Genomic DNA, 57,671 nt, shown 5'->3' on the forward strand with positions numbered 1-57,671 from the left:
TGGGTACGTGTACAAACAGTTTATCGCTATGAAGGCTATTGCCAGAAGGATAACCTAATAGTTGATGAAATAAAAACGGATACTTGGCTACAAGAAGCAAACCATTTTATTAACCAAAGCTTCGCCGATGTTTTGCAGTTGCCTCAAATTCAAAGTGTGAAAATGATGACGCTCGTTAAAGGCTCACTCATCTGTTCTTCTGCTGTTGAAGAGCTAGATCCAGAATGGGCAACTGTGCAATTAGTGTCAGGTGAGATCGGCTATGTACGTAGGCAATGGTTACAAGAAAAAATACCAGAAAACAGCTTATCCGAGCACCAATTACGAGAAAATGTTGTCCGAACAGCGCTTAGCTATTTAGCAACACCCTATCGTTGGGGAGGGAAATCGCCGCTAGGTATTGATTGCTCAGGCCTTTGTTCAATGGCATATATGCTAAATGGGGTATATATTTATCGCGATGCCAAAATTGTTGAAGGTTTTCCTATCAAAGAAATATCACTAGAGCTCATACAAAAGGGAGACTTACTATACTTCCCAGGACATATTGCTTTATATATAGGGGATAACCTTTATGTACATTCTTCGCTTGGCGGGAATGAGGTTACTATTAATAGTCTAGACGACCAGCATCAGCAATATCGAAAAGATTTGGCAACAACAATAACCGCGGTAGGGACTCTATTTTAAAAGTTTTAATTAGATTTACAAAAAAATGATTTTATGTTTACCCACTATATTTGAATGAACGGAGGGTGAAGAATATGAGCAATTGTTTATTTATTAGTAAAGCTAATCTCATAATAAATAAACAAGAAGCTAATTTTCACCTGTCATATATCTATTCTACCACTCTTTGATTTTTACACATTGAGTGAATACGTATGTTGAGCGAGATGCTTCTGTTTACTAACAGAGGCGTCTTTTTTGGTTTTAAAAAAACCTGGTGTGATGTATATGAACAACTAAGTCAAATGGTTAAACACTCAAAAAATGAAAGGAGGATCTACATGATTTAAATTCACAATCCTACAATCAAAACGATAAAAGATTGCCAGACTTTAATTGATAATTTTAATCTTAAATGCATAATTGGCAAGATGAAATCGTAATTACCATCAATTACGTTTCACCAATGCGGAAGTTGAAGGGAAAAATAAACTCATTAAAGCCCTACAACGTCGTCACTTTTTCACGCGTAACCCGCAACACTATAAGGAAACGATTTTACTCGAGTGCAATGCAGAATGGATTGAATAAGGCTTTTAGTCAAGCACATGTTTTGCTGAAGAGCCTATTTTTGAAATAAATAAACTTTCATTAAGACACTCAGTAAAAATGGTTGTCTTTTCGTTATACGGCTAGTTAGTAGGAGAAGGGATTTTCGTCCATTTTATAGAAATTTAGTAAAGATCATTTTCAATCTATGATGAAAGAAACGAGGGGTGTGCTTATGGAAATGAATGAAAAAACATATCTAAGTATAGAAGAAATTATTTCAATACCAATTTTATCAGGTACAAATATAAGTGATGATGGCAAAAACGTTGCATTTGTCAAAAAGACTGCTAACTGGAAAAACAATAAATATAGGAATCATGTATGGATATATGAAAAAGATAAGGGGCAGTGCTACCCATTAACAACAGGAGATTTAGATAGCACATACCCGTTATGGTCTCCAGATTCTCGAGCTATCGCATACCTTAGCCCAGTTAATAAGAAAAATCAGCTCTTTGTGAAGTCAATAGATGGTTATAAAGGGGTTCAAATTACTGATGAGAAAGAAGGGGTCAGTCAATTCAAATGGGAGCCTGCTGGCAAGGGTTTTTATTATGTTGCACAGTCAAAAGAATCTGAGACGATAAAGAAACGTAAGGAACTATATGGAGATTTCCATCATATAGGCAAGGAATACCAGAATAATAGTTTATATTACATTGAAAGAGTGGTTCAAAATGATAATGATGAACACGATAGTGTTGTTTATCAGCTAACTGATGGTAAGGATTTTCATGTCCATGAATTTGATATTTCAGATGATGGGAAAAGGGTTGTATTAATGGCTACACCAAGCCCAAATATGGGAGATACTATTAATGGAGATCTATACATATTAGATATTAAAGCTGGAGAGCTGAAAAAGTTGAATATAGATAAGTTGTTGGGAGGGAGCGTTTGCTTTTCTCCTGAAGGCAGCAAAATATGTTACTCAGCAAGTATCAGGGGGAAGGATTACTATCAGACCCATATACAAGACAATACACTAGAGATCTATGATATTAATACTGGAGGGCGAATTCAACCTTTAAAAGATTTTGATAGCACGGTGATTCCATTACGGTGGACAGCTAAAGGAATTTTAATTAGATGGCAGCATAAAACGAATTATCTTATTGGGTTGCTATGTGAGGATGGCACTGTGGAAATGTTAAGCGAAACAATAAATAGTTTTATAATGGATGCTTCTATAACAAGGAACGGAAATCATTTAGCCTATAATAAAGCAATTACAAATGAAACCTTTGAAATCTATTTAGACGATAAAAAAATAACAAATGAAAATAACTTTTTCAAAGGAAAGATTAAAAGTAACAGGGAAATAATCTCATGGAAAAGTAGTGATGGACTTGAAATAGAGGGAGTTTTATCAACCCCAGTAGACTTTGACGCCAATAAAAAATATCCTTTATTAGTAGTAATTCATGGTGGTCCGGCTTGGGCGTCCTTTCCAATATTTTCAGACTGTTTTAATGAGAAATATCCTATTGAACAGTTTATCGAAAAAGGTTTTATCGTTTTAGAACCAAACTACAGGGGAAGTTCGGGATATGGTAATGAATTTTTAAAAGCAAACTATAGAAAACTGGGAATTGCTAACTACGAGGATGTTATATCTGGAGTGGATAAACTAGTTGACAAAGGGATGGCAGATAAAGATAGAGTAGGGGTTATGGGATGGAGCAACGGTGGCTATATATCAGCTTTTTGCTCTACATTTAGTAGTAGATTTAAAGCAGTTTCAGTTGGAGGGGGAATTACTAATTGGAGTAGCCATTATGTAAATACAGATATCCCTTACTTTATTAGGATGTATTTAGGAAATACTCCATGGAATGATCCAGAGATCTATAGCAAAACATCACCAATGACATATATTAAATCAGCCTGTACGCCTACTTTAATCCAACATGGCGAAAAGGATGCAAGAGTTCCAACTCCAAATGCATATGAGCTATATCAAGGATTAAGGGATATGGAAGTTGATACAGAATTAATAATATTTAAAGGAATGGCATATAGTTCTGACCAGCCAGGAATTAATGTGGCTATTATGAAGCAGAATTTGATGTGGTTTTCACATTATATTCTTGGAGAAAGTATGAAAGATTTTAAGGTTTTATGATTAATAAATGGATATCCGAACAGGATACAAATGGAAGCTTTTTTCTTATTAAGCCTATCCTTGTATATGAGGAGTTTTTATTAGAAGCATTAGTTTCGTGAAAGAAAGGTTCTATTAATAATACTAAAACCTCCATGCTACTAGGATAAATCCTATTAAGCTTGGAGGTTTTTCGTTAATATTGATAAATATTTAATTGTTGACCTGCTTCAAGTGTATCAGATCGAAGCTGATTCCATTGTTTAATGGACGTAACTTTAACATTATGAGCCTCTGCAATATGCATAAGAGAGTCACCATCAGTCACGGTAATTGTTTTTTTGTCTTTGACAGGGCTGTCATATTGTTGCAAGTCATACTTTGCAATTAGAGCATTTAGCTTTTCATTGTATCGTGAATCAGTTGCATAGGAGCCTGTTAAAAACTTCGTAGCATCTGTGTAGGACTTCGTATTGCTTATAAAAACGCCTGCATAGAAATCCTCGTTCCAGGAAACCCCATTAAGCATTAATTTAACATAATCTTCTATGGATGCCTCGTAGGAAGGATACTTGCGGAAATCAGCCATTACCGTTGTCATATTACCAGAACCATCATCCTCGGATGTTTCCAACTTTACTGAGTTATTTTGGTAACTACCTTTCATACCAAATAAATTGTTATTTGGAGCAGATCCGAGGCCACTTTGTCCGTGCTCACTTTCTAAAACGGCTTGCGCAATGATAACTGAAGCATACAAGTCATTTTCAGCACCAAGTTTCCGAGCAATTTCTGCAATGGAGCCAATAAACTCTTCAACACTAGGAGTAGTTTCGACAACTACAGGCTCTGTGGTTTCATTAGTATTGAACACCTGTGTCACCATAAAAAACGAAATACAGATAACAATAATTGCAATTATAAGACCTTTAAAGAAATTTATTAAGTATTTCATCGTTTCATTGATGTTGGTAGATTACAACATCTCTCTCTCCTTTCTATTCAATGTTAATATATTTCTAATTATTGCAGAGTCATCAATAGAAATAAAGTCATGTTTTTATTATAGTATACATAATTCATAGAACGAAAAATAACTCATTTAGTTCCTTATTTACCAGCAAGTTTTTGAAATGACAAGAATCATACATTAGTTACTTAGAAAAGTAAAAAATGGTATTATAAACTTTTAAAAAGCTATTATTTTCTTATAAAATAGTATTTTCATGTTACTTATACGATTTTCTTTTCAGTACGCGAATCAAAACTGTTTTTATTTTGGGGAATATCTGGTATTGAAAAGTCAGCAAGCAGCAGTTGCCAGAACATTAGAGAATCCTTCACATTTATAACCCAACCCTAACATTGGATGTAGAAAAAAGTTTGAAATGACTTTAATTCGTGAATTATATAGAATAAAATGATGTCTCTTTGAAAAGATGCTATTTAAAGGCCTTTAATGCTGAACGTATATGAAATGAAAAAGATAAAATTGCTCTTAGTTAAAATATCGAACAGGCGTGTTGATTAGGAAAAAAGTAGGTTTATTATTGAGCGGTAAATGGATTATTTTAATACTATTTTGCATATATATTTCCATTTTAACTGATTGTAGCGTAGGGCTATTCGACTCCCGCGGGAAAGCGAGACAGACGAGACCCTGCACGGAGCGAATGTTTTCTATGCGAAAGCGTAGTGACAGCAATACTGTTTTATCTGTGCGAAAGCGTAGTGCTAACGAAGCGTCAGCGACAAAGCGAGTAGCCCGTAGCGGAAATCAGCTCTTCGAATGTATAAAAAGGGTTGATCAACACACCTGAATATCGAATTAATATTTTAAGATTACTTACAGAGTATGTGATTATTGAGAAGCATTACAAAAGGAGCTTATACAATGATAACATTTGAAAATGTCACAAAAAAATATGTAAATGACCAAGTCGCAGTGAAAGCTATTAATTTGGAAATCAATAAGGGAGAATTTTTTGTTCTTATCGGACCTAGTGGCTGTGGAAAAACAACATTATTAAAGATGATTAATCGATTAATTCATTTAACGGAAGGAACCATTCGAATTAACGGCAAAAGAATTAGTGATTATAACATACATGAATTACGTTGGAATATCGGCTATGTACTACAACAAATTGCACTTTTCCCCCATATGACGATTGAAGAAAATATAGCAGTAGTTCCTGAATTAAAGAAATGGAGTAAACCGCAAGTCCAGCAACGAGTCCATGAGTTATTGGATATGGTTGGACTTGAACCAGATAAATATAGTCAACGCAAGCCAAAAGAGCTTTCTGGTGGCCAACAACAAAGAGTTGGTGTTATTCGTGCGTTAGCAGCTGATCCCGAAATCATTTTAATGGATGAGCCTTTTAGTGCATTAGATCCGATTAGTCGCACAAAATTACAAGATGATCTTCTGGAGCTTCAGCGAACAATACAAAAAACGATTGTCTTCGTTTCGCATGATATGCAAGAGGCCTTAAAATTAGGCGATCGAATTTGTGTAATGAAGGATGGAGAGATTGTACAGATTGGTACTCCTCATGAAATCATACAAAATCCTGTGAATGATTTTGTTCGTGAATTTATTGGTGTAAAAGAGTATGGAATGAATATTTTCCATCTCCAAGCTGTAATCGAACCAATTGCTGATAAAGATGATCAAAGAAATATAGAGAACACCATCTCTTCTAAAGAATCTTTACATACGATTCTTCAAAAATTAGCTCAATATGAGTGTTTAGGTGTGGAAGATAACGGAAAAATAATTGGCGTAATCACAAGAGCATCGATGCTTCAGTATTTAGCACAGCATGATTCCTTAGAAAGAGGTAATGAAAATGACTAATTTCTTTGAAGTGTTTAGCGAACGAAAAGGCCAACTATGGGCATCGTTATTAGAGCATATTCAAATTTCCTTTATTGCGCTATTTTTTGCAGTGGTAATAGCTATACCTCTAGGAATCTATTTAACAAATAAAAAGAAAATAGCGGAAAGTATTATTGGGATTAGTGCTGTTTTACAAACAATTCCTTCATTAGCGCTATTAGGTTTATTAATTCCTCTGTTTGGCATCGGAAAAGTACCTGCAATTATTGCCCTAGTTGTTTATGCTCTTCTTCCGATTTTACGTAATACATTTACGGGAATAAACGAAGTGGATCCATCATTAAAAGAGGCGGCAATGGCCATGGGGATGAATTCACGAAAGCGATTAATAAAGGTAGAATTGCCACTTGCAATGCCTGTTATCATGGCAGGGATTAGAACAGCTATGGTATTAATCGTTGGAACGGCAACTTTGGCAGCATTAATCGGAGCGGGGGGATTAGGAGATATCATTTTGCTTGGTATTGACCGAAATAATCCATCACTTATTATTTTAGGAGCTGTTCCTGCGGCGATTTTAGCATTAGTATTCGACTTTTTGCTAAAAAAGCTAGAATCACTTTCGTTTAGAAAAACGATTACAGCATTGAGCGCTATTAGCGTTGTGGCATTAATAATGATGATCCTGCCACTACTAAACTTCAAAGAGCAAGAAGAAATTGTCATTGCAAGCAAGCTTGGCTCTGAGCCTGAAATTCTTATCAATATGTATAAATTGCTTATTGAGGATGAAACAGACTTAAAGGTGCAATTAAAACCTGGACTAGGTAAAACTTCCTTTGTATTTAATGCGCTAAAATCTGGCAGTATCGATATTTATCCAGAATTTACGGGGACAGCTATTTCAGAGTTTTTAAAAGAGGAAGCTATCAATAATAATCAGGAGGATGTTTATAATCAGGCAAAAGAAGGAATGATGAACAAATTTGACATGGTAATGTTAAGTCCGATGAAATATAACAATACGTATGCACTGGCTGTGTCAAAGGAAATGGCCGAAACCTATCATTTGCAATCAATTTCTGACCTTAAGCCTATTCAAGAAACGATAAAAGCCGGCTTCACATTGGAATTTAATGATCGAGAAGATGGTTATTTGGGCATTCAAAAACGTTATGGCATGACATTTTCTAATATAACAACAATGGAGCCAAAGCTTAGATATCAAGCTATCCAAACAGGAAATATCGATTTATTAGATGCTTACTCAACAGATAGTGAGATACGTCAATACAATTTGCAAGTTTTGACGGATGATCAGCAATTATTTCCACCTTATCAAGGGGCACCTTTACTAAGAAAAGAGACGCTAGACAAATATCCTGAGATCGAAACAGCCTTAAATAAACTGGCAAATCAAATTACAGATGATGAGATGCGTGAAATGAATTATCAAGTCAATGTAGAAGGTAAAAATGTAGCGGATGTGGCACGTGAATATTTAATAAAGGCAGGACTGCTGTAAAACTAAAATCATAGAAACAAGTAGCTAGAAAAGAAATGGTGATCTTTTATCTAGCTACTTTTTTTCTTAGAGAACTTCTTTTGAGCGAATGTAACGGATTTAAACGCTTTTTGTATCGGAATTCCATTCAATAGTCGAAAGCAAGGAAACAAACGGGAAGATTAAAAACAAAGAATTCAATCCATAATTGCCTAATATCCATATATTAATACAACTAACCAGAGCTAAACCAATTAGGTTAAAGAGAATGAAATAAGTTATTTTATTTTGTAGTTGTTTAATCAAATAGAGATCAATAGGTACTACGAAAATAATTATGAATAAATAGATTGCTAAAAAAGGCAGCACAAAAAACATGAGATTTTCGAACATTGTAAACCTGATTAATGCGGAATCGGAGTTTTCCTCGATGAATTGAATACTTAAAGTAGTCAACAAAGCCACTATTAACGGTAATAAAAGTATTTTGAATATGTTATTACGACTTTTTTTCATGTTTACCTCATTGTATTAACTTACTTGTTGATAACAATTATAGAGAAAATATTTAAAAATTGCTAAGTTTTGGTTTGTTGCTTAAAGTTGTAGACGACATTTGTTAAAACGTATGCTTTATATGCAAGTTAACTGGAAACTCGGTAGCTCCTTGCGTATTAGTGTCACAGAAGGAAACACTAGAGCGAGCCAGTAGACTTTATCGAAAAAGTATGAAAATAGTAGGATACGTTACTATACGTATTATCTCAGTGCAGAAAGTTAGTCTAACATTGTCTTATCTGTAACAATGTATCTGTGGGAAAGTGAAGCCACAACGTTAATAACGCCGAGGTGTAATTGATAGAATACATCATTTTACATGCGACTATGTTCTTGGGTATATTATACTTATTTTCTGAAAGTTAAGAGATATATACTTTTTTTAGTACATTCATAATTATTATTCGAAGAAAACAACTTAAAAAAGACTGAATATGCAAATTAATGGAATTTGAAATATTAGATTGAATTATTAAAAAAACAATATTTGGATTGTCATTGCTTCAATAGTATAATTTCTTCCAATGCAAGTTGTTTTGGTGATAAATGTGGATTAAAATGGGTATCAGCTCAAATAATAGATTCATCACCATAACGTGGGGGTGATTTATGTTCCAACTGGACAAATATCATTTTTGGTGATGAAACAAAAAATAGCTTTATTAGTATAATTTTTTTATTGAGCTAAAAATTTATGAAGATACATCTTGGAGGAAGAAATGAAAAAGAGTTTATTTTTAATGTCTTCGCTAGTTTTATCCACTTCAATTATTCTTAGTGGCTGTGGAAACAGTGAGGATGAAGCAAAAAAAGACGATAATTCAAAGAACACACAGGAAGAAAAAGGACAAGAACAAGATAAAGTCAAAAAAGACGAGCCTAAAAAAGATAAGAAATCAACTGAAGGATCAGCTGACTTTGCTTCTTTAATTTCCTATATGGAAAAGGAAACTCAAGGGAAAACTAAAGTTCTTTTTGAAAACAATGAACCCCAAGTACATAAAATGGAGAATGTTTCAATTTCACTTGATGCATATTCAGTAGTAGAATTAAAGGATTTCCATACTGATTTTAATATTCCTTTTAACGAGGAAACAAATGGTGGTGTCATTTTAGCTAAATACACAGTGAAAAATGACATGGATAAAGATGTTTATTATACGCCTACTTTAGATATTACATTTACGGGTGCAGATAAATATTATACGAACTATAAGGAATTAATTCCTAAAGAAGATCAATTGCCAACAAAACTAGGCTATGAAACAGATTATTTGCTAAAAAAGGGTGAAGAGGTAACAGGATATATCGCTTATCCATTCGGTGCAACAGATTTAGCAAAAATCAATGAACTGGGCACAGTATCAGTTATGGTTCCAGTACCGCTTTCTGAAAAAGAAAAATATGATGCTACTATTGGTTCAGAAGGAAGATTTAATCTTGCTTTAAATACGGATGGTTCGAAAAAAGTATCAAGTAACGCATCATTCTATCAAGATAAAGTAACGATGGACAATATGGGTGAAAAGAAGATGCTGAAAGAAAAAAGCGGCATCAATGACAGTAAAAAAATTGGTGATGTAAATGCTATTTTAGATGGATATCAGTTTACAGCATTTACACCAAATGAGGTGGAAGCTCCTCGTTTCTCCAATTTCACAAACGGTGTTACTTTATTAACAGTGAAATTTAAGCTAGACAATAAAGCTGCTAGTGAAATTGGCTTATCTTCTATGTCTTCAAAATTAACTGTTAATGATGGAGCGCAATATTTATTGAGCGAAGGCATGTTATTAAATTACAGTTATAATGACGTTGTTAAAGCTGGAGAAACTGGCGAGCTATTGCAAGTATTCGTATTAGACCAAGAGCAATATGAAAAAATTTGGAAAGATAAATCCTTTGAAATTGAATTAGGTCCAATTCGAGATCAAGGGGCAAAGGATACTTCTAAAGGCCATAAAGTAACGTTTACATTACCAAAATAAATTGTAAAAGCCCTCTCATATTGTTTTGAGAGGGCTAATTTTATATTTACCAGCCTTGAAGCCCTAAACCTTTTTTATGGGACGATTCTAGTAGCACAAGTTTTTCTTCCCATTCATTACATATTGTCTCCCAATAATGTAAAGGTTCTAGAGTAGAATCAATCTTTCGTAACTTAGTCCTTAATTGATGAGGGATTGCCAAGATTTTATCACTAAATTTCATTTCCTCTTTATCTCGAAAATCATTGTAGTATTTAGTAATTTTATTAACATACCGTTTATAGATTGCTAGCGAATGACAAAAAGTCTCTATTGATGAATTTACAAATATACGTTCAATGTTTTCTAAATTGTTGTAGTCTAGTAAAAAGATTTCATCGCTAGCTCGATTGAGCACAAAGTATTCATAATTGGTATGTTCTTTAATTAAATAGAAATCCTCAAACATCAAATAATTTGGTAGCTTATTTATAATATCTGCATAGTACCAATCACTTTCAAGTTTCTTTAAAGGTTCCTTCTCACCAGATTGCTCTAAATTTGATATTTCTCTTTGTAATTTCATTTCTTTTAGTGAGGAATAACTTCTCAAAAATCCTTTAGCAATTGATAAAAATTTATATTTTTTGCGGAACTTTTCAAAGTCATCTCCAATATTCTCAACTAAAAAATCAATTGAAGTTTGAGAGATTCCTTTCTGATCCATTTGCAAGATAGCTCTATATGTATGTAAAGAATCCAATTTATATATACTCCCTTTCTAAGTTATAAACTTTCTTCTATTGTAATATTATACCGAATTTAGTTTGCTTTATAAATCGAATTAAAACAATGAAATTTTAATGATAAACATTAAATAATTATTGAAAAGGATAAAATAGAACGTATAATTAACATTAAGAGAGGGGATGCTTGAATGGAACAAACACTTCAAAGTAAAGAATTTCGATTTTTAACAAAAGGGTTACGTACAGTTTTTACAATCATTATGGTTTTGATGATATTTGGACTTACTATGATAGGTGTATTTTTAGTTGGAGCAATTTTTGTGCCCGAGAATCAAGTAAACAATTTTCTAACACAGGGTTATTTAACAGCTTCTGCTCATTTAGGTGGTATGGAAATTGAATTAGCAGATAAGGTAGCGAAAGATATCCAATATACAAAAATGAATTTCGTGAAATTATTATTTACTGCTACAATATACATAGGAATATTATTATTTATCGTTGTCCAAGTAAGGAATCTATTAAGTAATTTAAGTAAGGGGATTATTTTTTCAGGAACGAATAGTAGAAAAATGGAGTGGATTGCTTACGCTGTAGTTGTATTAAGCTTAACAGTAGATTCATTTCAAACGTACATTGCCTATATTGTTATTGAACAATTTAATTTAGATGAGTTGTTAGTAGGTACAGGATTGATAAAAGGATTAACCTTTCATTTTACTGGAATTAATTGGACGTTACTATTATGTGGATTAGCCATTTGGACGATAGCACGTGTAGTTCGATACGGTGCGTTTTTGCAAGATGAATATGATGCAACAGCTTAGGAAGTGAAGAAATGACAATAATTATTCGGTTAGATCGAATGCTTGCTGATCGAAAAATGCAGCTAAGTGAGCTAGCAGAAAAGGTTGATGTGTCGATTGTCAATCTATCCAACTTAAAAACAGGAAAGGTTAGAGCCGTACGTTTTTCTACATTAAATGCGATATGTAAGGCATTGGGCTGTCAACCTGGAGATATTTTAGAATATATAGAGGATGAAGAAGAATAATAGGGACCCGAAGAGTGAATGCTGTTCGGGTCTCGAAACTTTTACTTTTATAATTGACGATATGAGTGAAGAGCTATAAAATAAAAAAGACCGACCAGACGGTTTTTTATTTTATAAGGAGGCTATGAAATGTCATCAAAAGCTGATTTAAAGCGATTACATATTATCCAAACCGCGATTCAATATTTGAAGGACAATGATGTAAGTACGTTGACTTTAGATAAGATTGCAAGTAGGGGGAATATTAGTAAGGGCGGATTACTCTATCATTTTAAAACGAAGGATGCGCTTCAAACAGCGATAGCCGAAACGATTTTGAATGACGTTATGCATTTATATGAGCATCTAGCAAGCCAAGAGCAAGGGACAGGGAGATTGACGAGAGCATTTATTTTAGCTTCTCAAAAAGATCTTGCGAAAGGGGCATCCTTAAATATTGCGATTCAAATTTTGCAACAGGACCATGCATCGATTGCATCAGCCTACGAATGCTTACTAGAAGAGTTGTTTGAAGATGGGTTAGAGGTCTCTATTGTCCATTTGATTCGGTTAACGATTGATGGATTGTATTATTCAAAACGGTTAAATATTGCACCGATTTCTACTGAAGCAATAGAGGGTGTCTTTGAACAATTAATGCAAATGACAAGGAAGGAATACCATATATGAGTGCTTTTGGTTTATTATTAATTGCAATTATCTCAGAAGTTTTTGCAAGCTCAATGTTGAAACTAACAAATGGATTTAAACGAATATTACCGACAATCGGTGTAGTGGTTGGATATGGAACAGCTTTTTATTTCCTATCTTTAACATTACAATCTTTAGCAATTGGTACGGCATATGCGATTTGGGCAGGATTAGGAACCGCGCTCACAGCAATAGTCGGTGTAGTCTTTTATAAGGAATTATTCAATTTTAAAAAGCTTATGGGTATTCTATTAATTATTGTCGGTGTGGTTATTCTTAACCTTGCTGGTAGTGGACATTAAGGAGGAATTTGCAAATGAACGGTTATTTATTTTTAATGTTATCCATTGTCAGCGAAGTATTTGCCACAACGATGCTTAAATATTCTGAAGGATTTACAATTCTAGGTCCATCGATTGCAGTCGCAATTGGATATGGCATTTCGTTCTATTCATTATCGCTATGTTTAAAAACGCTACCGTTAAGCCTAGCCTATGCCGTTTGGTCTGGAATAGGTACAGCATTAACAGTCATTGTGGGAATCGTGTTATGGGGAGATGTGTTTAATCTTTACTCAGCCATCGGAATCACACTTATTATTGGTGGGGTTATTCTTCTAAATCATGGGAATGAAAATAATGCCACAACATAGCGTCAAATAAAGAAAACGTCCAAATTAAATGGACGTTTTCTTTATTTTGTAGAACCCTTTTTTAATAAAAATTTAATGAAAGATTGGATGAGTTACTCATATTTGCTTTCTTAAAAAACGGATTTATTCCATCAGAAATGCCTTCAATTGTTATCATCCTAAATTCCTCTTTATTTAGGTTTATTTAATTTCCCCATTTTTGATGTTTCTCTCACGAAAAAAGTCGTCATATTCCTAAGCTCTACATATTATAACGAGAAGGTATTAAATATTTTTGTAATGGATTCATTGATGACAGATGGCTCATTAAGACCGGGGAGGGGCTGGGGGAATTGAATAATGACAACAAAAGAAACCATTTTTTATGCGATGCACTCTACGACATAAAAGCACTCCAGGATATGATGAAAGATTTTCATTCTAAATACTTTGGACAGCTGCTTGTGAAAATAGTGGGAAGTGATACGATACCCTTCTTTTTAGTAACACACAACGGTACTCATTTAAAATTATTGGATACAGTAAAGCAGTTTGAAACAGAGTTTTTTCGTATAGAGGCTATTGATAGGGAGCGTTGCCGTGGAACTATTTCGCTTTTACGTGCCTTTGATTATGAAGACCGGGATACGAATTTGATTGCAGATGTTGTGAGGTTAGAAAAAACATCTACGGAAAAATCTATTGAATTAAGTGGTATATATGCGATTCAGTTATTAAAGCCTGAAATGTTAAAAGGGAAATTAATCATTGAGCCAAAATGGTGAATGAAATTTTAAGTACCTAAAAGAGGCGTGTTCACTATTGATCGATAAAGGGATTTTTTTGTTGATAGTTTGCTAGTGTATGCCCATTTTTAACCGATACTTGCCCGCAGCAGAGATCAGTGTCTTTTAAAATAGATAAAGATGGTTAATTAACATACATGTTACTAAAATAACATAAAAATTAGAGCATATGTCTATATGCACGTTACATTAGCTGAATTTATTAGAGAGAGAATTAGATGAAAGGAAGAGATACATGGCATGACAATTATTGGAATGTTACATCATCGTTTAGATCCTAGAACAGTTATTAAGTCATATGCATATGCGGCTGTCGCAAAAGCAGAGGGAGCTCAATTTTTTTATTTTACACCAAAAAGCGTTAACTTTGATAAACGCTCCATTAGAGGAAAGGTATATGAGAATGGTGATTGGCATGATAAAATGATGCCCTTCCCAGATGTCATATACAATGCGGGAAGTCCCGAAAAATTATCGGTATCAAAGGACATTATTGATAAATTGAAAAAGGAAATCCCTTTTACAACTTACTCTATAGGTAATAAATGGAATGTGATGAAGCGTCTTGAGGAAGCTAAGGAGTTTGAAAAATATTTAATCCCATCTGAGATTGTGGAAAATGTTGATATACTCCATAATTTTATGGCTTATTATAAAAAAGTCGTATTTAAACCGATAGATGGCCGGAAAGGAAAAGGGATTTATTTTATTTCGAAAGTAGGGAGAACTAACTTTGAGGTAAGGAAGGATAGGGAAACTACTGTTTGTTCAAAGTTACAGCTAGATGAATTAATTAGAGGGCAACTTACTACAGGCACCTTTATCGTGCAGCCTTTTATCCAATCCATAACAAAATCGGGTCAAATATATGATTTTCGTCTTCACGTTCAAAAAGACGGTGAAGGTAAATGGGTTATAACGACAATTTATCCACGAATTGCACCAAATGGCTCGATTATACCGAATATTAACAATGGTGGCTTTACTAATTATTTAGATCCTTTTCTAGAGCAGGAATTTAAAGACGAAGCCTATGATATTCGGCGTATGTTAGAGCATTTTTCCTTGTCACTGGCTCGACATTTAGATGAAATTCAGATAGTGCAATTTGGCGAAGTTATTGATGAAATTGGCATTGATATAGGCTTAGATGAGCAAAGAAAAATTTGGATGTATGAAGTGAACTGGCGACCAGGTTGTCCTCCTGCTTTTTATTTAGAATTAGATGTGGTCATTAATACTATAAGGTATGCAATGTACCTCGCTAAGAACCAGAAACAAATTAAAAGGGAGATTAGGCAACATAAGAAAAATAAGGATATAGCCGAAGTTAAAATGGAGATTACACAACAAGAGGAGTATCAAGAAATAGTTGAGGTTAAAAGGGAAATTACGCAACGGAAGAAAAATAAAGATATAGCTGGAGAAAAGGCTTTACCGATTATTGCGATTACCGGAAGTGCTGGAAAAACGACATCAAAAGCATTCCTTGCCTCTATTTTATCGAAAAAATGGAATATCTTTGAGTCAAAAGATTATTGGAATACAACAGAGCATACGAAAAAACATAAAGAAGAAATTAATGATTCGCATGAGGCTGTTGTGCTTGAGTACGGGATGGCTTACCCAGGCATCATAACAAATCACTGTAGCATTATCCAACCAAATATTAGTATTATTACAAATATCGGTTTAGCTCATGTGGGCAACTTTGACGGAGATATTAAAGGTGTGGCCAAGGCAAAGTCGGAATTAATCCATGGAATGGACCAAAACGGTTTATTAATCCTGAATAAGGATGATGAGAATTCGAAATATTTAGAGAAACGGCAGTTTAAAGGGGAAATCTTAACAGTTGGTATTCATGGTACAGCTGACTATAATGCTTATGATATCCAGTATAAAGACATCGGTATGACCTTTAAAATAAAGCTACAAGGACAGGAAATTGCCATGTATATCCCAATTTTAGGAGAACATCATGTTTATAATGCGCTAAATGCCATTGCGGTAGCAGATTATTTAGGGTTTAGTCCAGAAGATATTAAAGCAGGATTGAATTTCAAAAAACCACCTAGAAGATTAACTATTTATAACTGTCGTGATGACATTACGATCATTGATGATACTGTTCACTCACATCCGCAGGGCGTACGTGCCGCTATTGACGTTCTTTCAAATATAGCGAAGAAACGTAAAATTGCTATTATTGGACAAATGCGAGAATTAGGGGATTTGAGAGAAGAGGAATATCGTAAATTAGGCGAATTCATTTATGAGCAAGACATAGATTTATTCATTACTTATGGCTTTAGAACGGAGGAAATGGGAGCGGCAGCGAAGGCAAAAGGGATGGATCCTTCTAAAATTTATCATTTCCTAGATAAGGAAAAATTGCATGCCCTCTTGGAGAAAGTCATAAAACCTAACGACACCATTTTAGTAAAGGGTGCTAGTAAAACGAATATGTTTGATACGGTTAAATTTTTAGATCAAAAATATCAAGAATAAATAAAAAAGCCCGAGTAATTGCCCTTTGAAGGAAGCAATTACTCGGGATATTTTTTAGTTAAATAAATCATTGTATGAGAGCATTTTCAGAAAGTACTTTAATTCTAAGATGCTTTGAGAATGAATTTTATTTCTTTTGCGGCTTCTATGGCTTTATTTTTTGCTTCAGCTAATGTTGCGCCTTCCGCAATTACATATGCATAACGATGTCCCATCGATAAAGGAGGGGTCAATAATGTCCCTCTTTTTGGCTTCACATATACATCCACAACTCCTGGTGAATTCGTTGCTCTATTTCTTCCAAGAACTTTTTCTAAAATACCCTTACTTTCTACAATGATGTATTTTGTATAAACAAACTTTCTATGCTTTGGTTTGATATCGGGCTGTTCACCTAAGAATAGTTTAAGCGTTTCTTCCACTAAACTAAATCCAAAAGCAGCGTGAAGCATAGTATTCATTGCCCCCCCTGAAATTCGAGGATTAATCTCGATAAGCTTCCAGCCGTTCTTTGTTAAACGAAGCTCTAAATGCAAAGCACCATTTTCGATGTTAAACTCTTTTACAATAGATTTGAGAACTTCCTCAAGACCACTTTGAATTTCTTTTGGAGCTTTAACGAGAACACCGTATCCAGTAATGATAAAACGTTTACCTTGAGTAATTTCTTGTTCGATAATACCGATGATATTAGCTTGACGTTTATAGACAAGTGCTTCTACTAAATATTGCGGACCTTCGATATATTCTTCAATCATAAGTGTTTCACGAGGATTTTTACTTCGTAGATAGCTCAGGTGTTTGTTCAGTTCACTTGAGTCGTTTGCTAACAAAACATCTTTAGAGCCTGTTGATTTTGGAGATTTCACAATAAGTGGGAATTCAAAGTTATTAGAGACGGCCTCACTTGGCTTGAGAAGAAAAAACTTAGGCGAATAAGGCTGATTCTTTAAAAAATTTCTAGTTTTCTCTTTATCCTCCATCATTTCAATAGCTGTTGAAGATGTATAGTTATCACAAAATTCATCACATAAAATTGAGGCAATATGGACAAAAGGGTCGACAAAACTAACAATAGATTTTATTTCTAATCCGAATTTAATTAAATTATGAATCTCAACTTTCATGTTTTCTATATTCGAAGTATCAATAAGAACCATTTGATGAATATCTGGGTAGGCTTTTCTCTGCTGTAATTGCTTTTTGTTGTTAGTAAAAAGTACAGTAAAATAACCTAATTTTTCTGCTGCTTTTGTTGCTTCGCGACTTGACCCAGATTTGTTAGTGCCGATAAATATAATCGTTTTCAGGTATATCACTCCTTCTATTGTTACTTAGATGTGTAATCAACTATATATATATGCGAAGAAATAGGTTTCCTCTAGTTAAGTATCTCGTGTACATCCAAGCAACTTTTAATAAGTTACATATACTAGAGTGGAAGGGAGGGAAAAATAATATGAAGCCTCTTACGGTGCAGGATTTAACAGTCATTACTGCAGGCCGATTAGTGCAAGGGTCGAAGGAAGTGTTAATTCAACATGGAGCTTATCGACTGAAGCAAGTGAAAAGACCAAATACCTTACTTTTTATGAGTAAGCGTATTGTCAACTGGAAAGACTTAGAGCCATTTTATCCTATAGTCCTTGTAACCGATAGACTATACAGTCAATATGTAATACCTGAGCAAATAACCATCATTAAAGTAAATAATATAGATGAGGCATATTGGAAATTCGTAAATTATTATCGCAATCAATTTGATATCCCTATCGTAGCCATTACTGGTACTTCTGGTAAATCGACGACAAAGGAAATGATCAAACATATACTTTCTAATGAAAAAAATGTAGTATCCACGCCACTTAGTAGTAATTCTAGAACCGCTTCTTTGCAATATTTACTGAATATTGATGATGATACCGACGCAGCTGTTTTTGAAACTGCTGTTGGTTCACCGGGGGACGTCCGAAATGCAGGGGAATACTTCAAGCCTACTATTGGGATTATTACAAATATAGGAGCACATCATTTAAATTATTGCAAAACTTTAGAGGGGTATATCCAAGCAAAGGGTGAAATGTTGGACATTATTAGTCCTACAGGCTCATTAATCCTTAATGCTGAGGATATCAACATAAATAAAATAGATTTATCGAAGTTTAAAGGACGCATCATTAAGGTAGGTAAGCATGAATCTTGTGATTTTCGAGCAAGTAATATCCGCTACCACAATAATGGTATGCTGTTCAACGTCCATCACAAGAAGAAACTCTATGAAATCTTTGTACCAGGTTTTGGCGAGCATCAAGTATATAATGCCCTTGCTGCTATTGCAGCTATTTATGAAATGGATTTGCCGATTTCGTTGGCAGCAAAAAGACTGCCATCATTCAAAAAATTGAATAAGCAACTTCAAGTATTTAAGGGCATTAATAATTCCGTATTAATAGATGATACATGGAATATTACGACAACTTCTTTGGAGGCAGGATTAAAGGTTTTGAATGCTCTCGGAGAAGGCAAGAAAAAGATTGCCATTCTTGGAACGATTACAGATTTAGGGTCTTGGGGATATATTATTCACGAGCAAGCAGGAGAATTAATCAGTCAAATTGGGGTCGATGTACTCATTACGATAGGGGAACATGCAAGCATTATGGCGGTTCATGCCATTGAGGCAGGACTTACTTCACCTGTTTATATCTTTAAAAATAGTACGCGCGTCTATAAATTGTTAGATGAAATTGTAGATGAAAACACTATTCTTTTCATTAAAGGAGATATGTACAGTAGGGAAGTTTCGAAGTTGGCAGATGATTTAAAAATAAAAAAATCATCTACTTCTGATTAGATTCTTCTTATCACCTAAATAAATGTTATTTTTCATCATTTATTAGATTGAGCATGCAAATAGCCAATTGCTAAGAAATGTAGAAGCATGGTCATATATTAGCTCATTTATACAGAAATATACTTTATAGAAAGGGGGCGTAGTTAACTTGCAACATATAAGTGTTAGCGATATAAGAAAAATATTGCATGGAGAATTAATAAGCGGCTCTGAACTCTGGTCTGTAAAACATGCAATTTATTATAACCGACATGAACTGACACAAAATCATACACTTATGTTTGTTAGTAAAAATGATACAATCAACTGGCAAGAGATAGATCGAAAGGGCCCATCTCTAGTCATTTCGGATAAATCATCAGAAGAATTGAAAAAATCGCTGAAGAATACGACCGTTATTCGCGTTAAGAGTATTGTGCAGACCTATTGGAAATTCATTGAATATTACAGAAATCTATTTCAAATACCAGTGGTTGCTTTAACAGGAACGTGTGGTAAAACGACAACGAAAGAAATGATTAAACACATAGCTAGTAAGGAATGGAATGTTCAAGCATCTGTGAGCAGTAAAAATGAGCCACGGCAATCTTTACCGTACTTGACTGGGATCGATCAGAAAACAAAAGCAGCTATCTTCGAATTGGGTTTGGGAAATGTAGGGAATATAAAACACCAATGTATGATCTATCAGCCTACGATTGGTATTATTACGAATATAGGTGTCCATCATTTAGATGGATGTAATAATCTTGACGGCTATATAAAAGCAAAGGCAGAAATTTTAGAAGGAATCAGAAAAGGTGGCACGTTAATCATTAATGGTGATGATGAGAACATTAAAAAAATCCCCTTGCATAAATTTACAGGGAAGATTATTACCTTTGGCGTACACGAAAAGTCAGATTATCAAGCGACTAACATTCAATTTACAAAAGATGGCATGAAATTTGTACTAAACGTGTCCAATGAAAAGTACAATTTATTCGTTCCAGGATACGGAGAACACCAAGTATATAATGCATTAGCGGCTATAGCTGCCGTAAAGGAAATGGGACTGTCAATTGCCTGCGCTATTTCGCATTTAAAAACGTTCAAAACGATGGCAAGACACCTAGAGTTTTCAACTGGTATTGGGAATTGTACTATTGTAGATGATACATGGACAAATAACCCGACTTCTGTTGAAGCAGCTTTAAAGGTATTAGATTCGATAGGTAAAGGGAAAAAAGTAATTCTTATTTTAGGTGACATTAAGCGATTAGGTAGATTCGAAGAAAAATATCATCGAGAGATTGGCACAATGGTCTCGGCCAGAAATGTTGATACGCTTATTACGGTTGGCAAAAGAGCAGAAAATATTGCGAATCAAGCGTTGAAGGAAGGAACGAAGGCAGAGGTTCATAAGTTTACTAACGTGACAGGAGTTTTAGATGTACTTAAGCCTAAGCTTGATAGTGATACAATTGTCCTTATTAAAGGTCCCATGTCTAGTAAATCCATGATTGAATTTGCGAATCAGTTAAAAAATAAATAATAAGCTAGAAAAAAGAGACTGGGACATAACTGGTTAAAACCTTAAAAAGCGCGAGAAATCAATTTTAGAAACGTTGATTTCTTGCGCTTTTCTGATGTGAAATTTTTTCATTTGGCTTTAAAAATTTACCTAAGTCTCAGCCTTTTCATAGGGTTGAAAAACAATAGGCTCACGGGAAACTTTGTGAATGTTGTGGCACTTTAAATGATGGAGATTTCCGTTCCAAGCTATTCACTTTCTTAAGGGCGCGATTCTTGGCATTTTATTACTGATTCATGATGCTCTCGGCATTTTATCAGCGATTGGCATTTTGGAGCATCTAGCCTCTTCCTGAGCTTTTGTTGCGGCTACCACTCCATTTTCGCGCAGAAAACAATTGTTGCTGAAGTTTCGTTTTTATCACTATATATAAGAGTGACATGCCACATGCTATGTGAAGCGGTTAATTGGAGTGGAGGTTGGACGCCCGCAGGAAAGCGCTCAGTCGGAACGGAAATCAACCCGACGTTTTACCGAAGAGACACACTTTATTTAATAGGACACCTTAATTTAATTGCCATAATAATTTTTCAACAACATGAAAAAGAAGTATCCTCAAAATAGAGGAATACTTCTTTTCTCATTTATACTATTAAACATTTCGGTCCATGTAGATACAAATTTAAGGCATTAGAAATGATTTTATTGGTAGAAAGCAGAGTTGAACTTGCTTAAAACACACGTTTGGCTGTAATATAATGCTGTTTATAATAGTCAACCATTAGTACTCTCGTAGTAACACCATCAGAATTCGGAATGATGAGACGAGAATCTCCTGCATAGATAGCTACGGATGATGGAGTTTTAGAGCCTTTCACACTATTAAAGAACACCAAATCGCCCTTTTTTAAATTGGTACTTGAAACCGTTGTGCCAACGTTCATTAGTTCTTTTAAATTGGTTGTACCAAGTTTAATTCCACTCTTACGATAGATAAAGTCTACGAATCCTGGTGCTGTAAAGCGTAGATTTGATTCGTTATTCGTTGAGCTAATTGTTACTTTATTTTTATAATTAAAGGCGTTTTCAACAATTTTATCACCTTTCGTTGCAGGATTAGCTGAAAGTAAAGTAGGTAATACTCTGCGGGCAGTTACATAACTATCTTTGTAATAAGGTTTACTGTTTAAATCAGAAATAACAATGTTTTGCTTAGAATCAGCCATGTGAATCATTTTATTGTCGCCAATATACATACCCACATGATCAGGATCTGTCCCTGTCTTTTTACTCTTAAAGAATAGTAAATCACCTTTTTGTAATTGATTTCTCGCTACGTATGTCCCTTGCTGCATCATATAATCTTCATTATAAGTCCCAAGATCAACACCGTTCTTCTCGAAAATGTACATTAAAAATGAAGCGCAAGAAAACTTATATGGATATGTAGGCTTGTATTGAGTATTACTGTATGTCGCCTTACCAATTAAGCTTTTTCCAGTTTGAATTAATTGATCCGCTTTCGCAGCAACAGCCTGTGCGTTATTTTGAGCATTTGTTGTTGCAGCCTCTACTTCTATTGGATGGACAGCTGGTTGTACCATTCCCAATGTGCTAAAACCTATCGTCAATGCTAATGTTGTAGTTAAAAATCGTTTATTCATGTTGTCAATTACCTCCTGAAGCTATTGTTAGGATTAAATCCTGTTTTGGCTTGCCTTGGAATTAATCGTAGCATGAAAAAGTAGGGCTTCTTCGAGGTAAATGTTACCACGCTTAATTGGAATAGGCTTTAAACACTTGATATAAAAGGCTTCATCGCGGGAATTTACAGTTTCATTACAAATGTTTCAGTAGGATGTATTATGTGTAGATTGAGGATCAACTGCCTCGAAAATGCTAGAGAAATCACTAACATTTTCGAGGCAGTACAATGAGGGCTCTTTTAAATTTCTTGAATCATCTCAACTCTATTACCAAATGGATCTCTAAATTCAAAGCGTTCAAAATGAGGAATAGGAACTGAGTCTAATATTTCTATATGATGTTCAGCTAATACTTTTTTCCAATAATCTATATTTTCAACTTGATAGGCAATATGAGCTTTTGTCGTTAGTCTATCAAAGTCATCCTCTGTTCCTACATGTACCTCTTTATTGCCGACCTGTAACCAAAATCCACCTCGACCTTTTAGAGAATCTGGTTTTTCAATCTCTTTTAACCCTAACGTCGTACAATAAAAATGTTTGCCCTGATCTTCCTGACCTTTTGGAATAGTTATTTGAACATGGTGTAAGCCAATAATCATTTTTTACTCCCCCTTAAATTAATGATTCTATACTTATTTCTAGAATGAAAATGTTAAATCCTTCAAATTCTAGTGATTTGTCCGAAATGAAGTTTTAATGAAACCAGTTAGAAGGATGAGGGAATAGGCCCATAGCAGCCATGAAGCAAAATAGCGATCTAAGTTAGCTGGTAAATTCGTAAAAATAGTATCAAAAAATAATAATACGACTGCATCGATGAGCATTCCTGGTAATGCGATGCAAATTGCTGCTTGTAGTTGTTTTGAGCCCGATTTCTTTTTTAGAGAATAGATTGGGACAGTTACTAGCCAAATGAGCGGAATAGCCAAAATGTAAGCACCTATCATGAGGAAAGGTTTCTCAAGGATAAAAAAGTACTGTCCCATTAATCGAAATACAGCACTTGCTATAAGCCAAATCCCAAACCCCCAACATAAAAAGAATCGCATAGTGGTTCCTCCTCAAATTATTTTCCTAGACGATACAATGTCTGTAGAATTTTTTCTAATTGTTGATAGAGTGCATCTATGTCGAAGTCATCTCGCATCATCACTTGTATAGCTAGACCATCAATAAGGGCGTTAAAAAAAATACTCCAAGTATCCATCGACACGCCATCAATTGGCGATGTATCCCATAATTTTTTTAAACCGTCACTTAAATGTTCATTTTCGGTTGTTAAAATTTGTCCAATCTGCTGTCTAATTGACGGATTCGTGAAGCCAAAGACGATTAAGGTAAAAAATAATTTATGGTAAAAAGTATCATTATCATAACGACTCTTTGCAGAAATAAGCGCAGATTGAATCATCTGTTGATCGATTGCCAAAATCTCATTCCAAGAATTTTCACAGATGTCTTGAATAATTTCTAGAATGATATGTTCCTTTGTTTTGAAATGATAATAAATGGTTCCCTGTGTCACACCAGCTTGCTCGGCAACAGCCTTTAATGTAAATTTTTCAATTCCTTTGTCAACTAAACTTTGCTTGGCAGCAGTTAACAAATCCGACTTTTCGATACCAGTAGGTTTTGCCATTCATGTACACTTCCTTCGTTATTAGTTAGTTGGATAACTAACTCTAAAATAACAAAAAATTCCTTTATTGACAAGTGCATTTTCAAACGTACGGATAGACTGGAAGAAGCGATGGATCGATTGAAGGGCTTTTATTATATGAAAAATTGAATTGTTGAAATAAGTGGAGCAATGTTGATTAGAAAAGATAACCTTTCAGGTGTGTTGATTAACCATTTTTATCCACCTTGATTAAATTAGAAGGATCTGATTTCCGCTACGTGCTACTCGCTTTGTTGCTGTCGCTTCGCTTTCGCACAGATAAAACAATTTGTCGCTGACGCTTCGCTTTCGCACAGATAAAACAATTTGTTGCTGTCGCTTCGCTTTCGCACAGAGCAAGGCTTCATGCTAGAGAGCGTCGAGTAGCCCTACACTACAAGCTCTTCATCATTTCTTTGATAGAAAGAGCTTGTATTTCGATAAAAGCCCAAATAGTTTCGATAAAATGAGATTTTGTTTCGATATAAGCTCAAATAGTTTCGATAAAGAGCGATTTTGTTTCGATAAATCTTCAAAGTATCCCTATAAAACGAACGAAAGTAGCTTTAGCGATTCTGTTTTGGGGCTCGACACTAAATATAATTTCCCTAAATAATCTCTATCAATCTCTAATATAATTGAAGTATTATCTATTCTACTTTATTGGAGGTGATAGAATGTGAAAGAAAGGGAGGATAAAGATATGTTAGAAGTTCTAAAAGAAGAAAAATTCGATACAAAAGAAAAGATTACTAAAAGATATGATCTTGATAGTGAACGAATTAAGGAACTTGTAGCAAGTAAAAAAACTGTAATAGTCAAGAATGGAGTTATGCAAATTAATCCTTCTCATCCTGATTATGACTTTTGGATGGAGGATTGACTGATTTATGAAAGCAAGAGACATATACAGACTTAACCATCCTTACGAAGAAGGACGTGGTGATAAAGTTCTCACTCCTTGTTTTTGTTTTGACTTCTACGCCTAAAGAATTACTTGCATTAAAAATAACTACAAAACCGAGACCTCAAAATAGAGTAGAAATTAGATATTGGCATGAAGCTAATTTAGAATGTGAGTCATATGTTCAATGTGACCGATTTACACCTTTTATTTTAGATGGGGAAGTAGAATTTATTGTGATGCTAGAACAAAGTGATTACGATAGAGTTGTCTTGAAATTTAATGAATTTTACCCTATCTTAAATATGCAAAAAGAGTATGAGGAAAGTTTAAAACGTACATAGCATTTAACTAACTAACTAACTAACTAAGAAAATAAACTATTATATACCAACTTTCCCCTTCTATACTTTGGAAGGGTTTTATTATTTTATTTCTCAAAACAATTAGATACTTAAAAATAAAAGAAGAAGCATGCGAAATTTTTGGTACGCTTTTTTTGTTTGTCCAAAAAATGAAAAATTATAACAAGTTACTAAAATGACTTTAAAAATTGAATCTATTACCAATAGATAATCGCAGGAGTGTTGATTAATCTTTTAGGCTATTGATGTATACACAAAGCTTTATGGTCTAATAATAATAACGGAATAATAAGATATAGATACAACTTGGAATTTCGATTTGTTTAAAAGGGAAGATTGGTGCAAATTCGACGCTGACCAGCAACTGTAATTGGGAGCACGTTTCAAAAACTGTTACGACTTGTAATGGGAAGGCTATCTAATACAACCGAAAAACCTATGCGGATAGGGGTGTTGAGTGTGACTAGAGAAATTCTTCTGCATGCTTATAGTACGATGGTTGCTAAGAATGTAGCTTTTATTACGAATAGAATGCTTAATTCGACCTGGCGATTACCGTAGTATGTCGTGTATTTGCCATAGTAGACCGTTTTTTAAAGAGGAGGAGTGTTACACATGAATCCACAAGTAATCGAGTATTATGAAAATCTGTTAAAATATGAAATCATGCAAAAGCAGTATACAAACGCTTCTCAAACGTTATGGGAGCTAGTTGAACAGTATGTTGGGCAGGATGCTGTTCATAAATATGATATTCTAACAGCTTATTCGAATGTAATGAAAGAACTAATTGGATAAAATGTAACTTTAATCAGTGGAGGGTTCTTCATCCCACTGATTATTTGTTACGGGCCGTTAATACTACTTAATGTTCACCATTTTGATGGGGCATTAAGTAGTTTTTTTATGGAGCGAAGCGGCACATCGTGAAAGTGTCCAGTCGGAACGGAAATCAATCTCAGGTTATCTTTGTCATAAAAAATCCTATAGGACTTCATTCTTATTTCACTTTTTCTCTATATAATAATTTTGCGCTTATTATTATAGATTGGAGAATTATTCATGAAAAACCCGCTTTATCAGAGTTTTTGGCGAATGCACTTTTATGCCGCATTATTTATTACTCCACTGCTTATTTCGCTAACACTCAGTGGTATAGGTTATCTATTTTATACCGATGTTGAAGATCATTTATATGATAACTACTTTTTTGGTGATAGTGGAAAAACCGAAGAACTATCCATTGACGAGGCTGTTAAACTTGCAGAAGAATCATATGCTGGCTATAAAACAAATAAAATTATTGAGTTAGAAGAACCATATAATACACGTTTAACGATGAAAAATGCAGATGGGGAAGAGAGATATGTGTTCTTAGATGATCATAACCAAATTATTGGTGGTCAAGATGCTGGTTACACATTTTCTAATATTATGAGAAATTTGCATAGTTCTTTATTTATCGGAGGAACTTTTGTCAATTATTTAGTAGAATTAGCTGCGTGTTGGGCTGTTTTTTTACTGCTTTCAGGCATATATATGACGTTTAAAGCAAAACTACTAAAGAAAACAAAGCAGACAAACAAACGTCAAAAAAGTAGAAAATTTCATGCGCTTATTGGGACAATTATTACGATCCCGATGCTTGTTATTATTTTCACAGGCTTACCTTGGTCTGCGGTGATGGGGAATTTTATTTACCAAGCTTCACAAGATCATCCGTCTTTCGGCACGCCATTATTGCAGCAACAGCCACCTACATCTGATGTAAGTGAGATTCCTTGGGCTACTCGTAAAGAAACCCCTCCAACGTCAGATTCAGGACATGCAGCACATCATGGTATGAAAGAAAGTACGGTCTGTGGTGCTAACCCTTACCAACTAAGTGTAGAAAAGCTACAACATGAAATTGATGCAATGAATATATCAAAACCTTACGCGATTATCTATCCTACTAGTGATGTCGGTGTCTATACAGTTGCAAAGTCTAGTAACACAGGTGTAACAGGCCTTGATGTTAGCCCGTATGATGAAACAACGATGTATTTTGATCAATATAGTGGGAAGTTTATTGACAAGGTTGACTATGAGGACTATGGCATTCTTGCGAAATGGTTCACTTGGGGAATTCCTTTACATGAAGGTCACTTGTTTGGCTGGCCAAATAAATTAATCAATTTACTAGTATGTGTAGCATTTTTAGTGGTTATTGCTTGGGGAATTAGAACATGGGTACTACGCAAGAAGAAAGATCATCTTTCTGCACCACCTAAAATCTCTCAAAAAGTATCTATTCCTTTTATCATTTTCATGATTATTTTAGGTATTCTGATGCCACTATTTGGACTTTCTTTAATAGCTGTTGTACTGATAGAAATAATCATAAATTTGGTATCTAAAAATAAAAAAGAAGTCAATTAACATACTAAGCGATACTGTTTCCTCCATTAGATGAGGAATGCAGTATCGCTTTTCTTTTTCTAAAGCCAGCCTTTCTCACTTGCAACTTGTGCAGCTTGTTGTCTAGATTCGACATGTAGTTTTTGAATGGAGGTTGATAAATAGTTTCGAATAGTACCTTTCGTTAAAAATAATTTTTTACTAATCTCATTGGTTGTTAGACCTTCTTTTACGAGCTGCAGAACAGCAATTTCACGTTCATTTAGTGGATTTTGTTCCTTCATAAACAATGTAGCAGCTAAATCTCTGCTGACTACCTTTTCACCATTCATCACTTTTCTAATTGTTTCAATTAAATAGTCGATCGGTTCGTCTTTTAGTAAATAACCGTGAACCTCACAATCCATCGCTTTCTGTAAGTAGCCAGGGCGTGCAAAGGTAGTGACAATCATCACCTTGCATGGTAAATTTGCTTGTCTAATTTTTTCAGCGAGCTCAAGTCCAGTAAGATTCGGCATTTCGATGTCCAATACACAAACATCCGGTAGCTCTTGTTGAATATATTCCCACGCTTTTTGACCATCTGAAACTTCTGCGATCACTTTTATATCAGGCTCAAACGACAACAAGGAAGCCAAGGCACCACGTAACATTTGCTGATCCTCTGCTAGTAATACGCTTATCATATATTATGTTCCTTTCTGTATTGTTGGATAGGTAGTGTTAACGTCACAATCGTTCCAGCTGTCGCTAAATTGTCAATGGACGCACTTCCTTGAAGGGCATTCATTCTTTCTTTCATCGATGATAATCCATTGCCATGGCCTTGATTATGTAAGCCCACACCATCGTCAAAAATTTTAAATGTTAATATTCCATTTATATAGTAGATATCTATTTGGCATTTTTTCGCTTGACTATGTTTAATAATATTTGTAGTTGCTTCCCGAAGACATAAGGACAGCATCGTTTCTTCCACACTTGCTAGTAGTAGTTTTGGGCAATTATTTTTAATTTTTATGGAAATATCTGCTGTTTGTAAATGCTGTTGACAAAGTATTAGCTCACTCTCTAACGAAATAAAATTCATATCGGACACTAATTCTCTTACTTGCTTAAGTGCTGTCCGCGTTGTTGCTAAAATCTCATTTAACTCTTCTTTAACACGCATAGTATCTTTATCGACTAATTTTGATGTTAGTTCTGTTTTTATTTTAATCATTGTCAATGTATGACCAATCGTATCATGGAGGTCTCTAGCAATACGTTGTCTTTCTTCTTGCTGTACAAGCTGAGTATTTACCTCTGTTAATTCTGTCTGTAGTTTTTTTGATTTTTCTACATAATAGATTAGCATTGGAAAAAGTAGCTGAATGATCATTATTGGTATTAAAACTTCGGTTTCTAATGTAAAAGATGTTCCAGGTTCAAACCAAATAACTATAAAAAACATAAGGGCAATTGCAAACATTCCTACTGCAATATGCCACTTAGTTTTAGCTCTTCCAAGTAAATCAGCAAATGTAAATCCAAAAACTAACATAGTAGAACCTTCATAAATACCTAGTATGACAATAAGAGTAAAACCTATTAAAGAAGCTCCAAGTAAACGCCAATCTTTAAACCATAAAGCAATATAGAAGGCTACTAAAAATAACATTAGAATTATTACTTTAGCAAGTAATGATAATTGAGAATCTGATCCTAATACCATGGTGCATAAAAAAATGAGCGTTACTACATCGATAATTAGATAATGCTTTGCTTGATCTCTTGGGTAAATTTTTATATGCTACACCAACCCTTATTGATTATTTACGTGTGATAGCTTGAATGGTATTTTTACGAACCCATTCCAATGGTCCAAAATGAAAGTGCTTTATGCACATATGGGCAATATAAATTTGTAGGAGGGAAATGGACATCCAAATGGCAATAATTTCAATGCTATTCAACTTTCCTCCTAAACCTAAGCCCCAGCCATAGAAAATGATAGATGCCATAATATTTTGAAGAACATAGCAACTTAAAGACATTTTGCCGACGTTTCCAAGTTTCTTCCATAACCAATCTGCCTTCTTGTATTCTATCAGCTTACCTAATATACCAATATAACCAATTGATAGGATAGGAGCAAATAAATAGCGAACTGGGAAATCAAAAGTTCCTCCAGGAATAAAAATAAGAAGATTCAATGGGATCCCAATATAAATACCGATAGAAAATAGCCTTTTTCGGACTTGGCGACCATGCTCACTTTGAGAAAATACACCGTTACGCATAAATTTAACACCAAGTAAAAATAAGAAGATGTTCATGGGAATAATAAAGATTGCTTCTGCTCTATAGTAGAGAAAATTTGCTAAGCGATATTGTATTTGTTCAAACCAAGTGCCGTTTTGATAAAGTGAAACGACCGAATCGCTATCATAGAGTACACTGGCACCTTGCAATGTACTTAATAAAATGAATAGAATCATGATGGCATGAAAACCACCGAACACATATAAACAACGATTTATCGCTTTATCACCAGCTTTGACGATAAAGGCAACGATAATCCCTGTCACAGCATAGCTCATTAAAATATCGTATTCCATAACTAAGGTAAAATGGATAAGCCCTTCCGTAAATAAAAATACAAGTGTCCAAATATACATACCTGGCCAAGCATTTCCTTGCCGTTTGGACAGTTGATATTTTAATTCTAGACCAACCCCAAACATAATTGTTAACAATCCAAGTAGCTTGCCGTTTACTAAAAATAAAACTGACATTCGTAAAAAGTCATTAAATGACCACCAGCCTGAATAATTACTTGTCATAATAGCAGATGCCTCACCAAGATAAGCAAAAATCCAAATATTTGTACCAAGCGTACCTAATACAGCAAAACCTCGTAATATATCTATTAACGGTAGCCTTTGATTATTTTGTAGCATGTTTCAAATCACTCTCTCTTTGTTTTCTTACTTAAATCATATGGAAAATCAAAGGGAAAACATATTCACACGAGTCAAAGGTTCTATATGACAGGTGTCATTTTGTAGTGTCAGAATACAAAAAACCAGCAATGCTTAGGCTGCTGGTTTGTCTGAAAAGATCTTTGTTCGATTTGGCGATACACGTTGGAAACAATATGCATATTTGCATTACATCTATACACATCAATTTGAAGTTTGGATTATTATTTATGTAACTATTTAGTACATGAATAAATTCTATAGTCCAGAACCCCTTCATACTTTAAGTTCATATCAATATGCTTTTCCATTACATCGTAAAGTTCAGGCTCAATATCCTTTGAGTAATGAAATTCTGGTTTTGAGGAGATTGTTTTGTTTTTTTGTATGCGAATATTTTTAAAGCCAGCTTGTTTAAACAAAGCTACCCAATCCTTTTTCATTAAGAAAGAATCAAATCCATAAAACTGTTGGATTTCTTTTTCAATCTTTGCTTCAAGTGGTTGATGAATGGTAAATTCAATTGCAATGAACCGGCCACCATTTTTTAATAAACGCAAGATTTCTTTCAGCGCACTAGGTTTATTGACAAAAGAAAGAACAGATTCAGAAATAATGAAATCAAATGTATGAGCTGGTAACGGTATTTGTTCTATCGAGGATTGAATTATTTTTACCGGTAAGCGGTTTTTTTTCATTCTCCTTTTTGCCTTTGCGACCATTATTGAATTAGTATCTATACCAGTTACCTTTGCTTCATATTTACTTGCCAAATAGGCAGCGCTTTGTCCTGTACCACATCCTACATCTAAAATATGAGAAGCTTTACTAATGGTCTCAGACTTGAAAATTTCCTTTGTTAGATTAATACCACCAGGATGTGCCCCTCCAACACCAAATTTGGACAGAAAATCAAGATATTTAGACTTTTGAACCGGAACCACCTTCTTTATGAGTTATGTTTGTATAATATGTGATTAAAACTAGTATTGTGTCAGGAAGAAGTGGGGAGGTAAATAGGGGAAGAATTAGTGCTGAAATATGTTCGTTTTTTTTGAACAATCTATATTTTGAAAGACTAAACAATAAAAAAAAACGTACATATACTAATTAAAAGTTTTCTGTAGGGGGTGAATTGATGCCGTTTTTTCAGCCGAATCCTAGAAGGAGACCATCTCCGCCGAGCTATAGACAAAGTTTTGGCCCTCCTTATCGAGGTAGACAGGAGCAACCTTACTTTTATCCTAATCAACAACCCCAAGTTTCTAGATTTGGAAGGTTACCAAATCATGTAAATACTCTAATGAGACATGCGGGAACCATATCATATGGAGTTAATATGGTAAGGCAAATGGGATCTTTTTTAAGTATATTTAGGTAATGTATCTCGATGGAAGCATTCATACTAAAAATACACTTCAAGCAATAATAATTAGATTGCTTTTAATATTTGATGTGGATGAAAAATCCTGTACCGCGCGGATACATTGTGTAAAAAACCCTCTTAAGCAAATTTTTAAGAGGGTTTTGATGTTTATTTTACTTGTAAAAGATGTTTTTCAATAATAGTGCGATTTTTCTCTTTAAATACCTCATTATGTGATGAAACGATGCCATGGCGATAGGCAGTAGGCTCTAAATACGTTTTGATGGAGTTCACGGCATTGGCTGCATCCTGAAAAGTACCTAGGAGAAGATGAATTTTTCCGTCAAATGTTAAAATATCACCTGCTGCAAAAATTCCAGGCTGTGCTGTTTCTCCTGTAGCCTTGCCTTCGAAATAGTAATCGTCTTTTTTAGGAATGGTGATAGCTTGATCAAATTCTAATGATGCTTCGCGGTTATAGCCATGGCTAACGATTACTTCATCGATTTGACGTGTATAACTTTGCTTTGTTTGTGAGTTTTCACATGTCACTAATTGAATGGCTGTTTTGTCAGCATTTGCAGTCAGCTTTGTAATAGCTGTATTGTATTCAATCTGTACCCCCGCATCTAAAGCCTCTTGAATTGTGGCTTCATGGGCAGATAACTTATCTTTGCGATAAACAACCGTAACGTTTTTAGCGATAGGACAAAGCTCAACTGCCCAGTCAATCGCCGCATTTCCGCCTCCGGAAATAATAATTTCCTTGTCCACAAAACGTTGATAGGACTGCACGGTATAGTGTAAATTAGTCATTTCGTATTTTTCTGCGCCATCTAGAGTAAGTTTTTGAGGGTTAATGATTCCACCACCAACTGCTATAAGAACAGTTTTAGAGTAGTGCTTATCTCCTTGCGCACTATGAAGAACAAAAATATCGTCTTGACGCTCAATGAAATCAACTTTTGTGCCTGTTAAAATAGTTGGTTCAAAAGTTTTTGCTTGTGCAATTAATTGTTGCACAAATTGTTCTCCTAACACAGGAGGGTGACCACCAATATCCCAAATTAGCTTTTCAGGATAAAGCAAAACTTTACCACCGAGCTTTTCTTGACTTTCAATCAATTTCGTTTTTAATCCTCGTAAACCACTATAAAAGGCACCATATAGTCCTGCTGGGCCACCGCCAATAATTGTTATATCGTAAATATGTTGCATTTATATCGACACATCCTTAAAAAAGATAAAAAAGTATTTGACAAAACCTTATTTGATTACTAGACTAACATTAGTGATAATGATTATCATTATCGGCATATCGTTATCATAGCACGGGAAGAAGTAAAAAGAAAGTGAGGTTACATTTTGCGTTTACAAGTTGAATCGATTCGTATTGGCTATGAGAGCAAAACGATTGTGCGTGATTTATCGTTGCAAATTCCAGACGGTAAAATAACAACGATTATTGGCTCTAATGGCTGTGGTAAATCTACACTTTTAAAAGCTATTACAAGAATTTTGAAGCATGAGAGTGGCCAAGTCATTTTAGACGGTCAAAATATTTCCAAGATGAATACGAAGGAATTAGCTAAAGAGCTTGCTATATTGCCACAAAGTCCAGAGAGTGCTCATGGTTTAACAGTGGAGGAACTTGTATCCTACGGTCGATTTCCATATCAAAAAGGCTTTGGCAATTTATCGCAAAAGGATAAAGAAGTGATTGACTGGGCCTTAAAGGTAACTAAAACGGATGATTTTCGGTTAAATACGGTTGATGCCTTATCTGGTGGACAGCGGCAACGAGTGTGGATTGCGATGGCATTAGCACAAGAGACCGATATTATATTTTTAGATGAGCCAACAACATATTTAGATATGGCACATCAATTAGAGGTTTTAGAATTACTTTATAAGTTAAATGAAGAAGAAGGGCGCACAATTGTCATGGTGTTACATGATTTAAATCAAGCAGCTCGTTTTTCTGATTATATTGTTGCTCTTTCGCAAGGAGAGCTTGTGAAGTTTGGTACGGCTGAGGAAGTTATTGTACCTGAAGTATTAGAAAAAGTGTTTAATATTGATGCAGTTATTGGCAAGGATCCACGAACAGACAAGCCAATGTGCATTACATATAACTTATTACAAACGGTTTAAAAGGAGAATTACGGATGAAAAAGTGGTTATTACCAATGTTTATGATGGTCGTACTAGTGCTTGCAGCGTGCGGCAATAAAGAAGAGAAGGTTGAAAAAGCGGATGAGGGCTCTAAAGAAGCATCGTCAGCAGAAACAATTACGTATCAATCAGAAACAGGCCCAATTGAAGTACCTGCTAACCCTAAACGTGTAGTTGTCTTGTCTTCTTTTGTTGGGGATTTATTACACCTTGGAGTAAATGTTGTTGGTGTTGATGCATGGGCAGCGAAAAATCCAAACTTCCAAGATGACATAAAAGATGCAGTGGTTGTGGAAAATACAGATATTGAAAAAATTCTTGAGTTAGAACCTGATTTAATTATTGGTTTAAATGGTATTGAAAATGCAGATAAATTAGCAGAAATCGCTCCAACTGTATTATTTACTTACGGAAAAGTTGACTATTTACAGCAATTTATTGAAATCGGTAAGGTTGTTAACAAAGAAAAAGAAGCAACTGAATGGGTAAAAGATTTTAAAGCGCGTGCTGCAGAAACAGGTACGAAAATTAAAGAAAAAATCGGTGAAGATGCAACCGTTACTGTTGCAGAAATGTTCAATAAACAATTATATGTTTATGGAGATAACTGGGGTCGTGGAACAGAAATTTTATATCAAGAAATGGGCTTGAAAATGCCAGAAAAAGTGAAGAAAGATGCTTTAAAGCCAGGTTATTTTGCGATTTCACAAGAAGTATTAGGAGAATATGCAGGTGACTATGTGATTTTTAGTATGTTCCAAGATCAAGATAATTCCTTTACAAATGCTACATGGTTTAAAGATTTAGAAGCGGTGAAGAATGGACATTTATTTGAAGTGAATGCCAACGCATTTTACTTTAATGATCCAATCACATTAGAGAATCAATTAGATTTCTTTGAAGAGAAGTTTTTACAATAATATTTAGTAGAGAGTAGCGAAGGCAAATGACAAAGTTTCGACAATTCCCATTTTGGCTTCAGGCGCTGCTTGCACTGATCATATTAGCTGTGACAGTAACAGTCTCGCTTTGTGTTGGCGCGGCTAATACTAGCATTCAAGATGTTTATGAAGCTATTGTCGGACAAAGAGGTGGCGAGCATTATTCGGTATTACGGGAAATTCGATTTCCTCGTATTATTGCTGCTATTTTTGTGGGTAGTGCACTTGCAGTTGCTGGGGCTATTATGCAAGGGGTTACTAGAAATCCATTAGCAGATCCAGGTCTCCTTGGTCTAACGGCAGGCGCGAATGCGGCACTTGCTCTAACAATGGCATTTATCCCTAAAACCTCTTTTTATATGCTTATATTTGCATGTTTCGTAGGTGCAGGGATAGGGATGATTATTGTTTATGGTATTGGTGCCTCTACAAAGAATGGCTTTTCGCCATTAAAGCTTGTCTTAGCAGGTGCAGCAGTATCTGCTCTATTACAAGCAATTGCAGATGTTACGGGAATATTATTTCAAATTTCAAAAGATGTATCGATGTGGACGAGTGGTGGTTTAATTGGTACAACATGGCAATCCTTAATTATTGTTCCGTGTATTTTAATAGGCTTAGTGATCGCGTTCGCATTTAGTCGTCAGCTAACCATTTTAAGCTTAAATGAAGAAGTTGCTGTTGGGTTAGGGCAAAATACGACAGTCATTAAAGGAATTATGATGTTTGTAGTTGTCGTACTGGCGGGCTCTGCAGTTGCGCTCGTTGGTAATCTAGCATTTGTTGGTTTAATGGTGCCCCATATTGTGCGTGCTATTGTTGGGACGGACTATCGATTTGTCTTACCAATGAGTGCCATTATCGGTGGATGGTTTATGGTAACAGCGGATTTTGCAGGACGAATGATTAATGCTCCTTATGAAACACCTGTAGTTGCAATTATTTCAATAATCGGCCTTCCGTTCTTCTTACTTATTGTTCGCAAGGGAGGTAGGCAGCTTGTTTAATGTCGGGCGAAAAAAACAACGCAAATGGTTAATAGTATGGATAATGTTAACAATAGTTATTTTTGTGATGGGGATTTCAATGGGAGCTGCTTCGGTTTCAATTGACCGCATAATACCGATATTACTGGGAGACGGCAACTTTAAAGAATCATTCGTGTTATTTTCTGTTCGTTTGCCAAGATTGTTTGTGTTGGCAGCGGCAGGGATGGCGTTAGCATTAGCGGGTGCCGTTTTACAGGGGGTGACACGTAATGATTTAGCGGACCCTGGCATTATTGGGATTAATGCTGGGGCAGGTGTAGGGATTACGCTTTTTTATCTCCTTGTCGACGGTAATCTTCCTAATTTTGCGTATGTATTACCACTTGTAGGATTTGGCAGCGCTTTATTAACAGCATTGTGTATTTACTCTTTCTCGTATAAGCGCAATATGGGTGTACAGCCGATCCAATTTATTTTAGTCGGTGTAGGTGTAGCATCTGCCTTATCTGGTTTCATGATATTATTAATTTCCTCAGCTGAGCGTAGTGACGTGCAATTTATCGCGCAATGGCTTGCGGGTAATGTATGGGGAACAGATTGGCCATTTTTCTGGGCTTTATTGCCTTGGCTAGTGCTAGGTATTCCATTTATTTTTTATAAGGCGAATGTGTTAAATGTACTGGCGATGTCAGAACAAACGGCAGTTGGCCTAGGTATGAATATTGCACGCGAGCGCTTGCAATTGTTAGTTGTCTCTGTAGCATTAGCTGCGGCAGCTGTATCGGTAACAGGGGGAATTGCCTTTATCGGACTAATGGCTCCACATATCGCAAAGCAGCTAGTAGGACCACGCTTCCAGTTATTCTTACCGCTGACCTTGTTTATAGGTGCAAGTTTACTAATGCTAGCGGATACGATTGGCCGCGTAGCCATTTCAAGCGCAACAGTGCCAGCTGGTATTGTCGTAGCTTGTATCGGTGCACCTTACTTTTTATATTTATTACGAAAAAACGACTGAATGGCTTAGGCTGTTTGGTTGTTTTTTTTGTTGAAAGGCTTTTCTGAATATTTATTGAATATGATTAATAAGGGAGTGATAGTATATGAGGAAATTATTAATCGTTTTATTATGTTCCATAATTGTATTGTCAGCATGTAATCCAACGTTAGCAATTACTGAAGTAAAATCTGTACCAAAGGATCTGCAAGAAACTCTAAATGTCCTTGGAATGGAAGATTATGTGCAAATGATAAATAATGGTGAAAAGCGCTCATATATTGTGATAAATACAAAGGATACTGTTACGGTCAGCGTAGAGAGTAAGGAAGATGCGATTGTAATAAACATTGATGAAGTTGAAAATCAAAACGACGAAGTTATTAAGCAGCATATTTATAAACTGACGGTAGATGCAAATTATGAATATATTTATTTATATAAAAATGGTGAACAGATTCCGTTCAATATAGTGGGGGCAAAAGAGTGGCAGAAAGAAATAGCGGCGACGGAAAGAACAGAGCAACCGACGGATAGAAATGCCAAGGTGACGGATAGAAATAGTGGCGACGGAAAGCAAGGGCTTATCGACGGATAGAAGTCTCAGAGCGACGGAAAGAACAGAGCAACCGACGGATAGAAATGCCAAGGTGACGGATAGAAATAGCGGCGACGGAAAGCAAGGCCATATCGACGGATAGAAGTCTCAGAGCGACGGAAAGAACAGAGCAACCGACGGATAGAAATGCCAAGGCGACGGATAGAAGTAGCGGTGACGGAAAGCAAGGGCTTATCGACGGATAGAAGTCTCAGAGCGACGGAAAGAGCAGCGCAATCGACGGATAGAAATGCCAAGGTGACGGATAGAATAGCGGTGACGGAAAGCAAGGGCTTATCGACGGATAGAAGTCTCAAAGCGACGGAAAGAACAGAGCAACCGACGGATAGAAATGCCAAGGCGACGGATAGAAGTAGCGGTGACGGAAAGCAAGGTCTCATCGACGGATAGAAGTCTCAGAGCGACGGAAAGAACAGAGCAACCGACGGATAGAAATGCCAAGGCGACGGATAGGAATAGACGCGACGGAAAGCAAGGCCGTATCGACGGATAGAAGTCTCAGAGCGACGGAAAGAACAGAGCAACCGACGGATAGAAATGCCAAGGTGACGGATAGAAATAGCGGCGACGGAAAGCAAGGTCTCATCGACGGATAGAAGTCTCAGAGCGACGGAAAGAACAGAGCAACCGACGGATAGAAATGCCAAGGTGACGGATAGAAATAGCGGCGACGGAAAGCAAGGTCTCATCGACGGATAGAAGTCTCGGAGTGACGGAAAGAACCCAAGCACCGACGGATAGCGAGCAAAAAAATACTAGCAAGAGCTGAATCGAGAGGATTTTTTCGTACTTTTTATCTAAAAAAGTTGTTGAAAGATTTAATTTGTACTATATGTATTTCAAGTTTTTTGGAACCTCTTTTTATGAGGTTCTTTTTTTATAAAATAGTTATAGGGAGGCGAAAAAAACAATGATTTTATTAGACCGTCAGGAATCGGAGGAACACAAAATTTTAGAAGCCTTGGTACGAAGATTAACTAGTACACATACTGATTACATGAATTATTTTGAGAAGTTGAGGCGTATACATGCAGGCTTTGCAGGGGAGCAAAGAGTAGATGCAGAATGGCTTGAAATTATTTTACCTCAACCGCATTATTTTCTTAATGGTTTACAAATACTCAATCACTTTGGTACTACGCATCAAATAGACACCATTTTACTATGTCCTCAATTTATATTGATTCTTGAAATAAAAAATGTAACAGGCTTTCTGGATTTCGATGAATCATTTAATCAATTTACACGAACTAAAGCAGAAGGCGATGTAGAAGGAATGACGAATCCACTTCATCAAAGTAGGCGACATATGGAGTGGATGATGGGTATGTTACAACAGTCACGACTTAAAATACCCGTTCATTATGCAGTCGTTTTGGCAACGAAAAATGCTATTTTATCAAAGAGTTTAAGGGGACAACCAATTTTTCATGTTTCAGGTTTACGTTATCACGTGCGAGAATTGCATCAACGGTATAAAGAGACAGTGGTGGATGAGGAAAAGCTTTTTCAATTTGCTTCCAAATTATTGTCCATGCATATGCCAATAAAAAGAGAAATAGCAGTGCCTGTCCAGGATCTAATAAAAGGTGTGTTATGCGAAAGTTGTTTAAATGGACAGACAATGAACTATTGTTACCCGAAATGGTATTGTCAACGCTGTGGGGCAGTTGATCAAGAGGCAATTTTTAGAACGCTTGAAGATTATCGATTGCTAGTAGGCGAAACGTTAACAAATAAAAGCTTTTGTGAGTTTTTTAAAATAGATTCGCCGAATACAGCTTATAAATTACTACAAAAGTTACCGTTGAAACCTGAGGGAACTAAAAGGAATAGGAAGTATTGGATAGAAAATTAAAGAGCAAGGATTCAAGCGGTCTGAATTTTTGCTAGATAAGTCATCGACGGATAGAAGCCTTCAGGTGATGGAAAGAAATAACGGTGACGGAAAGCAAGGCAACCCCGACGGATAGGAATCTCAGAGCGACGGAAAGAACAGCGCCATCGACGGATAAAAATCTCAAGGTGACGGATAGAAATAGCGCCGACGGAAACTATGGAGTCATCGACGGATAGAAGTCTTTGAGTGACGGAAAGAAAAGTGGCCCCGACGGATAGAAGTCCTCAGGTGACGGATAGAAATAGCGGCGACGGAAACTATGGAGTCATCGACGGATAGGAATCTCAGAGCGACGGAAAGAGAAGCGGCCCCGAAGGATAGAAGTCCTCAGGTGACGGATAGAAATAGCGGCGACGGAAACTATGGAGTCATCGATGGATAGAAGTCTTGGGGCGACGGAAAGAAAAGCGGCCCCGAAGGATAGAAGTCCTCAGGTGACGGATAGAAATAGCGCCGACGGAAACTATGGAGTCATCGACGGATAGAAGTCTTGGAACGACGGAAAGAAAAGCGCCACTGACGGATAGAAGTCCTCAGGTGACGGATAGAAATAGCACCGACGGAAAGCAAGGCAACATCGACGGATAGAAGTCTTTGAGCGACGGAAAGCAAGGCAACATCGACGGATAGAAGTCTTTGAGCGACGGAAAGAAAAGCGACCCCGACGGATAGAAGTCCTCAGGTGACGGATAGAAATAGCACCGACGGAAAGCAAGGCAACATCGACGGATTGAAATCTCAGAACGACGGATAGAACACCGCGATCGCCGGATAGAAGTCTCGAAGCGACGGATAGAACAGCAATCACGACGAATAGCGGCTCTAAACTAGAGGATATCTCGCTAATTTCATACTAGACAAATAGGATTTTTCGGCATATAGTTATCTAGGCTAACTAATAAAAGAAGTGGCATATAGTTACCTTAGCTAACCAATTAAAGGAGTGGTATTTTTGACAATCGAACAAGATTTTTTTAATCAGTACCGCTTAATGTACAGACCGTTTATTAATCAAGTGAATGTACAGTTAGAGGAATATCAGTTATATAGCTCACAATGGGCTGTCCTTCGATTATTAAATGATAAGGGACGACATTCATTCGTGGAGATTGCGCATTATATGTCTATTGAAAAGCCAAGTGTCACAAGGTTCGTTCAAAAGCTTGTGGAGCTCGGCTATGTGGAAACGGTAGCGGGCAAGGATAAGCGCGAAAAGCTTGTGCAATTAACGACTTATGGTGAAGAGATAGTACAAGAAATTAAGGCGCATTTAAGACCTTTGTTTGAACAGGCACTCACAGGTGTATCAAGGCAGGAGATTGAGATTGCGACACAAGTTTTAACTAAAATTTGTGAAAACATAAATCGGTAGGAGTGAAAAAAGTGGAAGCAACTAGAGATAAACTATGGACAAAGGACTTTTTAATCGTCTCACTTATTAACTTTACCATTACTTTAATTTTTTATTTATTGATGGTAACAATTGCAGGCTATGCGGTTGAGCATTTTGGTGCTTCAACTAGTACGGCAGGGCTTGTATCGAGTATTTTTATTATTGGAACTTTATTTGGTCGTCTCGGGGCAGGACGAATCATTGGTGATTGGGGAAGTAAAAAGACATTATTTTGTGGATTATTAGTGTTTATGCTATCAACGATGTCTTATTTTTTGGCGGCAAATTTGACACTTCTAATGCTCAATCGTTTAGTACAAGGAATTGCACTTGGGGTGGCAAGTACGGCAACTGGAACGATTATTGCACAAATTTTACCGTCTGAACGACGCGGTGAAGGTATTGGTTATTACAGCTTAAGTGCCATCTTAGCAACTGCTATCGGACCGTTTATAGGTATTCTTTTAACACAACAGTTTGAAGATTATCGTATGATTTTTGCGGTCGATTCAGTATTAGCTATTATTTGCTTTCTGATGTATTTTATCGTTACAGTTCCTGAAGCATCGAAGAAGGCTAAAGCAATGGCAGAGAAAACAGGCTTTAAGCTAACCAATTTTATTGAAATGCGTGCTATGCCAATTGCTTTTGTGGCGTTAGTTATCGGCTTTGCCTACTCTGGTGTTATGTCATTTATGACGTTCTACGCGAAAGAGCTTGATTTGGTTGCAGCGGGAAGTTATTTCTTTATCATTTATGCAATCGTGATTCTAGCGACACGTCCGTTTACAGGAAAGCTACTAGACTCAAGAGGTGCGAATATTGTTATTTATCCTTGTTTAGTCATTTTTGCAATCGGTATGTATGCCTTTAGTTCAGCGACGAGTAGCTTTGTATTTTTACTAGCTGCTGCTTGCATAGGAATTGGTTATGGTAACTTCAATTCTGTAGCACAAGCAATCGCTATTAAGGTTACACCAAATGAGCGTTTAGGACTTGCGACATCGACATATTTTATTTTATATGATTTAGGTTTAGGGGTTGGTCCGTATTTCTTAGGATTCTTTGTTCCGACGATGGGGTACAGTGCCATTTTCTTTGCGATGGTATTCGTAATTTTAGTGTCAATTGTCCTGTATTATTTCTTATATGGGAAATATGAGAATAACGAAAATTTAATAGATTAGGATCGAGACGTTATTTTTCTAGTTTTATATCAACTAGAAAATGACGTTTTTTGCTTTAAATAAAAATACTTCTTGCAATCGACTTTGATAATCATTATCATTCTCAATATAAACTATTTCGGAAGTAGGTACTTAGCATGAAAAAAACGTCATTATTGTCAGTATTAGTTGCAGGAGGCATTCTTATGACTGGCTGTGGCAATACAGAAGAAGCAAAAAAAGAGGAAAAGCCAACAACGGAACAAACAGATAAAGCAGATAAAGCAAAAGAAGTTGATTTATCAGCTGAACTAGCAGCTTATAAACAATTTGCTTTAGAACAAATGGATCAATTCTTAACAGAAACAGAAAAATTTGTGAATGCATTTAAAGCAGGTAAAATTGAAGAAGCAAAAGCAGCCTATGCACCAGCTCGTATGTATTTCGAGCGTTCAGAACCAATCGCAGAAAGCTTTGGTGACCTTGACCCACGTATTGACGGTCGTTTAGCCGATATCCAAGAAGAAGGTAAGGGCGAGGAAGAGTGGACAGGTTATCATAAGCTTGAACATGCGCTTTGGGTTGAAAATAAAACGGCAGGCTACGAGAAAGTAGCAGATCAACTATTAGCAGATGCAAAAGAATTACACGCATTAGTTCAAACTGTAGAAGTAACACCAGATTTAATGATTACAGGTGCTGTTGATTTATTAAATGAAGTATCAACATCTAAAATCACTGGTGAAGAAGAAATCTATTCTCACACTGACCTTTATGACTTTAAAGCAAATATCGAAGGCGCAGAAAAAATCTTTGAAATCTTACGTCCAAAATTAGAAGCGAAAGACAAAGACTTAGTAGCGACATTAGATGAAAAATTCAAAGCAGTGGACGATTTATTGGCACAGCATGCAACAGCTGACGGTGGATATGTTTCATACGAGAAATTAACAGAAGAAAATACAAAAGCACTTGCAGCAGCAGTTAATCAACTTGGAGAACCATTAAGTCAAATGGGAATTATTTTGGAGTGATAGTAAATGACTGAATCAAATGATGAAAAATTGATCAATAAAAAAATATCTAGACGTGATATGTTGAAGCTAACAGGCATCGGGGTAGCTGGTGTAGCAATCGGTGCTTCAGGCTTAGGTGGTGTTATGAAAGCAATGGGCTATGATGTGTTTGAGCCTGTTGCGGATAGCACTACAGCAAGTAATAAAGTTAATTTTTATGGAAAACATCAATCTGGCATTACTACACCTGTTCAGACAAATATTTATTTTGCTTCTTTGGATGTTTTATTCACATCAAAGAAAGAGCTACAAGAGTTGTTCAAACAATGGACACCTCTTGTTGTTCGTTTAATGAATGGTGAATTAATGGAAGATTTAACAACAAATACTAGAATTCCAACAGGAGATACTGGTGAAGCAGTAGGATTAGATGCCTCAAATTTATCAATTACAATTGGGGTTGGTCCTTCTCTTTTCGATAAACTTGGTATCCAGCATTTAAAGCCAGCTGAATTAAAAGATTTACCACATTTCCCAAGAGATCAGCTGCAAAAGGAATTTACAGGTGGAGATCTTTGTATTCAAGCGTGTGCGGATGACCCACAGGTGGCGTTTCATGCAGTGCGTAATTTAGTTCGCGCAGCCTCAGGTAAAGTAGAGATTAAATGGTCACAAGCAGGCTTCAACTCTTTCCCAGCTGGTGGAGGAACACCTCGAAATTTATTTGCGTTCAAGGATGGCACGGTAAATCCAGCGATTACAGATGAAAAAGATTTAAACAAAGTGGTATGGGTCGATAAAGGCTGGCTAAAAGGTGGCTCTTATTTAGTAGCACGTAAAGTTCAAATGCATCTTGAAACATGGGATCGTACATCTTTAAAAGATCAGGAAGCCACATTTGGTCGTTATCGCGATAGCGGTGCACCGTTGGGTAAAAAGAAGGAATTTGATGATTTTGATGTAGAGGCGAAGGATAGCAAAGGCGAGTATATTATGCCAGATACGTCGCATGTGCATTTGGCACGTAAATCGGGTGCGCGCGTTTTACGTCGCTCTTACTCGTATGCATCAGGTGTTATGACGAATACAGGTGCTCATGATGCTGGGCTAGTATTTATCTCTTTCCAAAAAGACCCAGAGCAATTTATAAAAGTCCAAAATACTTTAGGGCGTCTTGATAAAATGAATGAGTACATTACCCATCGAGGCAGCGCAGTGTTTGCTTGCTTCCCTGGTGTACAAAAGGGGAGTTATCTAGGTGAAGCACTTTTTAACGCGCTGTAGTATTATTCTTTGCTTGTTATTGGCACTTGCTGTACCAGTGCAGGCAGCTCAATCTTATAGTCATTTGTACATTTCTATTAGTGATGCGCTAATGAGCACAAAGCAAGACAAAGAAGATGAGGCGAAACTTGCCCTCGAACAATTTGCTAATGATTGGGCATCGGTCACTTCTGAACAGAAGGAAGCAAAGAAAAAAGTTGATGAAATTCTTGCACAAGCACTTGAAGCTACTTCAAAGGATGAACGCTTAGAGGCGCTATCTGCATTGTCAAATGCTTTACGTGCGTTAGAAAACCTCGAAAATCCTGTGGATGAAGCGGCGCAACGTACAGAATTTGGGCAAAAGTTTAAACCAATCATGGCGGACTTTGAGAAAGCCTTAGCAAGTGGGGACATCGCAGCAATCGATGAAGCCTATAAAGATTTTAATATCAAATGGAATAAAAATGAAAGACCTGTCCGTGAGCAAAGTATCGCGATGTATGGGCAAATTGAAACACAAATGGCGTTTTTACGCATTTCCATTTCGGCTGAGGAACCTGATGTAGACCTTATGAAGTCCCAATTCGCAGATTTAAAACAAACGATTGAGGATTTTGTAGCTGGTAAGGAAACAGCGGAAGCAGTCGAAGGAGAATATTCGTTATCTACATTAATTGCCTATATTGATGAGGCGAACGATTTTATCGATGCAGGTGATTATAAAGCTGCCTCCGATAAAATTCGTGAATTCATTACTATATGGCCAAGTGTAGAAATTGAGATTTCTACTCGAAATGGTGGTCTATATACTAAAATTGAAAGTGATATGCCGATTATCGCTAGTGATTTATTAAAATCAACAGTTGATAAAGAAGCTATTAAAAGTAAATTAGATAATTTCCGCACTGAAATTGAGCTAATTCAAGGTGACTCAGATTATACTTTATGGGATTCCGCTTTAATCTTATTACGTGAAGGCTTAGAGGCACTATTAATTATTTTAGCATTAGTATCGTTCTTAGAGAAATCAGGTCAAAAGACAATGCGCAAATGGATTTACGTAGGCGCATTTGTAGGGGTTCTTTTATCTGCAGTTGCTGCGATTTTAATGTCTACAATTTTCAACTCTGCGACAGTTGATACAAATCGAGAGATAATGGAAGGTTATAATGGCTTACTAGCTGCAGCAATGATGATTGGGGTCGGTATTTGGCTCCATAGTAAATCGAATGTGGCAAGTTGGAACCGCTATATTTCCAAACAAATGGGTAATGCTATTTCAAGTGGCTCGGTATTTGCCATGGCGTCAATCAGCTTCCTGTCCGTTTTCCGTGAAGGAGCAGAAACACTTGTCTTCTACGCAGGAATTGCGCCTAAAATGGAGACTTCTCAATTTGTGCTAGGTATCGTAGTAGCAATTCTAGTATTAACAATTTTTGCATTTGTGTTATTTAAAGCAAGTGGAAAAATTCCAGTATATAAATTTTTCGCAGTGGCAACGGTGTTAATTTATGTACTGGCCTTTAAAATTATTGGTGTCAGTCTGCATACATTGCAGCTGCGGGGTGCAGTTTCAACTACAATTGTAGATGGCTTACCGGTTATCAGCTTCATTGGTTTCTATCCAACTGTAGAAACAATGATTGGACAAGCGATTTTACTAGTGCTCGTTATAGCTACAATCATCTTTAAAAAGAAACAAAAATAAATCGAAGTGGTTGGGACAAAACTAGCCAAAACTTAATAAGCGCGAGAAATCAATTTAGAAACGTTGATATCTCGCGCTTTTTTGGTGTTAAATTTAGTGTTTCATGGAGGTAGCTGTCGATGTTTTTTGAAAGTTGGGTGATAAATTAAAAAAGTTGGTCGATAAATCGAAAAAGTTAGTCTATAAAAGTTCCTAAGGCAGTAAATCTCCGGAAATATACTGCATTAACAGAGAAATAGGGTAAAGAAAATAGAATGACTTAGTCAAACAAGAAAAAAGAAAAATCGAACAGCATCGATTTCTCTTTTTTCTTTAATATCAGCAAGTTTTGTCCCAGCCACTTTTTCCTGTCGATAAAGAATTGTCTAGCAATATACAAAGGTTGATTTTCACTCCAAAAGAGGGTGCTTTTTTAAAGAGCCACAAAAACCATTTACACCTCTTGTCTCTATCACTTCAACTTTCCATGGAGTGACAGTAGGTGAAAAATCTTTTAGACTAACGGAGCGGGTTTCTACAATAAGCAGAAATGGTGTATCATTGTAAGAGGAGGATGAATATGCTGAAAAATATACAAAAATCGCTAATTTTTTTCATGTTACTTATTATATCTCAATGGTTATTTCGTGATGACATTCAATGGGGACATATTATAGGAACTTCAATATTATTTTTCCTTTTTAGTATATTTTACGATTGGGCAAGTATCCCCTATAAGTGGAAGAAGGAATAAGCTTATTTGAGTTATCATTCGAATAGGCTTATTAATCTTAAAATTGCTACGGTAGCTAACTCAAAGTTGAATCTGTTTAGAACTCATCGAATTATTGTTTGAAACAGTTTGTCCCTTTACTACACATTTTCCATTCCCTACCAATTACTTCACTTCCATGCTACAATTGTTTTAACTTCATTCAGCAATTGTTTTTTGTAGCGAAAGTAAAGCGTCAGCTACAATTGTTTTTTGTAGCGAAAGCAAAGCGTCAGCTATAGAAGTCTCGTGCAAACACAGGCCGATTCCGGACACAATTAAGCCACGGCATAGTTGATTAGAAAGATTATTCGGTTAGTTAAGAAAAAGCAAGATGGGGGGAATGAAGATGGATAGTGAGAAATACGGTAATGAAAGTAACGAAATCTACATTTATAGTTATATAACCTACAATATTTTTGCGTATATTATTAGTATTCTATTTTCACCATTATTAGGGGTGATCATGGGAATTGTGGGTGTAACCCAGCGTAAGAAATATGCGTGGAGTATTATAATCATTTCAATAGTCAGTTGGGTTCTCAATCTTTTCATAATTAATTATATTCTATAAATACAACTTTGCAGAAATCGGGGTTGTATAAACATTAGGTGCAATTTTCAAAATTCAATTTCTGAAATAAAAATAAATTTTCACTTCCAACAATCTAGAGGGCTTGTGGGTACTACAACTTATAAACGTAAGTCCTTTTGTTATGTTTTTCACGCAATTACAGGAGCGCTTCTACAGCTTAGAGGCTGGGACATAAGTTTGTTTATAAAGAAAAATTAAAAAATTTCACATCAGAAAAGCACGAGAAATCAACGTTTCTAAAATTGATTTCTCGTGTTTTTTAAGGTTTTGACCAGTTATGTTCTATCCTCTTTTTTCAGTTAGTGATCCCAATGAGATGGACGTTTCAAGTGGGAGGGTAATTTTGTTTGATGATTGCCTTGAGCTGAATTAATTTGCATTTGTGTTAAAAACATACTTGTTGATAGGTCTGCGCCGCGTAAATTGGCATCACGTAAATCTGCGCCAATAAAATCAACACCTCTTAAATCTGCATTTTCAAGATTAGCAGCAATTAAATAAGATCCTCGAAGGTCAGTTGCTCTTAAATCCTTACTTTTTAAATTCTTTCCCATCCAATCGGCCCCTCTATAATCATACTTTCGAGAGTTTTTTTCACTTATCTTTACAATTAGGCTTTGGCGAATTTGCTCACTTGTTTCTAATAGTAAAATATTCACCGGCAGTCGAAAATTAGGGATATCTATTGCTAGTAATGCATCTGCTTCCAGTTCTGTTGCAAGCTGTAGTTGTTCTAATTGCAAATGTAGCTTGTTAAACAGGGACGAATCAACCTTATACGATAATGCTTCTGCTACATAGGCAATCATTTCATAAAGTTGTTCCATTATTGGAAAGACACGAAACATTTTCTCAGAAATTTTAGGGGATTGTCGCCAGTCTTGTCCATGGAAAGTTGTTTGTGAAACCTTTTGCCCTGCGCCTAAACAATCAAAAACTGTACATCCTTTAAACCCTTTATCTCTAAGTTTATGATGAATTTGACAGCTAAAATCTGATTGTAGATTTGGGCAAGGTGTTCCAGCTGCTTTATTAATGGCGAAGTCGCTAGAGGCAGCAATATTTAAAGCCGTGCAGCATAGACCAAAACAGCTTTGACAATCCGCCTGTAAACTTTCACGTATCTTTTTTCCCATTGTATGATCCATTTTTTTTGTTTCGGACATCATTGATTTCCTCTCTTAACTATAAACTTACATAAGATTCTATCACTAATTAACTATGAAATGATATTTTAACTTTTCTCTGCAAAGTTTTTTTGTGACGAAAGCAAAGCGGCAGTCCCAGATGTGAATAAATTTACTTAAACGAAAGTGGTAGTGCAATGATAGGGTATGTAATTTTTCACAAAATTCAATGTTTGCTATTGACAATATATTGTGAAAGGCTATAATTTCTATAGACAGACAGTCGGTCTATAAGGGAGGCATAAAAATGAGAAAAGAAGCGGAAGAACGTAGGAACGAAATACTTGATGCAGCGGATGAGCTTTTCAGTCAGAAGGGTTTTGATGGCACAAGTACCAACGATATTCTCGAAAAGGTTGGGATTGCACGAGGAACACTGTATTATCACTTCAAGTCGAAAGAAGATATTATGGACGCGCTAATTGAGCGGTATAACGTCCAAATTTTAGGTGCTGCGAAGGCAATTGCCGCAGATAAGAGCATACCCGTCAACGAGCGTATTATTCGTGTTGTAATGGCATTAAACATAAGTGGTGGAAACAGCAAGGAAATTATTGAGCATATACATAAGCCTCAAAACGCACTCATGCATCAGAAAATACAAAAGGTTGTAATTAACGGCCTTCCTCCGATTTTGACGGAAATAATCCGTGAAGGTATTGAGCAAGGATTATTCAATACGCCTTATCCGTATGAATGTATGGAAATGGTTGTGGCATATACGAATACCGTTTTTGATGATGATATGGTTGAAATGACAAATGAAGAGCGTCTATCGCGAATACCAGCATTTATATTCAACGTAGAAAGGCTACTCGGTGTCCAAAGCGGGGGTCTTATGTACATGATGAAGATGTTTGGCAATGGGGGTGAAGAAAATGGAAACAACGATGGTTGATTCCGAGCGTCTTTTCAAAAAATTTCTTCTGCTTTGGTCGGGGCAGCTAATTTCAGCAATAGGAAGCGGGCTTACAGCATTTGGGCTTGGGATTTATGTTTTCCAGCAGACTGGAAAGGCATCAGCAATGGCACTTGTCACTTTACTTGCGTTTATGCCTTCGCTTCTTTTAAGCCCTGTGGCAGGAGTGCTTGCGGATCGTTATGATCGAAGACTTTTAATGGTGTTAGGCGACAGTCTTTCAGCGATAGGTCTTGTTTATATTCTTATATGTATGCTTAGCGGGGAAGCACTACTATGGCAGATTTGTGTGGGAGTTACAATAAGCTCGGTGTTTTCATCGTTGCTTGATCCCGCATACAAGGCTACGGTTACGGATTTACTGTCCGAGGAACAGTTCACGAAGGCAAGCGGTTTGGTCCAGATGGCGGGTTCTGCAAAATATTTGATTTCGCCCATCATTGCGGGATTTTTGCTCACCGTTTCGGATATAAAACTTTTACTTGTCATCGACATCTGTACATTTTTTGTAACGGTTATCTCAGCGCTTGCTGTACGAAGAGGTCTTGCTTCAAAGAAATATGAACAGACACAATCATTTTTCAATGAGTTCAAAGATGGTTGGCGTGCAGTTTCTCATAATCGAGGTGTACTCGTTCTTGTTATCATGACATCGGTGCTGACATTTTATCTTGGCATTATTGAAACACTTTCTATTCCGATGTTGCTTACTTTTACGAACAGTTCTGTCATCGGAATGGTGGAAACTATTGTCGCTACTGGGATGCTCGTATCCAGTGTAATCATAGGATTTCTTCCGATAAAAAAAGGATATGTGAAAATTCTTGCATTTTCGCTGTTTTTTGAAGGGATATTTATGGCGATATTCGGACTTCGGGAAAATATAGTACTGATCTGTATTTCAGGCTTTTTCTTTTTTGCCATGATGCCATTTGCAAACTCAACATTGGATTTTCTTGTTCGTACCAATATTGATAATGAGGTTCAGGGTAGAGCATGGTCACTTATAGGGGTAATTTCACAGCTTGGATTTGTAGCGGCCTATGCGCTTTCGGGTATACTTGCAGATTATGTGTTCACTCCTTTACTAGTTGACGGTGGATTGCTTGCTGACAGCGTAGGAAAAATTACCGGTACAGGTCAAGGTAGGGGAACGGGCTTCCTCATCATCATCGCTGGAATTTTATTAAGTATTACTTCATTCATTTTGTTCAACTTGAAATCAGTGAAAAAGCTTGAAAACAGAGGTGACGTATGTATTACAGAATAATCCGTAATGACTTTTTAAAAAGCAAACTGATAACGCTGACAACAACGTTATTTGTCGCTGTTGCGGCTATGCTCGTTTCCTTATCGGCGATACTTATAGTAAATCTTTCAAGTGCTATCGATTCACTTATGAATCAGGCGAAGACACCGCATTTTATGCAAATGCACTCTGGGGATATCGATACTGTCCGACTTACAAACTTCGCGGAGCAAAACAGCAATGTCGATGATTTTCAAGTGCTTGAGTTTCTCAACGTGGATAACAGTCAAATTATTTTAGGTGATCGTTCACTTGCGAATAATGTTCAAGACAATGGTTTTAGCATACAGAGTGAAAAGTTTGATTATCTTCTTGATCTTGATGGAAACATTATTAATGTATCCGATGGCGAGCTTTATGTTCCAATAAACTATATGAAGGACGCCACTACGAAGGTAGGTGATAAAGCCGTAATAGGCGGAAAGGAATTTACTGTAGCAGGATTCCTCCGGGATTCACAGATGAATTCTATGCTGTCCTCTTCAAAAAGATTTCTCGTAAGTGCAAATGATTACGCTGCAATTAAAAGCCGTGGAAGTATGGAGTATTTGATTGAGTTTAGATTAAAGGATTTATCGGCGCTCGGTGAATTTGAAACTGCTTATGCTTCCGCGGGACTTGAAGCGAACGGACCAACGATTACATATCCACTTTTCAAAACAATTAACGCATTTTCTGACGGAATTATGATAGCAGTTATTCTTCTTATAAGCGTTCTTGTCGTTGCTATCGCATTTATGTGCATACGCTTTACACTCCTTGCGAAAATCGAAGACGATTATCGTGAAATTGGTGTTATGAAGGCAATAGGGCTACGCCTTTCCGATATTAAGAAAATTTATCTTGCGAAGTACGCAGCAATTGCGGCAGTGGGTAGTATTCTCGGTTATGCACTTTCGTTGATGTTCAAAAACATGCTGCTAGAAAACATCAGGCTTTATATGGGGGAAAGTGAAAACTCTTCTTTTGCTACGTCTTTAGGGATCATCGGCATTCTACTTGTATACCTTGCAATAATAGCCTATGTAAGCGGCGTGCTGAGACGCTTTCGGAAAATATCTGCGGCAAAAGCAATACGCTTTGGCATTTCGCAGGAAAAAAGCGCAGGCGCAAAACGTGTTTGCCTGAACAAAAATAAGTTGTTAAATACGAATCTTTTCCTTGGGATCAAAGATGTTCTCGCAAGGAAAAGACTTTATGCCACAATGCTTGCAGTACTTGTCATTTCGGCATTTATCATTATTGTTCCACAGAATCTATACAACACGATTTCCTCAACAAGCTTCATTAAATATATGGGAATTGGAAACTACGATATTCGTCTTGATATTCAACAAACTGATCAAATCTCTAAAAAAGCCGCAGAAGTTTTAGAATATATGAACAGCGACAGTTCCATTTCAAAGTATACCATCCTTACAACAAAGACATTCAAAACAAAAATGGAAGACGGTTCGGAAGAAAATATAAAAATCGAACTTGGCGACCATTCGATATTCCCTATTGAATATACCGAGGGCAGAGCACCCGCCAAAGAAAACGAAATTGCACTTTCAGCTTTAAACGCTGATGAAATGAGCAAAAAGGTCGGCGATACAATTACGGTCATCATGAAGGGGAAGGAGGATAAGCTCACGGTTAGTGGTATTTATTCTGACATTACGAACGGTGGTAAAACGGCAAAGGCTATATTTACCGACCATTCGGAAAATATCATGTGGAGCGTTATTTGTGCAAAGCTTTCAGATAAAGCCCTTGTCGATGAAACAATCTCTAACTATGCGGACCGATTTACTTTTGCTAAGATTTCCAATATTGATGAGTTTGTCAAACAAACTTTCGGTTCGACTATAAAATCAGTCGAAAAAGCCTCCTTAGCCGCAATTGCGATTGCACTTGTGATAACGATTCTAGTTACACTGTTGTTTATGAAAATGCTTGTCGCAAAGGATAGATATTCGATTGCTATAATGAAAGCACTCGGTTTTACAAATTTGGATATTACGGTGCAGTACGGTTCGCGGGCGTTATTTGTATCAATTATCGGAATAATTGTCGGTACACTTCTGGCAAACACTCTTGGAGAAGTACTTGCAGGTGCAGTTATTACCTCGTTCGGGGCGTCATCGTTTAGTTTTTCAATCAATCCACTTTCGGCATACGTGTTTTGTCCGTTATTGATGATTTGTTCGGTACTTATCACAACAATCATTGGCACATCGGGCGTTGGGAAAATAAAAATATCCGAAAATATAAAGGAGTAGCTTATGAAAAATCTTATAATCGGTGAACATATTGTAAAATCTTTCGGCGAGGGCGATGAAAAACACAATGTTCTCGACGGCGTGTCTGTTGACATAAACGAGGGTGAGTTTGTTGCGATCATGGGACCCTCGGGCTCGGGAAAATCAACGCTCATGTTTGCATTGAGCGGCATGGACAATGTTGATGGCGGAAGGGTTACTTTTGATGGAAGTGATATATCGTCAGTCGGTGAGGCTGAACTTTCAGATTTACGTAGAACTAAAATGGGCTTTGTATTTCAGCAGCCAACTATGCTTAAAAATCTAAATATTCTCGATAATATTATTCTTCCATCAATTCGCGATAATAGAAAAAATGTTGCAAAAATTTCAGAGAAAGCAAGAGCGCTTATGAAGAGGGTAGGCATTGCGGAGCTTGAAATGCGCGATATTACACAAGTTTCAGGAGGGCAGCTACAGCGTGCGGGAATATGTCGAGCGCTTTTGAACAGCCCGAAAATCATCTTCGGCGATGAGCCTACCGGTGCACTTAATTCAAAATCTGCCCAGGAGATCATGGACATCTTTTCTGAAATTAACGCGGGCGGTACTGCGATTATGCTTGTGACTCACGATGCAAAGGTTGCGGCGCGTACGGAACGCATAATGTTTATGCTCGACGGAAAACTCGTCAGTGAGCTAAAGCTTCCGAAGTTTGACGGTACAAATGTTGATGGCAGAATAGGGAAAGTAACGGAGAAAATGTGGGAAATAGGAATATAAATTACCGTATCAACTAACGCTGAATCTCATAATGAAAAATATAAGATTTCTAGAGTAGTTTCGTACCGAGTTGGCAATAAATGATTGGTTTTAGAGAAAAGCAGGGGGATTGGTTCACAAACCAACCTCTGCTTTTACTTGTACGAATAAATTATAGTTGTCATTATTTTTGGCTCTTCACCATAAAGTGTGGTTGATTTCTTTGATAGAATGAGCTGTTTTCGATAAAAGCCCAAAAAGTTTCGATAAAAAGAGATTTTGTTTCGATAAAAGCTCAAAAAGTTTCGATAAAGAGCGATTTTGTTTCGATAAATCTTCAAAGTATTCCTATAAAACGAACGAAAGGAGCTTTAGCGATTCAGTTTTGGGGCTCGACACTAAAACAATCACAAAGATTACCTTGATCATTTTGTTTTTCAATACTAAGAAAAAGTTGTCTCTTGCGCTTAGACAACTCTCGAAAAATGAGGGGGTGATTTCCGTTCCGGCTGTGCACTTTGTTGCTGTCGCTTTGCTTTCGCACAGATAAAACATTTGCCGCTGACGCTTCGCTTTCGCGCAGAGCAGAGCTTCTTGGGGCGTCCGATGAGCCGTTTTACTCGCTCCAGGGTCTCATCTGTGACGCTAATCCCCAAGGAGTCGCCCAGCCGAAACGAGATCAACTAATACATGGCATATGTTTTAACAAATGTCATCCACAACTTTTGGTAATGAGCCTTATTTTTTGAAAAAAATGAAACTTCTGGATGTGGAATTCATATTAACTGGAAAATACTTTTTTAGGAGGTAATATGTTTAAATTTAGAAACTTCTTCCTTATATTGATATTCTTATTAACAGCCTGTACTCAGGATTCAGTTGTTCCTAAAGGAAAAAATGATGAAAATATTGTCGTTACACCGGATGGGGAAATTACCTTTGAAATTATTAATAAAATTAAGGTCCCACAAGAAAAAGTAGAATCAATAAAAGAGGAACTCCTTAATGCCTATGATGAAATTCAGAATTCAATTCATACTGCATATGTTCCATCCGAGAGAATAAATGTATTTCTCAATGAAGGAAATGGAGTGTCTTGGGGTTTGAAATCGGAACTTCAACTATATGACATTAAGGAAAACCAATATCCACTTGTCCATGAACTGACACATTCCTTACTTGGTTATGGCAATAATTTTGATACAAGCAGGGGCTATTTTACGCAGGAGGGTTTTGCTACCTATATGGAAGATACGTATGGGGAAAATGAGTCATATACCCATAAGCTTATGAAGTACTTTATCGATTCAAACAAATTTATACCAATTAGCAAGTTGATAGATCCGAATCAAGACGATGCCTATTTTCGCCCAGCTCTTACAAGCCAAAAAGAGTACACCCTTCGATGGATGAGCTATATTCATTCAGCTTCTTTTATTACTTATTTAATTGACACTTATGGATTAGAAAAGTTTGAACAACTATACAACGAAGAGGACTTGGCTAAAAAAATAAAAGAAATATACGGAAAGAACATAAGTGAGATAGAAAATGATTGGGTAGTTTTTATTAAAAATAGACAAACGGCATTAACATATGATGACAAAAGGAAAATAGAATCTTTTTATACTGTTACTTCAGTTATTGATCAAATTGACCCCAAATTTTTCGCTAAGGAATAATTTATTGTAGAAGTTTACATGAAGCAAATGATAAAGAAAAAACGGTAAGATGTGATTTAAAGTAAGTTGTTAGCAATTAATTGAAAATTGTGTTTGAAGTAATAGCGACTACACCGGTTATATTACCTATCTCTTATTCAAAAAACAGAGGATGTTGTATTCTTCTTCATAACAATACGATGCCGTATTTTTTTTGCAAGGCTTGTTAACTCTATGGAAAACGCACCTGATAGTACATAAAAAATTTAACAAGACCGTGTGTCGTAGAATATAAAAGTATTCAGCAAAACTTTTTTAAACTTAATCTCATTACAAAATAAAGGAAGAAGCCTGTATTTTAAAGGCTCTTCCCTTTTTTTGTATTTAATGCTTGCAAACTTAAAAGTTATAGTGTACTATTCAACTAGTACACTATAACACGAGGTGTTTGAGTTGAAAAATTTTGCAGGGTTATTTAAAAAGGAATGGGTGCTTTTTAGGGCATGGCTATTTGTTGGGATTTTTGCAGGGATTATGTTGTCATTGGTGATTCCATATTTAGTAGAGCGATTTGTTGATGGCTTTACATTACCGAAAAATCAGCTGTCATTTGCACTCACAATGATGGTGATTGTATTAGGCGGATTTTTTTCGGTATTACAATTTTTAGCTAGTATGCGACATGATTTAAAGATCAAAGAAATATGGCTACATTCCACTAGTTCTATTTCACAGCTTGTAGGTGTTAAAGTTATTTTTTCCCTAATTGGATATGCTATCTACAATTTAATTTTTATAATTATAGCCATGTACAATGTAAAAGATGAGTTTGTTGCCAACTTTGGACAAATATTATTAGCACTAATACTTACTGTAGGACTTTCAGTCATTTTACAATGGATGATGCTTGTCATGCTGCTATTATTTTTAGCATTTTATCTCCAAATGAAGCACTTTATTGGTCGCTTTTCCATTGTTATTATGATGGGTGCTTTTTTCTTCAGTATGAATTTATGGTATAAATTTACTGAAAGCCAGCTGTACGCTAATATTTTCCTACATATTGAAATTCCATTAGATTGGTTGGAACACTATTTACCTAAGGCAAAAGTATCGACTATGGACTTTAATATCAGCACGCTTTACGTTGTGGAGGAAGTAGGGATTACAATTTTGATCGCAATCCTATTTATCGTAGCAACGAAGTGGCTTGAAAAGGTGGTTTTACGATGACAATCGACTTTTCACGTGATAAGCCCATATATAGCCAACTTGTAGATAGGATATGTGGAGATATTTTGAAAGGAAAGTTAGTGCTTGGGGATCGACTTCCTTCTGTTCGAGAATATGCAGTCGAAACAGGTGTTAATGTAAATACCGTACAACGCGTGTATAAGGAGTTAGAAGCCATGAATATAACGGAAACGAAACGAGGTCAAGGTACATTTATTACAACCAATGAAGAGCGGATTGATCTTTTACGAGAAGATATGAAAAACGAATTGGCAGATAATTTTTTATCTTCCATTGAAGCACTTGGATTTTCCAAGGAAGAGATGCTCGTTGTATTACAAAAAAATCGTGAGGTGAAATAAATGCTACAACTTTCCAATGTTTCTTTTCGTTATATGAAAAAGCCA

At 36.1% G+C, this 57,671-nt stretch carries 57 protein-coding genes, 1 pseudogene and 1 riboswitch (2 of these 59 cut by a window edge); of the genes and pseudogenes, 39 read left to right on the forward strand and 19 right to left on the reverse strand.

Annotated features, from left to right (window positions below; genetic code table 11):
* The 3 genes and pseudogenes from QUF91_RS10320 to QUF91_RS10325 form a co-directional block, all read left to right on the forward strand.
* Window positions 1-690, forward strand: partial view of a C40 family peptidase gene (locus QUF91_RS10320; protein WP_289417709.1) — the 3' portion only. It extends 123 nt beyond the left edge of the window; the window shows 690 of its 813 coding nt (coding positions 124-813); its start codon lies beyond the left edge, outside the window; the stop codon is at window positions 688-690.
* A gap of 394 nt (window positions 691-1,084) precedes the next feature.
* Window positions 1,085-1,260 (forward strand): annotated as a pseudogene (locus QUF91_RS28290) (transposase); the annotation flags it as partial.
* Window positions 1,261-1,453: 193 nt separating this feature from the next.
* A complete protein-coding gene (locus QUF91_RS10325; protein ID WP_289417710.1) occupies window positions 1,454-3,406 on the forward strand; it encodes a S9 family peptidase in 1,953 nt (650 codons plus the stop codon).
* A 175-nt stretch (window positions 3,407-3,581) separates the two neighbouring features.
* Here QUF91_RS10325 and QUF91_RS10330 read toward each other — a convergent pair whose 3' ends face one another.
* Window positions 3,582-4,259, reverse strand: coding sequence for a glucosaminidase domain-containing protein (locus QUF91_RS10330; protein WP_289417711.1), 678 nt, complete (start codon window positions 4,257-4,259; stop codon window positions 3,582-3,584).
* An 808-nt stretch (window positions 4,260-5,067) separates the two neighbouring features.
* Here QUF91_RS10330 and QUF91_RS10335 point away from each other — a divergent pair.
* The 4 genes from QUF91_RS10335 (at window position 5,068) to QUF91_RS10350 (ending at window position 10,280) form a co-directional block, all read left to right on the forward strand.
* Window positions 5,068-5,205: a hypothetical protein gene (locus QUF91_RS10335; protein WP_289417712.1), complete on the forward strand. Its 138-nt coding sequence runs from the start codon at window positions 5,068-5,070 to the stop codon at window positions 5,203-5,205.
* Between the two features lie 74 nt (window positions 5,206-5,279).
* Window positions 5,280-6,248, forward strand: a complete 969-nt coding sequence (locus QUF91_RS10340) for an ABC transporter ATP-binding protein (protein ID WP_289417713.1) — start codon at window positions 5,280-5,282, stop codon at window positions 6,246-6,248.
* Window positions 6,241-7,755 (forward strand): osmoprotectant update ABC transporter permease/substrate-binding subunit OpuFB, encoded by a 1,515-nt coding sequence (gene opuFB / locus QUF91_RS10345; protein WP_289417714.1) that lies wholly within the window; start codon window positions 6,241-6,243, stop codon window positions 7,753-7,755. The genes QUF91_RS10340 and opuFB overlap by 8 nt, the downstream gene beginning before the upstream one ends.
* Window positions 7,756-9,011: 1,256 nt before the next feature.
* Complete coding sequence (locus QUF91_RS10350; protein ID WP_289417715.1) at window positions 9,012-10,280, forward strand: DUF5068 domain-containing protein; 1,269 nt, start codon at window positions 9,012-9,014, stop codon at window positions 10,278-10,280.
* Window positions 10,281-10,326: 46 nt separating this feature from the next.
* Here QUF91_RS10350 and QUF91_RS10355 read toward each other — a convergent pair whose 3' ends face one another.
* Window positions 10,327-11,022, reverse strand: coding sequence for an SUKH-4 family immunity protein (locus QUF91_RS10355; RefSeq protein ID WP_289417716.1), 696 nt, complete (start codon window positions 11,020-11,022; stop codon window positions 10,327-10,329).
* A gap of 174 nt (window positions 11,023-11,196) precedes the next feature.
* Between QUF91_RS10355 and QUF91_RS10360 the strand changes: the two genes are divergently transcribed.
* The 7 genes from QUF91_RS10360 (at window position 11,197) to QUF91_RS10390 (ending at window position 16,700) form a co-directional block, all read left to right on the forward strand.
* Window positions 11,197-11,835: a DUF2975 domain-containing protein gene (locus QUF91_RS10360; protein WP_285399203.1), complete on the forward strand. Its 639-nt coding sequence runs from the start codon at window positions 11,197-11,199 to the stop codon at window positions 11,833-11,835.
* 11 nt (window positions 11,836-11,846) lie between these two features.
* A complete protein-coding gene (locus QUF91_RS10365) occupies window positions 11,847-12,062 on the forward strand; it encodes a helix-turn-helix domain-containing protein (protein ID WP_285399205.1) in 216 nt (71 codons plus the stop codon).
* Between the two features lie 129 nt (window positions 12,063-12,191).
* A complete protein-coding gene (locus QUF91_RS10370; protein WP_285399207.1) occupies window positions 12,192-12,731 on the forward strand; it encodes a TetR/AcrR family transcriptional regulator in 540 nt (179 codons plus the stop codon).
* Window positions 12,728-13,054 carry a DMT family transporter gene (locus QUF91_RS10375; protein WP_285399209.1) on the forward strand — a complete coding sequence of 109 codons (327 nt, stop codon included), beginning with the start codon at window positions 12,728-12,730 and terminating at the stop codon, window positions 13,052-13,054. Before QUF91_RS10370 ends, QUF91_RS10375 begins: the two co-directional genes overlap by 4 nt.
* A 14-nt stretch (window positions 13,055-13,068) precedes the next feature.
* On the forward strand, window positions 13,069-13,404 hold the full coding sequence (locus QUF91_RS10380) for a DMT family transporter (protein WP_289417717.1): 336 nt from the start codon (window positions 13,069-13,071) through the stop codon (window positions 13,402-13,404).
* A gap of 332 nt (window positions 13,405-13,736) precedes the next feature.
* Window positions 13,737-14,168 (forward strand): hypothetical protein, encoded by a 432-nt coding sequence (locus QUF91_RS10385; RefSeq protein WP_289417718.1) that lies wholly within the window; start codon window positions 13,737-13,739, stop codon window positions 14,166-14,168.
* Between the two features lie 261 nt (window positions 14,169-14,429).
* Window positions 14,430-16,700 (forward strand): YheC/YheD family protein, encoded by a 2,271-nt coding sequence (locus tag QUF91_RS10390; RefSeq protein WP_285397248.1) that lies wholly within the window; start codon window positions 14,430-14,432, stop codon window positions 16,698-16,700.
* A gap of 104 nt (window positions 16,701-16,804) precedes the next feature.
* On the opposite strand, the gene QUF91_RS10395 is transcribed toward QUF91_RS10390, so the two are convergent.
* Window positions 16,805-18,010, reverse strand: a complete 1,206-nt coding sequence (locus QUF91_RS10395; RefSeq protein WP_285397255.1) for an ATP-grasp domain-containing protein — start codon at window positions 18,008-18,010, stop codon at window positions 16,805-16,807.
* Between the two features lie 149 nt (window positions 18,011-18,159).
* Here QUF91_RS10395 and QUF91_RS10400 point away from each other — a divergent pair, with 149 nt between their 5' ends.
* Complete coding sequence (locus tag QUF91_RS10400; RefSeq protein ID WP_285397249.1) at window positions 18,160-19,554, forward strand: UDP-N-acetylmuramoyl-tripeptide--D-alanyl-D-alanine ligase; 1,395 nt, start codon at window positions 18,160-18,162, stop codon at window positions 19,552-19,554.
* Between the two features lie 148 nt (window positions 19,555-19,702).
* Window positions 19,703-21,088 (forward strand): UDP-N-acetylmuramoyl-tripeptide--D-alanyl-D-alanine ligase, encoded by a 1,386-nt coding sequence (locus QUF91_RS10405; RefSeq protein ID WP_285397250.1) that lies wholly within the window; start codon window positions 19,703-19,705, stop codon window positions 21,086-21,088.
* A 710-nt stretch (window positions 21,089-21,798) separates the two neighbouring features.
* Here QUF91_RS10405 and QUF91_RS10410 read toward each other — a convergent pair.
* From QUF91_RS10410 to QUF91_RS10430, 5 genes are all read right to left on the reverse strand, one after another.
* Entirely contained in the window at window positions 21,799-22,731 is a 933-nt protein-coding gene (locus QUF91_RS10410; protein ID WP_285397251.1) for a C40 family peptidase, read from the reverse strand.
* 281 nt (window positions 22,732-23,012) lie between these two features.
* Window positions 23,013-23,375: a VOC family protein gene (locus QUF91_RS10415; RefSeq protein ID WP_285397252.1), complete on the reverse strand. Its 363-nt coding sequence runs from the start codon at window positions 23,373-23,375 to the stop codon at window positions 23,013-23,015.
* Between the two features lie 69 nt (window positions 23,376-23,444).
* Entirely contained in the window at window positions 23,445-23,825 is a 381-nt protein-coding gene (locus QUF91_RS10420; RefSeq protein WP_289417719.1) for a DUF5367 domain-containing protein, read from the reverse strand.
* Between the two features lie 17 nt (window positions 23,826-23,842).
* Window positions 23,843-24,415: a TetR/AcrR family transcriptional regulator gene (locus QUF91_RS10425; protein ID WP_289417720.1), complete on the reverse strand. Its 573-nt coding sequence runs from the start codon at window positions 24,413-24,415 to the stop codon at window positions 23,843-23,845.
* Window positions 24,416-24,646: 231 nt separating this feature from the next.
* Window positions 24,647-24,796, reverse strand: coding sequence for a hypothetical protein (locus QUF91_RS10430; protein WP_289417721.1), 150 nt, complete (start codon window positions 24,794-24,796; stop codon window positions 24,647-24,649).
* A gap of 343 nt (window positions 24,797-25,139) precedes the next feature.
* Between QUF91_RS10430 and QUF91_RS10435 the strand changes: the two genes are divergently transcribed.
* From QUF91_RS10435 to QUF91_RS10450, 4 genes are all read left to right on the forward strand, one after another.
* A complete protein-coding gene (locus tag QUF91_RS10435) occupies window positions 25,140-25,319 on the forward strand; it encodes a hypothetical protein (protein ID WP_289417722.1) in 180 nt (59 codons plus the stop codon).
* Window positions 25,320-25,378: 59 nt separating this feature from the next.
* Window positions 25,379-25,684 (forward strand): hypothetical protein, encoded by a 306-nt coding sequence (locus tag QUF91_RS10440; protein WP_289417723.1) that lies wholly within the window; start codon window positions 25,379-25,381, stop codon window positions 25,682-25,684.
* Between the two features lie 306 nt (window positions 25,685-25,990).
* Window positions 25,991-26,158, forward strand: a riboswitch (cobalamin riboswitch).
* A 162-nt stretch (window positions 26,159-26,320) separates the two neighbouring features.
* Window positions 26,321-26,503 (forward strand): hypothetical protein, encoded by a 183-nt coding sequence (locus tag QUF91_RS10445; RefSeq protein WP_285398711.1) that lies wholly within the window; start codon window positions 26,321-26,323, stop codon window positions 26,501-26,503.
* Between the two features lie 264 nt (window positions 26,504-26,767).
* Window positions 26,768-28,126 carry a PepSY-associated TM helix domain-containing protein gene (locus QUF91_RS10450; protein ID WP_285398710.1) on the forward strand — a complete coding sequence of 453 codons (1,359 nt, stop codon included), beginning with the start codon at window positions 26,768-26,770 and terminating at the stop codon, window positions 28,124-28,126.
* Window positions 28,127-28,185: 59 nt separating this feature from the next.
* On the opposite strand, the gene QUF91_RS10455 is transcribed toward QUF91_RS10450, so the two are convergent.
* From QUF91_RS10455 to QUF91_RS10475, 5 genes are all read right to left on the reverse strand, one after another.
* Window positions 28,186-28,791: a response regulator transcription factor gene (locus QUF91_RS10455; RefSeq protein WP_285398709.1), complete on the reverse strand. Its 606-nt coding sequence runs from the start codon at window positions 28,789-28,791 to the stop codon at window positions 28,186-28,188.
* A complete protein-coding gene (locus QUF91_RS10460) occupies window positions 28,788-29,765 on the reverse strand; it encodes a sensor histidine kinase (RefSeq protein ID WP_289417724.1) in 978 nt (325 codons plus the stop codon). Before QUF91_RS10460 ends, QUF91_RS10455 begins: the two co-directional genes overlap by 4 nt.
* A gap of 151 nt (window positions 29,766-29,916) precedes the next feature.
* The gene (locus QUF91_RS10465) at window positions 29,917-31,047 is read right to left on the reverse strand and encodes a DUF418 domain-containing protein (RefSeq protein WP_289417725.1); all 1,131 of its coding nucleotides are present in this window, start codon (window positions 31,045-31,047) and stop codon (window positions 29,917-29,919) included.
* 257 nt (window positions 31,048-31,304) lie between these two features.
* On the reverse strand, window positions 31,305-32,012 hold the full coding sequence (locus QUF91_RS10470; RefSeq protein WP_285398705.1) for a class I SAM-dependent methyltransferase: 708 nt from the start codon (window positions 32,010-32,012) through the stop codon (window positions 31,305-31,307).
* A 590-nt stretch (window positions 32,013-32,602) separates the two neighbouring features.
* Window positions 32,603-33,652 carry an NAD(P)/FAD-dependent oxidoreductase gene (locus QUF91_RS10475; RefSeq protein ID WP_289417726.1) on the reverse strand — a complete coding sequence of 350 codons (1,050 nt, stop codon included), beginning with the start codon at window positions 33,650-33,652 and terminating at the stop codon, window positions 32,603-32,605.
* A 147-nt stretch (window positions 33,653-33,799) separates the two neighbouring features.
* Here QUF91_RS10475 and QUF91_RS10480 point away from each other — a divergent pair, with 147 nt between their 5' ends.
* From QUF91_RS10480 to QUF91_RS10500, 5 genes are all read left to right on the forward strand, one after another.
* Window positions 33,800-34,588 carry an ABC transporter ATP-binding protein gene (locus tag QUF91_RS10480; protein WP_481817476.1) on the forward strand — a complete coding sequence of 263 codons (789 nt, stop codon included), beginning with the start codon at window positions 33,800-33,802 and terminating at the stop codon, window positions 34,586-34,588.
* 14 nt (window positions 34,589-34,602) lie between these two features.
* Complete coding sequence (locus QUF91_RS10485; protein ID WP_285398702.1) at window positions 34,603-35,529, forward strand: iron-hydroxamate ABC transporter substrate-binding protein; 927 nt, start codon at window positions 34,603-34,605, stop codon at window positions 35,527-35,529.
* 26 nt (window positions 35,530-35,555) lie between these two features.
* On the forward strand, window positions 35,556-36,557 hold the full coding sequence (locus tag QUF91_RS10490; protein ID WP_285398701.1) for a FecCD family ABC transporter permease: 1,002 nt from the start codon (window positions 35,556-35,558) through the stop codon (window positions 36,555-36,557).
* Window positions 36,550-37,557 carry a FecCD family ABC transporter permease gene (locus tag QUF91_RS10495; protein WP_289417727.1) on the forward strand — a complete coding sequence of 336 codons (1,008 nt, stop codon included), beginning with the start codon at window positions 36,550-36,552 and terminating at the stop codon, window positions 37,555-37,557. Before QUF91_RS10490 ends, QUF91_RS10495 begins: the two co-directional genes overlap by 8 nt.
* 85 nt (window positions 37,558-37,642) lie before the next feature.
* Window positions 37,643-38,134, forward strand: a complete 492-nt coding sequence (locus tag QUF91_RS10500) for a hypothetical protein (RefSeq protein WP_289417728.1) — start codon at window positions 37,643-37,645, stop codon at window positions 38,132-38,134.
* A gap of 5 nt (window positions 38,135-38,139) precedes the next feature.
* Here the strand turns inward: QUF91_RS10500 and QUF91_RS10505 are convergent, their stop codons facing one another.
* Genes QUF91_RS10505 through QUF91_RS10515 form a run of 3 tightly spaced genes read right to left on the reverse strand, consistent with a single transcriptional unit; the run spans window position 38,140 to window position 38,917 of the window.
* The gene (locus tag QUF91_RS10505) at window positions 38,140-38,535 is read right to left on the reverse strand and encodes a hypothetical protein (RefSeq protein WP_289417729.1); all 396 of its coding nucleotides are present in this window, start codon (window positions 38,533-38,535) and stop codon (window positions 38,140-38,142) included.
* Window positions 38,532-38,741 carry a hypothetical protein gene (locus tag QUF91_RS10510; protein WP_289417730.1) on the reverse strand — a complete coding sequence of 70 codons (210 nt, stop codon included), beginning with the start codon at window positions 38,739-38,741 and terminating at the stop codon, window positions 38,532-38,534. The genes QUF91_RS10505 and QUF91_RS10510 overlap by 4 nt, the downstream gene beginning before the upstream one ends.
* The gene (locus tag QUF91_RS10515) at window positions 38,738-38,917 is read right to left on the reverse strand and encodes a hypothetical protein (RefSeq protein ID WP_289417731.1); all 180 of its coding nucleotides are present in this window, start codon (window positions 38,915-38,917) and stop codon (window positions 38,738-38,740) included. Before QUF91_RS10515 ends, QUF91_RS10510 begins: the two co-directional genes overlap by 4 nt.
* A 148-nt stretch (window positions 38,918-39,065) precedes the next feature.
* On the opposite strand from QUF91_RS10515, the gene QUF91_RS10520 reads away from it, so the two are divergent.
* The gene (locus tag QUF91_RS10520; RefSeq protein ID WP_289417732.1) at window positions 39,066-40,013 is read left to right on the forward strand and encodes a nuclease-related domain-containing protein; all 948 of its coding nucleotides are present in this window, start codon (window positions 39,066-39,068) and stop codon (window positions 40,011-40,013) included.
* 505 nt (window positions 40,014-40,518) lie between these two features.
* Here the strand turns inward: QUF91_RS10520 and QUF91_RS10525 are convergent.
* On the reverse strand, window positions 40,519-40,863 hold the full coding sequence (locus QUF91_RS10525; RefSeq protein ID WP_289417733.1) for a hypothetical protein: 345 nt from the start codon (window positions 40,861-40,863) through the stop codon (window positions 40,519-40,521).
* A gap of 135 nt (window positions 40,864-40,998) precedes the next feature.
* On the opposite strand from QUF91_RS10525, the gene QUF91_RS10530 reads away from it, so the two are divergent.
* The 5 genes from QUF91_RS10530 to QUF91_RS10550 all read left to right on the forward strand — a co-directional run bounded on the left by QUF91_RS10530 (window position 40,999) and on the right by QUF91_RS10550 (window position 46,604).
* Complete coding sequence (locus tag QUF91_RS10530) at window positions 40,999-41,427, forward strand: MarR family winged helix-turn-helix transcriptional regulator (RefSeq protein WP_289417734.1); 429 nt, start codon at window positions 40,999-41,001, stop codon at window positions 41,425-41,427.
* Between the two features lie 11 nt (window positions 41,428-41,438).
* Window positions 41,439-42,635 carry an MFS transporter gene (locus QUF91_RS10535; RefSeq protein WP_289417735.1) on the forward strand — a complete coding sequence of 399 codons (1,197 nt, stop codon included), beginning with the start codon at window positions 41,439-41,441 and terminating at the stop codon, window positions 42,633-42,635.
* Window positions 42,636-42,772: 137 nt separating this feature from the next.
* Complete coding sequence (gene efeO / locus QUF91_RS10540) at window positions 42,773-43,648, forward strand: iron uptake system protein EfeO (protein ID WP_289417736.1); 876 nt, start codon at window positions 42,773-42,775, stop codon at window positions 43,646-43,648.
* Between the two features lie 6 nt (window positions 43,649-43,654).
* Window positions 43,655-44,914 carry an iron uptake transporter deferrochelatase/peroxidase subunit gene (gene efeB, locus QUF91_RS10545; protein WP_289417737.1) on the forward strand — a complete coding sequence of 420 codons (1,260 nt, stop codon included), beginning with the start codon at window positions 43,655-43,657 and terminating at the stop codon, window positions 44,912-44,914.
* Window positions 44,889-46,604: an FTR1 family iron permease gene (locus QUF91_RS10550; protein WP_289417738.1), complete on the forward strand. Its 1,716-nt coding sequence runs from the start codon at window positions 44,889-44,891 to the stop codon at window positions 46,602-46,604. The genes efeB and QUF91_RS10550 overlap by 26 nt, the downstream gene beginning before the upstream one ends.
* A 1,645-nt stretch (window positions 46,605-48,249) precedes the next feature.
* On the opposite strand, the gene QUF91_RS10555 is transcribed toward QUF91_RS10550, so the two are convergent.
* Complete coding sequence (locus QUF91_RS10555; protein ID WP_289417739.1) at window positions 48,250-49,116, reverse strand: pentapeptide repeat-containing protein; 867 nt, start codon at window positions 49,114-49,116, stop codon at window positions 48,250-48,252.
* Between the two features lie 268 nt (window positions 49,117-49,384).
* Here QUF91_RS10555 and QUF91_RS10560 point away from each other — a divergent pair, with 268 nt between their 5' ends.
* Genes QUF91_RS10560 through QUF91_RS10575 form a run of 4 tightly spaced genes read left to right on the forward strand, consistent with a single transcriptional unit; the run spans window position 49,385 to window position 54,391 of the window.
* A complete protein-coding gene (locus tag QUF91_RS10560) occupies window positions 49,385-50,035 on the forward strand; it encodes a TetR/AcrR family transcriptional regulator (RefSeq protein ID WP_483308082.1) in 651 nt (216 codons plus the stop codon).
* Window positions 50,016-51,326: an MFS transporter gene (locus tag QUF91_RS10565; protein WP_285398587.1), complete on the forward strand. Its 1,311-nt coding sequence runs from the start codon at window positions 50,016-50,018 to the stop codon at window positions 51,324-51,326. Before QUF91_RS10560 ends, QUF91_RS10565 begins: the two co-directional genes overlap by 20 nt.
* Entirely contained in the window at window positions 51,311-53,629 is a 2,319-nt protein-coding gene (locus QUF91_RS10570) for an ABC transporter permease (RefSeq protein WP_289417740.1), read from the forward strand. The genes QUF91_RS10565 and QUF91_RS10570 overlap by 16 nt, the downstream gene beginning before the upstream one ends.
* Window positions 53,630-53,632: 3 nt before the next feature.
* Entirely contained in the window at window positions 53,633-54,391 is a 759-nt protein-coding gene (locus QUF91_RS10575) for an ABC transporter ATP-binding protein (protein ID WP_289417741.1), read from the forward strand.
* A gap of 446 nt (window positions 54,392-54,837) precedes the next feature.
* On the opposite strand, the gene QUF91_RS10580 is transcribed toward QUF91_RS10575, so the two are convergent.
* Window positions 54,838-55,026 (reverse strand): hypothetical protein, encoded by a 189-nt coding sequence (locus tag QUF91_RS10580; protein WP_289417742.1) that lies wholly within the window; start codon window positions 55,024-55,026, stop codon window positions 54,838-54,840.
* 156 nt (window positions 55,027-55,182) lie between these two features.
* On the opposite strand from QUF91_RS10580, the gene QUF91_RS10585 reads away from it, so the two are divergent.
* The 4 genes from QUF91_RS10585 to QUF91_RS10600 form a co-directional block, all read left to right on the forward strand.
* A complete protein-coding gene (locus tag QUF91_RS10585; protein ID WP_285400398.1) occupies window positions 55,183-56,052 on the forward strand; it encodes a gluzincin family metallopeptidase in 870 nt (289 codons plus the stop codon).
* A gap of 423 nt (window positions 56,053-56,475) precedes the next feature.
* Window positions 56,476-57,264, forward strand: coding sequence for a hypothetical protein (locus tag QUF91_RS10590; protein ID WP_289417743.1), 789 nt, complete (start codon window positions 56,476-56,478; stop codon window positions 57,262-57,264).
* Entirely contained in the window at window positions 57,261-57,626 is a 366-nt protein-coding gene (locus QUF91_RS10595) for a GntR family transcriptional regulator (RefSeq protein WP_289417744.1), read from the forward strand. Before QUF91_RS10590 ends, QUF91_RS10595 begins: the two co-directional genes overlap by 4 nt.
* Window positions 57,627-57,671, forward strand: partial view of an ABC transporter ATP-binding protein gene (locus QUF91_RS10600; RefSeq protein WP_285400402.1) — the 5' portion only. Its footprint extends 651 nt past the window's final position; only the first 45 of its 696 coding nucleotides appear in the window; its start codon is at window positions 57,627-57,629; the stop codon falls past the right edge of the window.

Source organism: Lysinibacillus sp. G4S2 (assembly GCF_030348505.1).
GTDB lineage: Bacteria > Bacillota > Bacilli > Bacillales_A > Planococcaceae > Lysinibacillus.

Excerpts from the sequence above, each read along its gene's own strand:
- QUF91_RS10325 (WP_289417710.1), top strand. The coding sequence starts at position 1,454 with ATGGAAATGAATGAAAAAACATATCTAAGTATAGAAGAAATTATTTCA.
- QUF91_RS10335 (WP_289417712.1), top strand. The coding sequence starts at position 5,068 with ATGCGAAAGCGTAGTGACAGCAATACTGTTTTATCTGTGCGAAAGCGT.
- QUF91_RS10340 (WP_289417713.1), top strand. The coding sequence starts at position 5,280 with ATGATAACATTTGAAAATGTCACAAAAAAATATGTAAATGACCAAGTC.
- opuFB (WP_289417714.1), top strand. The coding sequence starts at position 6,241 with ATGACTAATTTCTTTGAAGTGTTTAGCGAACGAAAAGGCCAACTATGG.
- QUF91_RS10350 (WP_289417715.1), top strand. The coding sequence starts at position 9,012 with ATGAAAAAGAGTTTATTTTTAATGTCTTCGCTAGTTTTATCCACTTCA.
- QUF91_RS10360 (WP_285399203.1), top strand. The coding sequence starts at position 11,197 with ATGGAACAAACACTTCAAAGTAAAGAATTTCGATTTTTAACAAAAGGG.
- QUF91_RS10365 (WP_285399205.1), top strand. The coding sequence starts at position 11,847 with ATGACAATAATTATTCGGTTAGATCGAATGCTTGCTGATCGAAAAATG.
- QUF91_RS10370 (WP_285399207.1), top strand. The coding sequence starts at position 12,192 with ATGTCATCAAAAGCTGATTTAAAGCGATTACATATTATCCAAACCGCG.
- QUF91_RS10375 (WP_285399209.1), top strand. The coding sequence starts at position 12,728 with ATGAGTGCTTTTGGTTTATTATTAATTGCAATTATCTCAGAAGTTTTT.
- QUF91_RS10380 (WP_289417717.1), top strand. The coding sequence starts at position 13,069 with ATGAACGGTTATTTATTTTTAATGTTATCCATTGTCAGCGAAGTATTT.
- QUF91_RS10390 (WP_285397248.1), top strand. The coding sequence starts at position 14,430 with ATGACAATTATTGGAATGTTACATCATCGTTTAGATCCTAGAACAGTT.
- QUF91_RS10400 (WP_285397249.1), top strand. The coding sequence starts at position 18,160 with ATGAAGCCTCTTACGGTGCAGGATTTAACAGTCATTACTGCAGGCCGA.
- QUF91_RS10410 (WP_285397251.1), bottom strand. The coding sequence starts at position 22,731 with ATGAATAAACGATTTTTAACTACAACATTAGCATTGACGATAGGTTTT.
- QUF91_RS10415 (WP_285397252.1), bottom strand. The coding sequence starts at position 23,375 with ATGATTATTGGCTTACACCATGTTCAAATAACTATTCCAAAAGGTCAG.
- QUF91_RS10420 (WP_289417719.1), bottom strand. The coding sequence starts at position 23,825 with ATGCGATTCTTTTTATGTTGGGGGTTTGGGATTTGGCTTATAGCAAGT.
- QUF91_RS10425 (WP_289417720.1), bottom strand. The coding sequence starts at position 24,415 with ATGGCAAAACCTACTGGTATCGAAAAGTCGGATTTGTTAACTGCTGCC.
- QUF91_RS10435 (WP_289417722.1), top strand. The coding sequence starts at position 25,140 with ATGTTAGAAGTTCTAAAAGAAGAAAAATTCGATACAAAAGAAAAGATT.
- QUF91_RS10445 (WP_285398711.1), top strand. The coding sequence starts at position 26,321 with ATGAATCCACAAGTAATCGAGTATTATGAAAATCTGTTAAAATATGAA.
- QUF91_RS10450 (WP_285398710.1), top strand. The coding sequence starts at position 26,768 with ATGAAAAACCCGCTTTATCAGAGTTTTTGGCGAATGCACTTTTATGCC.
- QUF91_RS10455 (WP_285398709.1), bottom strand. The coding sequence starts at position 28,791 with ATGATAAGCGTATTACTAGCAGAGGATCAGCAAATGTTACGTGGTGCC.
- QUF91_RS10460 (WP_289417724.1), bottom strand. The coding sequence starts at position 29,765 with ATGTTATTTTTAGTAGCCTTCTATATTGCTTTATGGTTTAAAGATTGG.
- QUF91_RS10465 (WP_289417725.1), bottom strand. The coding sequence starts at position 31,047 with ATGCTACAAAATAATCAAAGGCTACCGTTAATAGATATATTACGAGGT.
- QUF91_RS10475 (WP_289417726.1), bottom strand. The coding sequence starts at position 33,652 with ATGCAACATATTTACGATATAACAATTATTGGCGGTGGCCCAGCAGGA.
- QUF91_RS10485 (WP_285398702.1), top strand. The coding sequence starts at position 34,603 with ATGAAAAAGTGGTTATTACCAATGTTTATGATGGTCGTACTAGTGCTT.
- QUF91_RS10490 (WP_285398701.1), top strand. The coding sequence starts at position 35,556 with ATGACAAAGTTTCGACAATTCCCATTTTGGCTTCAGGCGCTGCTTGCA.
- QUF91_RS10500 (WP_289417728.1), top strand. The coding sequence starts at position 37,643 with ATGAGGAAATTATTAATCGTTTTATTATGTTCCATAATTGTATTGTCA.
- QUF91_RS10505 (WP_289417729.1), bottom strand. The coding sequence starts at position 38,535 with ATGAGACCTTGCTTTCCGTCACCGCTACTTCTATCCGTCGCCTTGGCA.
- QUF91_RS10510 (WP_289417730.1), bottom strand. The coding sequence starts at position 38,741 with ATGAGACCTTGCTTTCCGTCGCCGCTATTTCTATCCGTCACCTTGGCA.
- QUF91_RS10520 (WP_289417732.1), top strand. The coding sequence starts at position 39,066 with ATGATTTTATTAGACCGTCAGGAATCGGAGGAACACAAAATTTTAGAA.
- efeO (WP_289417736.1), top strand. The coding sequence starts at position 42,773 with ATGAAAAAAACGTCATTATTGTCAGTATTAGTTGCAGGAGGCATTCTT.
- efeB (WP_289417737.1), top strand. The coding sequence starts at position 43,655 with ATGACTGAATCAAATGATGAAAAATTGATCAATAAAAAAATATCTAGA.
- QUF91_RS10555 (WP_289417739.1), bottom strand. The coding sequence starts at position 49,116 with ATGTCCGAAACAAAAAAAATGGATCATACAATGGGAAAAAAGATACGT.
- QUF91_RS10560 (WP_483308082.1), top strand. The coding sequence starts at position 49,385 with ATGAGAAAAGAAGCGGAAGAACGTAGGAACGAAATACTTGATGCAGCG.
- QUF91_RS10565 (WP_285398587.1), top strand. The coding sequence starts at position 50,016 with ATGGAAACAACGATGGTTGATTCCGAGCGTCTTTTCAAAAAATTTCTT.
- QUF91_RS10570 (WP_289417740.1), top strand. The coding sequence starts at position 51,311 with ATGTATTACAGAATAATCCGTAATGACTTTTTAAAAAGCAAACTGATA.
- QUF91_RS10575 (WP_289417741.1), top strand. The coding sequence starts at position 53,633 with ATGAAAAATCTTATAATCGGTGAACATATTGTAAAATCTTTCGGCGAG.
- QUF91_RS10585 (WP_285400398.1), top strand. The coding sequence starts at position 55,183 with ATGTTTAAATTTAGAAACTTCTTCCTTATATTGATATTCTTATTAACA.
- QUF91_RS10595 (WP_289417744.1), top strand. The coding sequence starts at position 57,261 with ATGACAATCGACTTTTCACGTGATAAGCCCATATATAGCCAACTTGTA.